The 57,671-nt window shown below is 67.3% G+C and carries 53 protein-coding genes (2 of these 53 only partly in view); 27 read left to right on the forward strand and 26 right to left on the reverse strand.

The window, feature by feature from the left end; all coding sequences use genetic code 11:
* A protein-coding gene (locus ACFULV_RS02590; RefSeq protein WP_378638264.1) for an O-methyltransferase crosses the window boundary here: on the reverse strand, positions 1-362 show its 5' portion. The gene continues 271 nt to the left of window position 1, outside the view; the window shows 362 of its 633 coding nt (coding positions 1-362); its start codon is at positions 360-362; the stop codon falls past the left edge of the window.
* 376 nt (positions 363-738) lie between these two features.
* Here ACFULV_RS02590 and sigE point away from each other — a divergent pair, with 376 nt between their 5' ends.
* The 10 genes from sigE (at position 739) to ACFULV_RS02640 (ending at position 8,295) form a co-directional block, all read left to right on the forward strand.
* On the forward strand, positions 739-1,401 hold the full coding sequence (gene sigE, locus ACFULV_RS02595) for an RNA polymerase sigma factor SigE (RefSeq protein WP_378638262.1): 663 nt from the start codon (positions 739-741) through the stop codon (positions 1,399-1,401).
* Between the two features lie 59 nt (positions 1,402-1,460).
* Positions 1,461-1,829 (forward strand): hypothetical protein, encoded by a 369-nt coding sequence (locus ACFULV_RS02600; protein ID WP_378638261.1) that lies wholly within the window; start codon positions 1,461-1,463, stop codon positions 1,827-1,829.
* A gap of 10 nt (positions 1,830-1,839) precedes the next feature.
* Positions 1,840-3,402: a trypsin-like peptidase domain-containing protein gene (locus ACFULV_RS02605; RefSeq protein ID WP_378652265.1), complete on the forward strand. Its 1,563-nt coding sequence runs from the start codon at positions 1,840-1,842 to the stop codon at positions 3,400-3,402.
* 104 nt (positions 3,403-3,506) lie between these two features.
* Positions 3,507-3,704, forward strand: a complete 198-nt coding sequence (locus ACFULV_RS02610) for a hypothetical protein (RefSeq protein WP_378652268.1) — start codon at positions 3,507-3,509, stop codon at positions 3,702-3,704.
* Between the two features lie 114 nt (positions 3,705-3,818).
* Positions 3,819-4,238 (forward strand): Sec-independent protein translocase protein TatB, encoded by a 420-nt coding sequence (tatB, locus tag ACFULV_RS02615; RefSeq protein ID WP_378638257.1) that lies wholly within the window; start codon positions 3,819-3,821, stop codon positions 4,236-4,238.
* Positions 4,239-4,429: 191 nt separating this feature from the next.
* Complete coding sequence (locus ACFULV_RS02620) at positions 4,430-5,287, forward strand: hypothetical protein (RefSeq protein WP_378652270.1); 858 nt, start codon at positions 4,430-4,432, stop codon at positions 5,285-5,287.
* Between the two features lie 116 nt (positions 5,288-5,403).
* On the forward strand, positions 5,404-5,970 hold the full coding sequence (locus ACFULV_RS02625) for a hypothetical protein (protein ID WP_378652272.1): 567 nt from the start codon (positions 5,404-5,406) through the stop codon (positions 5,968-5,970).
* A 100-nt stretch (positions 5,971-6,070) separates the two neighbouring features.
* The gene (locus ACFULV_RS02630; RefSeq protein WP_378652274.1) at positions 6,071-7,150 is read left to right on the forward strand and encodes an XdhC family protein; all 1,080 of its coding nucleotides are present in this window, start codon (positions 6,071-6,073) and stop codon (positions 7,148-7,150) included.
* A 103-nt stretch (positions 7,151-7,253) separates the two neighbouring features.
* On the forward strand, positions 7,254-7,847 hold the full coding sequence (locus ACFULV_RS02635) for a TetR/AcrR family transcriptional regulator (RefSeq protein ID WP_378652277.1): 594 nt from the start codon (positions 7,254-7,256) through the stop codon (positions 7,845-7,847).
* 1 nt (position 7,848) lies between these two features.
* Entirely contained in the window at positions 7,849-8,295 is a 447-nt protein-coding gene (locus ACFULV_RS02640; RefSeq protein WP_378652279.1) for a DUF6640 family protein, read from the forward strand.
* Positions 8,296-8,351: 56 nt separating this feature from the next.
* Here ACFULV_RS02640 and ACFULV_RS02645 read toward each other — a convergent pair whose 3' ends face one another.
* From ACFULV_RS02645 to ACFULV_RS02665, 5 genes are read right to left on the reverse strand one after another with little or no spacing between them, the layout of a single operon-like run.
* A complete protein-coding gene (locus ACFULV_RS02645) occupies positions 8,352-9,290 on the reverse strand; it encodes a glucosyl-3-phosphoglycerate synthase (RefSeq protein ID WP_378638247.1) in 939 nt (312 codons plus the stop codon).
* Complete coding sequence (gene folP, locus ACFULV_RS02650) at positions 9,287-10,264, reverse strand: dihydropteroate synthase (protein ID WP_378638245.1); 978 nt, start codon at positions 10,262-10,264, stop codon at positions 9,287-9,289. The genes ACFULV_RS02645 and folP overlap by 4 nt, the downstream gene beginning before the upstream one ends.
* 21 nt (positions 10,265-10,285) lie before the next feature.
* Positions 10,286-12,052: a long-chain-acyl-CoA synthetase gene (locus ACFULV_RS02655; protein WP_378652282.1), complete on the reverse strand. Its 1,767-nt coding sequence runs from the start codon at positions 12,050-12,052 to the stop codon at positions 10,286-10,288.
* Between the two features lie 11 nt (positions 12,053-12,063).
* The gene (locus ACFULV_RS02660) at positions 12,064-12,612 is read right to left on the reverse strand and encodes a TIGR00730 family Rossman fold protein (RefSeq protein ID WP_378652285.1); all 549 of its coding nucleotides are present in this window, start codon (positions 12,610-12,612) and stop codon (positions 12,064-12,066) included.
* On the reverse strand, positions 12,606-13,406 hold the full coding sequence (locus tag ACFULV_RS02665) for a TIGR00730 family Rossman fold protein (protein WP_378652287.1): 801 nt from the start codon (positions 13,404-13,406) through the stop codon (positions 12,606-12,608). Before ACFULV_RS02665 ends, ACFULV_RS02660 begins: the two co-directional genes overlap by 7 nt.
* Positions 13,407-13,507: 101 nt before the next feature.
* Here ACFULV_RS02665 and ACFULV_RS02670 point away from each other — a divergent pair, with 101 nt between their 5' ends.
* Positions 13,508-14,320 carry a hypothetical protein gene (locus ACFULV_RS02670; RefSeq protein WP_378652290.1) on the forward strand — a complete coding sequence of 271 codons (813 nt, stop codon included), beginning with the start codon at positions 13,508-13,510 and terminating at the stop codon, positions 14,318-14,320.
* Positions 14,321-14,324: 4 nt separating this feature from the next.
* Here the strand turns inward: ACFULV_RS02670 and dapE are convergent, their stop codons facing one another.
* Positions 14,325-15,419: a succinyl-diaminopimelate desuccinylase gene (dapE, locus tag ACFULV_RS02675; protein WP_378638233.1), complete on the reverse strand. Its 1,095-nt coding sequence runs from the start codon at positions 15,417-15,419 to the stop codon at positions 14,325-14,327.
* A gap of 119 nt (positions 15,420-15,538) precedes the next feature.
* Here dapE and dapD point away from each other — a divergent pair, with 119 nt between their 5' ends.
* From dapD to ACFULV_RS02700, 5 genes are all read left to right on the forward strand, one after another.
* Positions 15,539-16,489 (forward strand): 2,3,4,5-tetrahydropyridine-2,6-dicarboxylate N-succinyltransferase, encoded by a 951-nt coding sequence (dapD, locus tag ACFULV_RS02680; RefSeq protein WP_378652292.1) that lies wholly within the window; start codon positions 15,539-15,541, stop codon positions 16,487-16,489.
* Between the two features lie 203 nt (positions 16,490-16,692).
* Positions 16,693-17,277 carry a hypothetical protein gene (locus ACFULV_RS02685; protein WP_378652295.1) on the forward strand — a complete coding sequence of 195 codons (585 nt, stop codon included), beginning with the start codon at positions 16,693-16,695 and terminating at the stop codon, positions 17,275-17,277.
* 139 nt (positions 17,278-17,416) lie between these two features.
* Entirely contained in the window at positions 17,417-18,496 is a 1,080-nt protein-coding gene (locus tag ACFULV_RS02690) for an NAD(P)/FAD-dependent oxidoreductase (protein ID WP_378652298.1), read from the forward strand.
* The gene (sigJ, locus tag ACFULV_RS02695) at positions 18,493-19,371 is read left to right on the forward strand and encodes an RNA polymerase sigma factor SigJ (protein ID WP_378652300.1); all 879 of its coding nucleotides are present in this window, start codon (positions 18,493-18,495) and stop codon (positions 19,369-19,371) included. The genes ACFULV_RS02690 and sigJ overlap by 4 nt, the downstream gene beginning before the upstream one ends.
* Positions 19,372-19,522: 151 nt before the next feature.
* Positions 19,523-20,194: a molybdopterin-dependent oxidoreductase gene (locus ACFULV_RS02700; protein WP_378652302.1), complete on the forward strand. Its 672-nt coding sequence runs from the start codon at positions 19,523-19,525 to the stop codon at positions 20,192-20,194.
* A 19-nt stretch (positions 20,195-20,213) separates the two neighbouring features.
* Here the strand turns inward: ACFULV_RS02700 and ACFULV_RS02705 are convergent, their stop codons facing one another.
* Positions 20,214-21,641 (reverse strand): acyl-CoA synthetase, encoded by a 1,428-nt coding sequence (locus ACFULV_RS02705; RefSeq protein ID WP_378652305.1) that lies wholly within the window; start codon positions 21,639-21,641, stop codon positions 20,214-20,216.
* A gap of 125 nt (positions 21,642-21,766) precedes the next feature.
* On the opposite strand from ACFULV_RS02705, the gene ACFULV_RS02710 reads away from it, so the two are divergent.
* Together ACFULV_RS02710 and ACFULV_RS02715 are read left to right on the forward strand one after the other, a co-directional pair.
* Entirely contained in the window at positions 21,767-22,618 is an 852-nt protein-coding gene (locus ACFULV_RS02710; protein ID WP_378652308.1) for an oxygenase MpaB family protein, read from the forward strand.
* Positions 22,619-22,761: 143 nt separating this feature from the next.
* Positions 22,762-23,475 carry a hypothetical protein gene (locus tag ACFULV_RS02715; protein WP_378652455.1) on the forward strand — a complete coding sequence of 238 codons (714 nt, stop codon included), beginning with the start codon at positions 22,762-22,764 and terminating at the stop codon, positions 23,473-23,475.
* Here ACFULV_RS02715 and ACFULV_RS02720 read toward each other — a convergent pair.
* The 4 genes from ACFULV_RS02720 to ACFULV_RS02735 all read right to left on the reverse strand — a co-directional run bounded on the left by ACFULV_RS02720 (position 23,413) and on the right by ACFULV_RS02735 (position 29,312).
* The gene (locus tag ACFULV_RS02720; protein WP_378652310.1) at positions 23,413-25,026 is read right to left on the reverse strand and encodes a protein kinase; all 1,614 of its coding nucleotides are present in this window, start codon (positions 25,024-25,026) and stop codon (positions 23,413-23,415) included. The two genes, ACFULV_RS02715 and ACFULV_RS02720, sit on opposite strands and share 63 nt — an antisense overlap.
* A 132-nt stretch (positions 25,027-25,158) precedes the next feature.
* The gene (dapC, locus tag ACFULV_RS02725; protein WP_378652457.1) at positions 25,159-26,244 is read right to left on the reverse strand and encodes a succinyldiaminopimelate transaminase; all 1,086 of its coding nucleotides are present in this window, start codon (positions 26,242-26,244) and stop codon (positions 25,159-25,161) included.
* A 35-nt stretch (positions 26,245-26,279) separates the two neighbouring features.
* Positions 26,280-26,603, reverse strand: coding sequence for a ferredoxin (gene fdxA, locus ACFULV_RS02730; protein ID WP_056813450.1), 324 nt, complete (start codon positions 26,601-26,603; stop codon positions 26,280-26,282).
* A 108-nt stretch (positions 26,604-26,711) separates the two neighbouring features.
* The gene (locus ACFULV_RS02735; RefSeq protein WP_378638212.1) at positions 26,712-29,312 is read right to left on the reverse strand and encodes a bifunctional FO biosynthesis protein CofGH; all 2,601 of its coding nucleotides are present in this window, start codon (positions 29,310-29,312) and stop codon (positions 26,712-26,714) included.
* 150 nt (positions 29,313-29,462) lie between these two features.
* Between ACFULV_RS02735 and ACFULV_RS02740 the strand changes: the two genes are divergently transcribed.
* The 3 genes from ACFULV_RS02740 to ACFULV_RS02750 all read left to right on the forward strand — a co-directional run bounded on the left by ACFULV_RS02740 (position 29,463) and on the right by ACFULV_RS02750 (position 31,965).
* Positions 29,463-29,963 (forward strand): PH domain-containing protein, encoded by a 501-nt coding sequence (locus ACFULV_RS02740; protein ID WP_378652313.1) that lies wholly within the window; start codon positions 29,463-29,465, stop codon positions 29,961-29,963.
* Between the two features lie 35 nt (positions 29,964-29,998).
* On the forward strand, positions 29,999-31,510 hold the full coding sequence (locus ACFULV_RS02745; RefSeq protein WP_378652460.1) for a PH domain-containing protein: 1,512 nt from the start codon (positions 29,999-30,001) through the stop codon (positions 31,508-31,510).
* Positions 31,511-31,611: 101 nt separating this feature from the next.
* Positions 31,612-31,965, forward strand: a complete 354-nt coding sequence (locus ACFULV_RS02750) for a DUF1622 domain-containing protein (protein WP_378638208.1) — start codon at positions 31,612-31,614, stop codon at positions 31,963-31,965.
* Here ACFULV_RS02750 and ACFULV_RS02755 read toward each other — a convergent pair.
* From ACFULV_RS02755 to typA, 5 genes are all read right to left on the reverse strand, one after another.
* A complete protein-coding gene (locus ACFULV_RS02755) occupies positions 31,955-32,374 on the reverse strand; it encodes a hypothetical protein (protein WP_378638206.1) in 420 nt (139 codons plus the stop codon). The two genes, ACFULV_RS02750 and ACFULV_RS02755, sit on opposite strands and share 11 nt — an antisense overlap.
* A gap of 10 nt (positions 32,375-32,384) precedes the next feature.
* Complete coding sequence (locus ACFULV_RS02760; RefSeq protein ID WP_378652316.1) at positions 32,385-33,800, reverse strand: amino acid permease; 1,416 nt, start codon at positions 33,798-33,800, stop codon at positions 32,385-32,387.
* 98 nt (positions 33,801-33,898) lie between these two features.
* The gene (gene mshB, locus ACFULV_RS02765; protein ID WP_378652318.1) at positions 33,899-34,780 is read right to left on the reverse strand and encodes an N-acetyl-1-D-myo-inositol-2-amino-2-deoxy-alpha-D-glucopyranoside deacetylase; all 882 of its coding nucleotides are present in this window, start codon (positions 34,778-34,780) and stop codon (positions 33,899-33,901) included.
* On the reverse strand, positions 34,777-36,510 hold the full coding sequence (locus ACFULV_RS02770; RefSeq protein ID WP_378638427.1) for an ABC transporter family substrate-binding protein: 1,734 nt from the start codon (positions 36,508-36,510) through the stop codon (positions 34,777-34,779). Before ACFULV_RS02770 ends, mshB begins: the two co-directional genes overlap by 4 nt.
* 152 nt (positions 36,511-36,662) lie before the next feature.
* Complete coding sequence (gene typA / locus ACFULV_RS02775) at positions 36,663-38,564, reverse strand: translational GTPase TypA (RefSeq protein ID WP_358064503.1); 1,902 nt, start codon at positions 38,562-38,564, stop codon at positions 36,663-36,665.
* Between the two features lie 125 nt (positions 38,565-38,689).
* Here typA and ACFULV_RS02780 point away from each other — a divergent pair, with 125 nt between their 5' ends.
* Together ACFULV_RS02780 and ACFULV_RS02785 are read left to right on the forward strand one after the other, a co-directional pair.
* Positions 38,690-38,866, forward strand: a complete 177-nt coding sequence (locus tag ACFULV_RS02780) for a hypothetical protein (protein ID WP_194826542.1) — start codon at positions 38,690-38,692, stop codon at positions 38,864-38,866.
* A 21-nt stretch (positions 38,867-38,887) separates the two neighbouring features.
* Positions 38,888-39,175 (forward strand): 4a-hydroxytetrahydrobiopterin dehydratase, encoded by a 288-nt coding sequence (locus ACFULV_RS02785; protein WP_378652321.1) that lies wholly within the window; start codon positions 38,888-38,890, stop codon positions 39,173-39,175.
* Between the two features lie 3 nt (positions 39,176-39,178).
* Here the strand turns inward: ACFULV_RS02785 and ACFULV_RS02790 are convergent, their stop codons facing one another.
* Positions 39,179-40,435, reverse strand: coding sequence for a mannosyltransferase (locus tag ACFULV_RS02790; RefSeq protein WP_378652324.1), 1,257 nt, complete (start codon positions 40,433-40,435; stop codon positions 39,179-39,181).
* Between the two features lie 264 nt (positions 40,436-40,699).
* On the opposite strand from ACFULV_RS02790, the gene ACFULV_RS02795 reads away from it, so the two are divergent.
* Positions 40,700-41,476 carry a hypothetical protein gene (locus ACFULV_RS02795; RefSeq protein ID WP_378638191.1) on the forward strand — a complete coding sequence of 259 codons (777 nt, stop codon included), beginning with the start codon at positions 40,700-40,702 and terminating at the stop codon, positions 41,474-41,476.
* Between the two features lie 544 nt (positions 41,477-42,020).
* On the opposite strand, the gene ACFULV_RS02800 is transcribed toward ACFULV_RS02795, so the two are convergent.
* Positions 42,021-43,889, reverse strand: coding sequence for a tetratricopeptide repeat protein (locus tag ACFULV_RS02800; protein ID WP_378652327.1), 1,869 nt, complete (start codon positions 43,887-43,889; stop codon positions 42,021-42,023).
* 47 nt (positions 43,890-43,936) lie between these two features.
* Positions 43,937-44,359 (reverse strand): hypothetical protein, encoded by a 423-nt coding sequence (locus tag ACFULV_RS02805; RefSeq protein WP_378652330.1) that lies wholly within the window; start codon positions 44,357-44,359, stop codon positions 43,937-43,939.
* A gap of 269 nt (positions 44,360-44,628) precedes the next feature.
* Between ACFULV_RS02805 and ACFULV_RS02810 the strand changes: the two genes are divergently transcribed.
* Entirely contained in the window at positions 44,629-46,944 is a 2,316-nt protein-coding gene (locus tag ACFULV_RS02810; RefSeq protein WP_378652332.1) for a hypothetical protein, read from the forward strand.
* Between the two features lie 1,387 nt (positions 46,945-48,331).
* Here the strand turns inward: ACFULV_RS02810 and ACFULV_RS02815 are convergent.
* From ACFULV_RS02815 to ACFULV_RS02825, 3 genes are all read right to left on the reverse strand, one after another.
* Positions 48,332-51,595, reverse strand: a complete 3,264-nt coding sequence (locus ACFULV_RS02815; RefSeq protein WP_378652335.1) for a tetratricopeptide repeat protein — start codon at positions 51,593-51,595, stop codon at positions 48,332-48,334.
* 56 nt (positions 51,596-51,651) lie between these two features.
* Positions 51,652-51,990, reverse strand: a complete 339-nt coding sequence (locus ACFULV_RS02820) for a trypco2 family protein (RefSeq protein WP_378652338.1) — start codon at positions 51,988-51,990, stop codon at positions 51,652-51,654.
* Positions 51,991-52,303: 313 nt separating this feature from the next.
* Positions 52,304-52,573 (reverse strand): hypothetical protein, encoded by a 270-nt coding sequence (locus tag ACFULV_RS02825; protein ID WP_378652342.1) that lies wholly within the window; start codon positions 52,571-52,573, stop codon positions 52,304-52,306.
* An 835-nt stretch (positions 52,574-53,408) separates the two neighbouring features.
* Here ACFULV_RS02825 and ACFULV_RS02830 point away from each other — a divergent pair.
* A complete protein-coding gene (locus tag ACFULV_RS02830) occupies positions 53,409-53,759 on the forward strand; it encodes a hypothetical protein (protein WP_378638190.1) in 351 nt (116 codons plus the stop codon).
* Position 53,760: 1 nt separating this feature from the next.
* On the opposite strand, the gene ACFULV_RS02835 is transcribed toward ACFULV_RS02830, so the two are convergent.
* The 3 genes from ACFULV_RS02835 to ACFULV_RS02845 all read right to left on the reverse strand — a co-directional run bounded on the left by ACFULV_RS02835 (position 53,761) and on the right by ACFULV_RS02845 (position 56,557).
* Positions 53,761-54,471 (reverse strand): DUF1906 domain-containing protein, encoded by a 711-nt coding sequence (locus ACFULV_RS02835; protein WP_378652344.1) that lies wholly within the window; start codon positions 54,469-54,471, stop codon positions 53,761-53,763.
* A 164-nt stretch (positions 54,472-54,635) separates the two neighbouring features.
* A complete protein-coding gene (locus ACFULV_RS02840) occupies positions 54,636-55,784 on the reverse strand; it encodes a hypothetical protein (RefSeq protein WP_378652346.1) in 1,149 nt (382 codons plus the stop codon).
* Positions 55,785-55,972: 188 nt separating this feature from the next.
* Positions 55,973-56,557, reverse strand: a complete 585-nt coding sequence (locus ACFULV_RS02845) for a CHAP domain-containing protein (protein ID WP_378638183.1) — start codon at positions 56,555-56,557, stop codon at positions 55,973-55,975.
* Between the two features lie 392 nt (positions 56,558-56,949).
* Here ACFULV_RS02845 and ACFULV_RS02850 point away from each other — a divergent pair, with 392 nt between their 5' ends.
* A protein-coding gene (locus ACFULV_RS02850; protein ID WP_378638181.1) for a helix-turn-helix domain-containing protein crosses the window boundary here: on the forward strand, positions 56,950-57,671 show its 5' portion. It continues 4 nt past the right edge of the window; only the first 722 of its 726 coding nucleotides appear in the window; its start codon is at positions 56,950-56,952; the stop codon falls past the right edge of the window.

The raw sequence follows: 57,671 nt of genomic DNA on the forward strand, positions 1-57,671 counted from the left end.
CGGGGCAGCACGTCCAGCGCGCGCCCGTTGATCAGGCGCGTGCGCGACGGGGTGATCTCGGCGGTCCGGAACGCCTCCTTGGCCGCGCGCTGATGCTCGGGCTCGGAGTCGATCGTCGTCAGGGTCCCGTCCTCCCGCATCCCGTCGAGCAGCCACAGCCCGCTGACGCCCGCCCCGGTACCGACCTCTACCACCGAGCGCGCGCCCAGCATCTGCGCGTACATGCTCAGCAGCGCGCCGACCGCCGCGGGCACCGGCGCGGCACCCAATTCGGTGGCCCGCTCACGCGCTTCGAGAAGGACCTCGTCCTCGACGACGGACTCCTCCACATAGGCCAGGTTCCGCTCCACGTTCGATGCCACAGCTATGAGGCTAAGCCACCGGAGGGGTATGTGTATTCAGCAAAGGGACGGATCCGGCACTGTGTCGCACCGGACCCGAACAATTGCCGAAGGTTTGCGGATCGGTCACAACAGTCCCCGAACTGCCGGTTCTCCGTTGCCGGCGGGACTAGGCTCGAGTCCGACCAGAATTCTCAGGTCACACTCAGGATCTCCACACCTGACCCATATCAGGGCAGGAAATAGTTGCCCTACGCAAGGCCAGCCGATCGCGGCGGGCACGAGGCTCGGGAACAACCGCACACAGTTGCTGGTTGATTGTCGGTAAGCAAGGTTCGCTGACCCGGACCAGCGAGGTTTCGTGCCAGCGGTCCCGAGTAGGAGGTGTCCCATCCCGATGGTAGACACGGCGCGTCAAGACGCCACCGACCAGACTCTGCCCGCTGATCTCATCGCGGCAGAAGCCGAAGAACTCGACGCCGAACTCACCGGCACCGCCGCTTTCGACGCGACCGGCGATCGCGCCGCCATGCCGTCCTGGGACGAACTCGTCCGCGAACACGCCGACCGGGTCTACCGCCTGGCCTACCGCCTCTCCGGCGATGCCCAGGACGCCGAGGACCTCACGCAGGACACCTTCATCCGAGTGTTCCGCTCGCTGCAGAACTACCAGCCCGGCACGTTCGAGGGCTGGCTGCACCGCATCACCACCAACCTGTTCCTCGACATGGTCCGCCGCCGCAACCGCATCCGGATGGAAGCGCTGCCCGAGGACTACGACCGGGTGCCCGCCGAAGGGCCGACCCCCGAGGACGCCTACCACGACTCCCGTCTCGACCCGGACCTGCAGAAAGCACTCGATTCGCTGGCGCCGGAGTTCCGTGCCGCCGTGGTCCTGTGTGACATCGAGGGTCTGTCCTACGAGGAGATCGGCGCCACGCTCGGGGTGAAGCTCGGAACCGTGCGCAGCCGGATCCATCGCGGGCGTCAGGCACTGCGCGAGTACCTTGCGCATAATGGAAGTGAGCAGCGGTACTCCGCTGAAGCCCCATCGGTGTGACGGGTGTTCCGACGTCACCCGGTGGCTCAGGTGATGTCGGTCGGAAGGAAGAAATCCGCATGAGTGTGGACCCCAGTGCCGCAGGTCGCCCACCGCGCTTTCAGCCCACCGAGCACTTGGCCAGTGAGGCTGTCGCGGCCTTCGTCGACGGCGAACTACGGATGAACGCGTATCTGCGCGCCGCCCAGCATCTTTCGGTCTGCACCGAATGCGCGGCCGAGGTCGATGCCCAGCAGCAGGCGCGGATCGCGCTGCGCCGCGCCGCCGAGGTGGCGATTCCGCGCAGCCTGCACGACAGCCTCTCGCGCATCCCGCTGGCCGACCTCCCCGGCAACGCACCCGAACCGCAACGCCGTAACGAGGCATTTCTCGGATTCATCACAGATTCCTTCACCGCGACCCGGTGGACAACGTGGCGGCGCAAGTAGAGTCTGCGACGTGACAGGCGAATCGACGAATTCCGGATCGGCCGACCACTCGGATTCGGGGGCTGAATCACCCAGGACGGACGCACGCAAGGACGCGCGGGGCACCCTGCGCCCTTCCGACGCGCCGAGCCTCGGCCCCCGCCCGGTCTACCGGCCGCACATCGACAGCCACACCGCGCGCGCGTTCCGCCGCCCGAACGGCCAAGCCGGTTCGTTCGCACCGCACGACCCCCAGCGCGCGGCCGGCAAGGGCGCCGACGACGGACTCGTCCAGCGCCCGCCGGACGGCGTGCTCGCCGAGGCGTTCGCCCGGCCCGAGGGCTCCTCGGAGCTGCTGCAGCGCGAGCCCGGCGCCGACGAGCCGAAGACCGTCATCGCGGGTCCGGTGGATCCGTGGCGTGACCCCGACGCGGCGGCCAGGCTCGGTTCGCCCGCCGTCGACACTCCCCCGCCCGCCCGGCTGCCTGTCGCGGACAAGCTGAGCGCGCGCGAGGTGCTGTTCGGTTCGCGGGTGGCGCCCAAGGCGTTGGCGATTCTGTCCGCACTTGCACTCGGCATCGCCGTCGTGGGCGGCTTGGTCGGTCGGATCACAGCCGAGACCGCGTCCACCCTCACCTCACGTGAGGTAACCCTGGATCAGAGCGCGGGCGTGGAGACACCGCACAGTCAGATCGCCGCCGTTGCCAATGCCGTCCTGCCCTCGGTGGTCTCGATCCGGGTTACCGTCGGCGACAACGGCGCGACCGGTTCCGGCGTGGTGATCGACGGCGGCGGTTACGTCGTCACGAACAATCACGTGATCTCGATGGCCGCGACCGACAAGTCCAACCGGGCCGCCATCCAGGTGCAGTTCTCCGATGGCACCCGGGTGCCCGCGCAGATCGTCGGGCGCGACCCGAAGACCGACCTCGCCGTGCTCAAGGTCGAGGCCAAGAACCTGACCGTGGCCAATCTAGGCAAGTCCGCCGACGTGCAGGTCGGCGACGACGTGCTGGCGGTCGGTTCGCCGCTCGGCCTGAGCAAGACCGTCACTTCCGGAATCGTCAGCGCCCTCCACCGTCCTGTGAAGCTCGCGGGCGAAGGCAGCGACACCAACGCGGTGATCGACGCCGTCCAGACCGACGCTGCGATCAACCCGGGCAACTCCGGTGGCGCACTGGTCGATATGCAAGGTCGCGTGGTCGGAATCAACACCGCCATCCGCAGCGAGACCGGCGGTTCTGTGGGCCTCGGCTTCGCCATCCCCGTCGACGTGATGACCACCGTTACCCAAACCCTGATCCACGACGGCCAGATGCACCACCCGACCATGCGCCTCGCGGTCCGCACGAAAACTGTCGCAAACGAGGTCACCAGCGGCGCCCAAGTCGCCGACGTTGCCCCCGATGGCCCCGCCGGACGGGCGGGAATCGGAGAGGGCGACGTGATCGTCCGAGTCGGAGACCGTGAGGTCACGAGCGCGGATGAGTTCACCGTGGCCGAGCAGTCGCATCAGATCAATCAGACGGTGATCGTCCAGCTCATTCGCGACGGACGCAAAGTGGATGTGCCGGTAACCCTAGAGTCCGATTAATCCTGCCGAATTTCGTTCTGGCGCAACAGCAGTCGTCCGACATAGACTCGAGGCGTTCGATTCGGAATTACCTGGGGAGGGTGACGATGCTTCGTCTCGTCAAATTGTCAATCGGATCTTCGCTACTGATGGTCGCGCTCGCCGGGGCGCTGTCGGCGCCCGCGGCGGCGAATACCAACGACCAGTACGTCGACTGGTTCGTCTGCCAGCAAACCGGAGGTAAGGCCGCGGTGGCGACAGACGGCCAGGAGTACTGCTACGGCGGACCGCACAACGGCAAGATCGTGGTGTATCCCACCTAGAATTGTTTTCGCCCGAATGCCAGGGGGCCGATAGGCCGCCTGGCATTTGTTGTTCGTCCAGGCGCAATCACCTCATTCCGGTACCGCCGTCCGGCAACCGGTAGTCTGAGATCCGTGTTCAGCAACATCGGGTGGAGCGAGATGATGATTCTGCTCGTCGCCGCCCTCGTGATCCTCGGCCCGGAGCGACTGCCCGGTGCCGTCCGCTGGACCACGGGCGCGCTGCGCCAGGCGCGCGACTACGCCAGCGGCGCCACTTCTCAGTTGAAGCAGGAACTCGGGCCGGAGTTCGACGACCTGCGCAAGCCGCTGGCGGAGCTGAACGAGTTGCGCGGGATGAGTCCGCGGGCCGTGGTCACCAAGCACCTGCTGGGCGGTGACGACTCGGTGCTGCGCGATCTGGAGAGCGCGGTGCCCGACAAGCAGCAACTGTTCGGCACCAGCAGCGGCATGCCCGGCACCCCGGCGAAGCCCGAGCCGCCGAAGTCGCTGGAGCGCAACGAGCGCCCCCCGGTCGACTACGACGCGACCTAGCACGCTCCGGACCAGCAAACACACCGCACGGTCGGCATTTGCTACGAGGTCGCGCCGGCCGAACACTGCGGCGGCGACCTCGCCCGTCTGTGATTTGCCGACAATCCGCGCCCGAGACCGTTGTCTCGCAAGACAGTTCGATGTCAACCGTTATAGACACACAACGCTGTCGAGCTGTCTAGACTTCGCACATGTCGGCCGATGACGTGGCACGAGTTTTCGCGATCGAAGACAAGGTCGAGAGACTCAAAGCAGCCACCGACGGGGTGGCGGCTGCCCAGCAGACCATCAACGAACTAACGAGGATCCGGCGAGCCGTGATCCGGGAACTCCATGCCGACGGCTGGACGTTCGCGCGGATCGGTGCCGCCGCCGGATTGTCGCGTGCGCGCATCCACCAGGTGAGCACCCAGGGCCCCGTGCCCGAGGGACTGTTCTTCGGGCACGGCACGCTGACCGTGCTCGCCCCCGAGGTCCGCTCCGGCAGGCTGCTCGGCGCACCCGACCCACAGGCCGCCCAACGCCTGGCCGAGCTCCTGCGGCAGCTCGGCTTCGCCGCGAACGTCGAGACGTTCATGCCGGGCAGGCCGCTCGACCTCAATCGCGACGGGCTGGTGATTCTCGGCGGGCCCGAGCTCTCGCCGAGCCTGCGTCAGCTGGTGGTAGCCGATCCACGCCTGCGCCGCACCGTCACCCGCGCGGGCGATACCCGGCGTGGCATCGAGGACAGGGCCGCGCGCCGCGTGTACCGGCCGGGCGGCACCGAACCCCACGACATCGCCTACCTCGCCCGGCTACCCCGGCCCGACCGCCGCGGCAGCATCATGCTGATCGACGGGCTGCATCCGCCCGGCTCGCTGGGTGCGATCCGATTGCTGGCAACCCGGTTGGCGACCCTGCACGAGCGCGCGAGCAGCCATCTGTTCTCGGTTCTCATCGCAGTCCGGTACGACCGCGCGACCGGCGAACCAGTCGATGCAGATCTCCTCACCCCGGTATACCGCCATGAAACAGACCCAAAGTTGGCTACGACCCGGGTTCGTCCGTAGGCTGATCTAAACTCGCCGTGCTTGGTGATCTGCATCACTGTACTGTTATGGATCACAAGTCGCCCGCGATGGTTAGATTGCTAGCGAGTAACCGAGTGTGAGTAGGTGAGCATCAGATGTTCTCGTCTCCTGAGGCCAGCGCATGCCGGGTTCTGCCCGTGCACGCGAGTGGTCACCCAAGGCCCGTTCCGCCCTTCGACGCGGAGCCGGCCAGCGGCGACGTCATCGTCACCACCCATCGCGTCACCTACAGCGACCGCCTGAAGGTCTTCATCGGCCCGCACGAGGACGTGGACAGCTTTTTGCGCCCACTGCGCCGGATGGACGGCCATCAGCGTTACGCGCTCGATCTGACCGTGCTGCCCGAACCGGTGCCCGCCACCGAGGTCACCACCTCGGTGAGTTCGGCGCGCGGCGATCTCGCGCTCGGTTGCGCCGGCTCGGCGGACGCGATGACGCTGCAGCTGCGCAGTACGGTCGATCACGTCACCCGGCGCTTCACCCTCGGCCTACCCGGCGGACGGCTCGGCCTGCCGACCGTTTACCTCCCGCACGGCGACGAGGACACCTACGTCTACCCGGAAGAGGTGTTCACCGCCGACAACGCGGTGGAGATCTTCCGCGACTTCTTCCACACCGGTGCCGTGCCGGCCGGGCTCCAGCAGCGCGAGATCCTCGACTGACGACTCCCGGCCGCTCGCCGCGCGAGCATGCCCCGAGATAGCTAGGCTGGTCAGCACGGTCACAACGCCCGGACGGTGATCGTGGAGAGGCCGGTGCGCGATGCGTGATCTGCTCGGGCAGGTGCTCGAATTGCTCCCCGATCAGGCCCTCGCGCTGGCCAGGATCGTCGACCGGACCGGTGCCGGACCGCGCGAAACCGGGGCCGCGATGGTGGTCACCGCAGACGGACGGGTCCTCGGCTCGCTGTCCGGCGGCTGCGTCGAATCGGCGGTACTCACCGCTGCCAACCAGGTTCTCCTCGACGGCCACGCCACCCTCGAGCGTTTCGCCGCCGCCGACGAACTCACCGTCGGCCTGCCGTGCGGTGGCGAGATCGAAGTCTTCGTCGAGCGCCTCGATCGCACCGATCTGCCCACCCTGCGCGCGCTCCACGCCGCGCTCGACGCGCACCGCCCGGTCGCGTACGCCACGACCCTCGAGTCGGCCCCCGATCGAAAACTCCTGTACCCCGGCGATTCCCCGCCATGGCGCGGCCTCGATCACGACGCCGCTGCCCTCCTCACCGCGGGTCACAACGGCCTCGTCGGCGCCCAGGACTGCACCCCGGCCCAAGCCGACCGCCCCCGCACCTTCGTGCAGGTCTTCCGCTCGCCCGCCCGGATGATCCTGGCCGGCGCCAACGACTACACCCGAGCACTGACCGTCGCCGCGACGAACCTCGGTTACCACGTCACGGTCGTCGATGCCCGCGAGACCTTCACCACCCCCACCCGTTTCCCGGCAGCCGACGAGGTGATCGTCGACTGGCCGCATCGCTACCTCGAAGCGGAACAGGAGGCGGGCCGCATCGACGACCGCACGGTCGTCTGTGTTCTCACCCACGACCCGAAATTCGATGTTCCCCTGCTGGCTTCGGCCCTGCGCCTGCCGGACGTCGGATTCATCGGCGCACTCGGCTCCCGCCGGGCACACGCCGAACGCACTGTCCGCCTGCGCGATACCGGCCTCACCGCCGCCGAAACCGCCCGCATCCGCAGCCCGCTCGGCCTCGACCTGGCCGCCGACACGCCCGAAGAAACCGCCGTCTCCATCCTCGCCCAAGTCCTCGCCGACCGGGGAAACGCCACGGCCCAACCCCTGGCGAACCTCGACGGCCCCATCCACCGCCGGCCGGACTAGAGGCGCCTCGACAATACGAACAACCCGGCACCTGTTCATCCGCGGACAATTTCGATACAGTTTGTATCGAAGTTCTGAAACAGATTGTCCGGGAAGGAGTGCGGTGCGACCACCCGATCCACGAACGGTGCGCAGTCGTGATGCCGCGCTCGCCTCGGCTCGCGAACTGTTGATCGAGCAGGGATTGGCCGGGCTCACGCACGGCGCCGTCGCGGCGCGCAGCGGGATCAGCCGGGCCACCCTGTACCGGCTCTGGCCGGAGCCGACCGATCTGGTTCGCGCCACCCTCACCCGGCACATCACCCTCGCGCAGCCGGAGCCGACCGGGGATCTGCGCGCCGATCTGCTGACCGAACTGACGGCCACTCACGCGATGCTGCACGAACCGGCCACCGAGCAGGGCATGCGCGTGATGATCGAAAGGGCCGCTGTCGACCCGAGATTCGCGGAGGTCAAGGAGGCGCTGTACCGGTCGGGAACCCGGGCGGCGCGCACGACCTTGACCGAGGCCGTCGCCCGCGGGGACCTGCCTGCCGACCTCGATGTCGACCTCGCGCTCGATCAGCTGCACGGTCCGCTGTTCTTCCGTCGCCTGGTCGCCAACCGGACTTTCGACCTCGACTATGTGCGCGATGTCCTCGACGACTTCCTGCGCACCCACTCCTCGAAACACCCACGTCAGCAAGGAAGCTCGTGACATGACGACCGTCGTCTCCAGAAACCTCTCCGCCCCGCGTGTTCTCGTCGTGCTCGTCGCGGTCATCACCGTATTCGGTGCTCTGCTGGCCGATTTCATCATTCCGGCGGGAGCCGCACAGCACCTGCGCAACGACGCGTGGCCGCCGCACGCGAAATTCCACGATGCCCAGTACATCGCCATGTCGATCCTGCTCGGCGGGCTCGCGTTGACCCTGCTGCTCCGGCGCGACGGTGCCACCCGGACGCGCTTGTGGACGGCCTGCGCGATCCTGGCCACGCCGTGGCTCGGCCTGCTGGCGGCAATACTGTTTCCCGGCACCGCCGTTCACGATCCGGAGTTCGCCGCCACCACGATCATCGGCCTGCACCCGCAGGTGTTGCTGGCGGTGATCCTGCTGGCACTGCTGGCCGTCGCCGTCACACTCAGCGCGCGTCATCGGGACTGACACACCTCGGGCGCCGCACCCGGTCTACCGACCGAGGCGACGCCCGAGGTGAACGACTACGCCGCGACTTGTTCGGGGCGAAGGGTTTTCATCGGGGGGCGGTCTTCGAGGGAGACCGTGGTGGTGTGGGCGATGAATTCACCCTCGATCAACGGGAACTGGGTGAGGGGGGCGCCGGAGTCGGGGACGCCGCTGCGGCGCAGGGCGGTGCCGAGGATCTGGCGGCTCATGACGCCCAGGTCGGCGAGGGGGCGGTTGCGATGGGTGCGGACGCCGAGGTTCACCTGGGTGATGGCGTCGAGACCCATCGCGTCGTAGGTGTCGAGGAGCAGACCGATCTCGACGCCGTAGCCGGGGGCGAAGGGCACCGAGGTGAGGAGTTCCCGGGTACCCGCGTATTCGCCGCCCAGCGGCTGGAGGACCTGCGCCAGTTCGGGGCGAAGGGCGGCCAGCAGGGGTCGGGCGACGAGTTCGGTGACGCGGCCGCCGCCGTTGGCGTCCACCGACTCGCCCTGGCGTAACGGGCGGCGGTAGTAGGCCTTGGACAGGTGGGTGCCCTGCATCATCAGCAGCGGGCCGAGGAGCTTGGGCACGAAGGCTGGGTCGGGATCGATCAGGTCGGAGTCGACGAAGGCGATCAGGTCGCCGGTGGTGGCCGCCAGCGACCGCCACAGCACCTCCCCCTTGCCGGGGACCGGGTCGAGTTCGGGAACGGCCTCCTCGCGCGAGATCACCTCGGCGCCCGCCGCGCGTGCGCGTTCGGCGGTGGCGTCGGTGGACCCGGAGTCCAGCACGATCAGTTCGTCGACCAGCGTGCCGAGCAGCGGCCGGATGCTGGCCACGACATCGGCGACGGTGTCCTGTTCGTTCAGCGCGGGCAGCACCACCGAAACGGTGCGGCCCTCCTTGGCGGCGACGAGTTCGCCGACCGTCCAATCAGGGGTGTCCCATGTGTGGGTAGTGGCCCAGGCGGGCTCGCGGTGTTGGATTTTCATGCCAGACCTCGCAGAGTTCGTGCGGGGGGCCGGATGCCCTGGATCGCGGCGATCATGTCCACGACCCGCCGGGTTTCGGCGACTTCGTGAACCCGGAAGATCCGAGCGCCCGCGGCGGCCGACCATGCGGTTGCCGCCAGTGTGCCCTCGACCCTTTCGGTAAGACCTACTCCTAGAGTCTCCCCGATAAAATCCTTGTTGCTCAGTGCCATCAGGACTGGCCATCCGGTTTTTACAAGACCGTCGATTCCGCGCAACAACTCGAGCCCGTGATAGGTGTTTTTCCCGAAATCATGGGTGGGATCGATCACGATGCCATCGGCTCGCACCCCCGCGGCCGCGGCGTTCTCGGCCGCGGCCACCACAGTCGCGGTCACCTCGGCCACCACATCGGCGTACCGGACACGGTGCGGCCGGGTGCGCGGCACGGCGCCACCGGTGTGACTACAGACGATGCCCGCGCCGGTATCGGCGGCGACGTGCACGAGATCGGGGTCGGCGCCGGCCCAGGTGTCGTTGATCAGGTCGGCACCCACGGCGACGGCCGCCCGCGCGACGTCACCACGCCAGGTATCCACACTGATCAACAGGTCCGGGTACTTCGCCCGGATCGCCGCGACGAACGGCACCACCCGCTGCGTTTCCTCGGCCGCGTCGACGGTGACGCCCGGCCCGGCCTTCACCCCGCCGATATCGACCAGATCGGCGCCCTCGTCGACCGCGCGCGAGACCCGTTCCATCGCGGCCTCGTCACTGAACGTGGCCCCGCGGTCGTAGAAGGAGTCCGGCGTGCGATTCACGATCGCCATCACCAACGCGCGATCCGTCGCCACCTCGCGCCCGCACAGAGTGCGCCCGTTCCGGCTCCCCGAGACTTCTGGCGACAACTCGGGACCGCGACTGCTGGTGCTCCGGGCAGGCGGTTCGTTCTCTGGTCGGGGTCCGGGCGTACCCGACGAGTTACCGATGTTCATGCGAAATCAGACGTTACCTTGCTACCTCGGGGCTTTGCCGACGGCAACGTCAGCCGCGTATTCGTCGTAAGCGGGGATGTAGCCATCGGTCGGGCCGGACAGCACGTACAGCTGACTGCCCGGATCGGGTGCGTAGCCCTGCTTGCGCAGTTCCACCTTCCGGCTCTTGAACGTCGAGGTCTGTTCCAGCTCCTCGACGACTCGCACGTACAGCGGGACCGCGTACAGCGGCAGGCGCCCGTAAGCGGTGGCGGCCAGTGCCTTCCCGTCGAACGAGGCATCGGCGGCGAGGGTGATCGCGGCCATGCCCGCTTTGCCGTCGGTGCCGGGGATGTCGACCCCGTAGACGACAGCCTGTTCGATGCTCTCGTTGTGCCCGAGCGCGCCCTCGACCTCCGTGGTCGCCACGTTCTCGCCCTTCCACCGGAAGGTGTCGCCGAGCCGGTCGACGAACGCGATGTGCCAGAAGTGCTGATCGCGGACGAGGTCGCCGGTGTCGAACCAGCAGTCGCCCTTCTTGAAGCCGTCGCGCACCAGCTTGGACTCCGACGCCTTCTTGTCGGTGTACCCGTCGAACGGCTGACGATTGTTCACCTTCGCCAGCAACAGCCCCACCCCGCCGGACCGCACCCGGCGCAGCTTCCCGTCCCGGCCGCGCCGGGCACGGCCGGTCTCGTCGTCGTACTCCACCACCGCGTACGGCAGCGGGCACAGCCCGGCGGTCCGGTCGACGCCGAACGCGTTGACGAACGCCAGCGGCGCCTCGCTGGACCCGTAGAACTCGACCACCCGGCTGATCCCGAACCGGCGACGGAACTCGTCCCAGAGTTCGGGCCGCAGCCCGTTGCCGACGGCCAGCCGGACCCGGTTGCCCTTCTCGGCGGGCCGCACCGGCTGGTTGATCAGGTACCGGCACAGCTCACCGATGTAGATGAACGCGGTGGCCCGTTCGCGCGCGATCTCGTCCCAGAACCCCGACGCCGAGAACTTGCGGCTGAGCACATAGGTCGATTCGCCCGCGAGCACCGCCGACAGCGCGACCGTGAGCGCGTTGTTGTGATAAAGCGGCAGGCAGCAGTACAGGGCGTCGTCGGCGCGCAACCGGACGCCGAGCCCGCCGAGCCCGGACATGCTCTTGGTCCAGCGCTGGTGGGTCATCACGCTGGCCTTGGGCAGGCCGGTGGTGCCGGAGGTGAAGATCAGGAACGCCCGCTCCCCTGCCCGCACCCGCTCGCACACGGCAGGATCGGAATCGGCCGCGGTGCGGGCGGATTCGGCCAGTTCCTCGGCGGGGAGCACGTTCGCCGCGGGCTCGGGCAGCGATTCCAGCGCCTCGGCGCACTCCTCGCCGACGATGTTGAGCACGCTGCCGAGCAGCCCGATGCTGTGGGCGAGGACCTGATCACGCTGGTTGTAATTGAGCAGACCGACCGTGGCGCCGAGTTTGAGCACGGCCAGGACCGTGAACAAGGTCTCGGGCCGGTTGGTCATCAGCACACCGACCACATCGCCACGGGAAACCCCGCGCGCGGACAGCACCGCGGCGTAACGGTTCACCTCACCGTTGGCGGCGCGGTAGGTGTAGGAGCGGCCCTCGAAACGCAGGAACACGCGATCGGGTCTGCGGTGCGCGACCCGCTGGAAGTACAGGCCGATGGAGGCTTTGTCCTTGGGCCCCACCAGCATCCCGCGCGCGTTGCGCAGCATGCCGGGGGCGTCGAGTGCCATGCCGGGCAGGGCTTTGGCCAGGTCGAACACGCTTACCGTGTCGCGGGCGTCTGTGCTCACGTCGATCTCTCCTACTGGGCGGCCGGTTCGAGCGCGGCGAACGCGGTGGGCAGGTCGGTGGCCACGACGAGGCGCTCACGCGCCTGCCTGGGCACAATTGTGCGTTCGGACAGTTCGTCGATCCAGCGGAACAGGCCGTCGTAGAAGCCGTTCGCGTTCAGCAGGACTACAGGTTTGGCGTGTTCGCCGAGGTAGCCGCCGGTCCAGGTCTCGAACAGCTCCTCGAGTGTCCCGATGCCGCCCGGCAGGGTGAGGAACGCGTCGGCGCGCGCTTCCATCAGCTGTTTGCGCTGGCGCATGGTGTCGGTGACGAGCAGTTCGTCGGCGTCGACATCGGCGACTTCCTTGTGCACCAGGTGTTTCGGGATCACGCCGATGGTGTGCGCACCACCGGCCCTCGCCGCGGTCGCGACCGCGCCCATCATCGACACGTGACCACCGCCGGAGACCAATTGCCACCCGCGCCGGGCGATTTCGGTGCCGACTCGCGCGGCGAGGCTGATCAGCTCGGGATCGGTGGTGCTGGCGGAGCAGTAGACACAGACGGAATAGCTCACCATTGATCCTCGGTGCCGAGACGTTCGATGTTCGCGTGGTCGCCGGTCTCGCCCTGGATGATCCGCACGACCTCGTCGACGCTGTCGGTGAGCTGGATCAGATCGAGATCCTCGGGCGAGATCTTGCCCGAGCCCGCCAGCGAGCTGCGCAACCAGTCGACCAGGCCCGACCAGTAGTCGACCCCGAACAGGATGATCGGGAACCGGGTGATCTTACGGGTCTGCACCAGGGTGAGCGCCTCGAACAATTCGTCGAGGGTGCCGAACCCACCGGGCAGGCAGACGAAGGCCTGGGAGTACTTCACGAACATCGTCTTGCGGACGAAGAAGTACCGGAAGTTGATCCCCAGATCCACCCAGTTGTTGAGGCCCTGCTCGAACGGCAGCTCGATGCCGAGCCCGATCGAGTAGCCGCCCGCCTCCGAGCAGCCACGGTTGGCCGCTTCCATCGCGCCGGGCCCGCCACCGGTGATCACCGCGAAACCGGCTTCGCTGAGCGCGGTGCCGATCGCCTTGCCCGCCACGTACTCGGGATGATCGGGACCCGTGCGCGCCGAGCCGAACACCGTCACCGCGCGCGGAATCTCCGCGAGCGCACCGAAACCCTCGACGAACTCGGCCTGGATCCGCAGCACCCGCCACGGATCGGTGTGCACCCACTCGCTGTCCTGCCGCGTATCGAGCAGGTTCCGGTCTGCGGTCCGCACGCCGGGCTTGCGCTCCCGGCGGAACATCACCGGCCCACGGAACTTCGGCTTGGCCTTCCCAACCTGTTCATCAGCGGAATCGGTAGACATGAATCCAACCTACTGTGTTGGATTCCGGGCACGGGCGCGTACTTGGCGGATCGGCCGGGCCACGGCCACCCCGCGCACTCGATCGAGCCGAAGGATTGTCTGTGTCGCTTGCAGTTCCGGCGCGTTCCAATCGCGTTCTCGCGGTGCTGGTCGCCCTGGCCGGTGCGTTGATCGCCGCGTTCGTCGTCGCGCCGCGCCTGCTGGCGAACGGTTCGGGCGCCGGCTTCCGTGACGAGAGCGATCTGCGGCGAGCGTTCCGCACGGCCTTCGCCGAGTACTGGCTGACCGGGACCCGGGACTTGCCCGCCGAGCTGGCGACGGTGGTCGACTACTGGTTCCGCTATCACCTCGCCAAAGCGGTGCTCGCGGCGATGCTGCTGGCCGTGCTCGTCGCGCTGGCGGTGCTGCTCTGGCGGGCGTTCCTGGCGGCGGGTGCGGCCGGACTCGGTCGGCGGGTGACGCTGGCGGTGTCGGGTGGCGCCGCCGCGGTGCTGGCGCTGTGCTCGCTGGTGCTGGTGCTCGCGAACGTGCAGGGCGCGGTGACGCCCTTCGCCTCACTGTTGCCCCTGCTGACGGGCGACGATCCCACCACGGTCGCGGTCCAGGTCGGCCGGCGCCTGGCCGACGGCACCCGGACACCCCCGCTGGATGTGATGATCGACGAGTTCGCTCGCTATCACGTCGCGATGGCCGTGCTCGCCGCTGTCACCGCCGTTTCCCTCGTCGGGGTGTGCGCCTTCCTGTGGCGTGCCGCCGTCTGGTCCGCCGACCGGCGATCCCGCCGCGTCCTCGCCGTGTTCGGCACCGTCTCGGCAGTCCTCGCGCTGATCATGGTCGTCGTCGCCGTCGCGAACACCACCAACGCGTCCGACCCGGTCCCCGGCCTGGCGGCCCTGTTCGCCGGCGGTTGGTGAGCGGCTAGGGCTTCGACAGGTAGGTCCGCAGCATCGCGGTGACGGCGGTGATCTGGCTGAGCGGGACGTGCTCGTCGCGTTTGTGGGCCAGGTTGGGATCACCGGGGCCGAAGTTGACGGCGGGAATGCCGCGGGCGGCGAAGCGGGAGACGTCGGTCCAGCCGTACTTGGCGCGCACGCCCCCACCGCCGTGGGCGTTGACGGAGTCGATGAGCGTGCGAGCGGCCGGGGAGGTCAGGCCGGGGAGGGCGCCGGGCGAGGAATCGGTGACCTCGAAGGCGACATCGAGTCCGTCGAAGACCTCGCGGACGTGCGCGACGGCCTGCTCGACGCTGCGATCGGGGGCGAAACGGAAGTTCACATCCACCTCGGCGACATCGGGCACCACATTGCCCGCGACCCCACCCGAGACCCGCACGGCCGACAGCCCCTCGCGGTACACGCAACCATCGATATCGACTTCGCGCGCCTCGTAGGCCGACAACCGCGCCAGCACGGGAGCCAGACCATGAATCGCATTCTCCCCCAGCCACGCTCGCGCCGAATGCGCGCGCACACCCGCGGTGGTCAAGCGCACCCGCAACGTGCCCTGGCAGCCTGCCTCGATCCAACCCGCCGAAGGCTCACCGAGAATCGCCACATCGCCTTCGAGCCATTCCGGCAATTCCCGCTCGATGTGCCCGAGGCCGTTGAACTCCGCGGCGATCTCCTCGCCGTCGTAGAAGATCAGCGTCAGATCATGGGCCGGATCGGCGATCGTGGCGGCCAGGTGCAGGAATACCGCATCGCCGGACTTCATATCGACTGTGCCACAACCGAACAGCACCGCTTCGCCGTCGACCTCGTCCGGTCGGCTCGGCACATTGTCCGCGATCGGCACGGTATCCAGATGGCCCGCCAGGATCACCCGCGTCGGCAGCCCGCGCCGCGTGCGCGCCAGCACCACGTTTCCGTGCCGCAGAATCTCGAACCCGGTGGTCTGCTCCCGTAACGCCTGCTCGACCAGATCCGCGATCTTGGCCTCGTCACGCGACACACTCGGCACGTCGACGAGGGCGGCGGTCAACTTGATGGGGTCGGCACGCAAATCGAGAGTCACATCTTCGACAGTAGTACGGGTGCGCTCCGATCCCGGAGATCCGGGCGAAGCAGACCGCGTGGTCGAACGCACAGGGCCCGCGGCACACCGCAACGGCCGCAACGGGCAAAATGGCATCCGTGAGTATTCAGGGAGCAACTGCAGTCGGTATCGCCAATGTGACCTCGGACGGGACCGTCCTCGATACCTGGTACCCCAGCCCCGCGCTGGGCGAATTCACCGAGACCGGCTCCCAGCGCCTCGACGCCGCCGACGTGCCCGAGTTCGCCGAACTCCTCGGCGTGGACGCGGCGCGTGGGGTCGAGGTGATCGCGGTGCGCACCACGATCGCGGACCTGTCGGCCGCCCCGGCCGACGCGCACGACGTCTACCTGCGCCTGCACCTGCTCTCGCACCGCCTCGTGCGACCGCACGGCCTGAACCTCGACGGCCAGTTCGGCCTGCTCAGCAATGTGGTGTGGACCAACCACGGCCCGTGCGCGGTCGACGGCTTCGAGCAGACCCGCCTGAAGCTGCGCGCCCGCGGCCCGGTGACGGTGCTCAGCGTCGACAAGTTCCCCCGCCTGGTCGACTACGTGGTCCCCTCCGGTGTACGCATCGGCGACGCCGACCGGGTTCGGCTCGGCGCGCACCTCGCCGCGGGTACCACCGTCATGCACGAGGGCTTCGTCAACTTCAACGCGGGCACCCTCGGCAACTCGATGGTCGAGGGCCGCATCTCGGCGGGCGTCGTGGTCGGCGACGGCTCCGATGTGGGTGGCGGCGCCTCCATCATGGGCACCCTGTCCGGCGGCGGCACCCAGGTCATCTCGGTCGGCGAGCGTTCGCTGCTCGGCGCCAACGCGGGCGTCGGCATCTCCCTCGGCAACGATTGCGTGATCGAGGCGGGCCTCTACGTCACCGCCGGCACCAAGGTCACCGGACCCGACGGCACCGTCGTCAAGGCCGCGAGCCTGTCGGGTCAGGACAATCTGCTGTTCCGTCGCAATTCCACCACCGGCGCCGTCGAGGTCGTGCCGCGTAAGGGCACCGGCGTCGAACTGAACGCCGCATTGCACGCCAACGATTGATCTCCTCGAATTGCCGGGCCGCGCGGCCCGGCAATTCCCGGCACCAGAAACAATTCAGCAAATATTGCGGTTTCATGACGATGAACCCGAATGTGCGACAAGCAATTTCGCACGCTAACCTTCGTTTCGCTGGTCCGATCAGGACAGCGAAAAAGCGGAGGGATTGAAGAATGAAGTTCGGAAAGATCACTACTGCTGTTTTCATGGCAGTCGCTGCGGTGGGGATTACCGCGGCCACTGCTCACGGTGCGCCCGCGGTGGCCACCGAGCAGCCCGCTGTAGTGGCTTCGGGGGGCGTGACTTCTGGCGTGACGCACGGAATCAACTACCAGACCACGGTCTCGCCCGCTGACAAGACCGTCACCTGGGCGGTCGACAGCGGCAAGTTCGAGCTCGCCGCCGACGGCGCCTCGGTGCTGCTGAAGGCCACCGACGGCGCGATCGTCGACCAGGCGCCGCTGCGCTCCGAGGTCGCGGGCCTGCCGATCGCCGTGAACCAGCAGATCAGCGAGGACGGGCGCACCGTCAAGCTGACCTCGACCATGGCGCCCGAGGATTCCGCGAAGCTGAGCAACATCGCGGAATTGAAGGACATCAGCTCCTACGACCGGCTCATGGAGCAGGTCAACAAGAACCTGCCCGGCGTCGTCATCGGCGGCGTCATCGGCGCGTTCTTCCCGTTCCTGTGGCTGTTCACCATCCCGGCGGGCATGGTCATCGGCGGCTACGTGATGGGTGGACAGGAATTCCTGGATGCCGTGATCGCGTTCGCGACCGGTCAGCCCTGATCTGACCTCGCGATAAGGAAAGGCCTCGTACTTCTGCGGAGTACGGGGCCTTTCCGCTGTGAGGGGGATCACTGTCACAAACAGGCGCCCGCGCGCATCCCATGGTCGAACACATCAGTTCCCATGGCAGGAGGCACAGATGAACATCGTGGTTATCGGAGCGGGCTACGCAGGGACTGTCGCGGCGAATCGGCTGAACAAGAAAGTTCCCGACGCCCGGATCACTGTGGTCAATCCACGGGGCGACTTCATCGAACGGGTGCGCTTGCACGAGCAGATCGCGGGCAGCGGTGCCGCGGCTCGACCGCTCACCGAGATGCTCAGGGACTCGATCACGATCGAGACCGCGAGTGTCGACAAGATCGGCGACGGCACGGTCTCCCTCGACGACGGTCGGAGCCTGAACTTCGACCACGCGATCCTCGCGGCGGGCAGCATCGCGAATCCGCTGCCCGGTGCGATCGCGGTCGGTACGTGGGAGGGCGCCGAACAGGCGCGCATCGCGCTCGCGGCGCTGCCCGCCGACGGGATCGTCACGGTGATCGGTGGCGGGCTGACCGGGATCGAGACCACGACCGAGGTCGCCGAAGCCCGTCCCGACCTGCGCGTACGACTGGTGAGCGAGACGGTCGCCGGCGCGCTCTCGACCGGTGCGCAACGCCATATTCGTAAGACGCTGGCCCGATTGAACGTGGAGATCGTGGCCGACCGGGTCGCCGGGATCGACGGGACGACACTGCGAACGGGCTCGGGCACCGAACTCGATTCCGATCTCACCCTCTGGGCCATCATCTCCGCGGTACCCGACCTGGCCGCGCGCAGCGGACTCGCGGTGGACATCGACGGTCGCGCCCTGGTCGACGCCAACCTGCGCAGCGTCACCGATTCTCGTGTCTTCGTCGTCGGCGACTGTGCGGCCGTCCCCGGCATGCGCATGGCCTGCGCCACTGCCGCTCCTCAGGGCGCGCACGCGGCCGATACGCTGGCCAGGATGAGCAAAGGACGGGAGCCGCGGCCGTTTTCGCTGGGCTACAGCGGCCAGGGGATGAGCCTGGGCAGGCACGGCGGTCTGGTGCAGGCGACCGACCGCAACGACGTCGCCCGGCGGCTGTTCCTCGGCGGACCCGTCGCGGCGTTCACCAAGGAACGCATCAGCCGCTACGCCGCCTACGCCTCCCGCACCGGCAACAGCGTGTGGATCAGCGGCCCGAAACGGTGATCCAGGCACACGTCGACACCTTCACCGAGAACCGGCGGCTGCTGTTCTCGATCGCCTACGAGATTCTCGGCTCGGTCGTCGACACCGAGGACGTCCTGCACGACAGCTACCTGCGCTGGCGCGAGGTCGACCTCGCGCTGATCGAGAACCCGCGCGCCTATCTCGCGCAGATTGTCACGCGGCAGGCGCTCGGGGTGCTGCGGTCCACCGCGCGCAGGCGCGAGGACTACATCGGGCCGTGGCTGCCGGAACCACTGGCGACCGAGGCCGACGGCGGGGTCGAGCATGTGCTCACCGGCGAGGCGGTGACCACCGCGATGCTGCTCGTGCTGGAAACGCTCACGCCGGTGCAGCGGGCGGTGTTCGTGCTGCGCGAGGTGTTCGCGTTCGATTATCCGGAGATCGCGGCGGCGGTGGAAAAATCCGAAGCCGCTGTGCGGCAGCTGAATCAGCGCGCCCGCAACCGAGTGCACGCCGCGCGCCACACCGCCGTCGCCACTCCCGCGCAGGCCCAGTCGGTGGTCGAGAAGTTCTCGATCGCGGCCGCCACCGGCAATGTGCAAGCACTGATGGACGTGCTCGCCCCCGAGGTGGTGTTCCTCGGCGACGGCGGTGGTGTGGTGAACACGGTGCGCAGGCCGGTACACGGCCAGGACAAGGTGGCCAGGCTGGTGATCGGCTTGCTCGCCAAGGGGCAGCGACTCGGCGTCCTGGGCGCGCACCTCGGCATCTACAACGCGATGCCCACGATCCTGGCGACCATCGACGGCGTGCTCGACCAGGTGACGTCCATCGAGGTCACCAACGGTCGCGTCACCGCGATCTACTCCATGCGCAACCCCGAAAAGCTCAGTGCTGTGCGGGTTCCGGAATGAGACCGAAGGCGATGACCCGGTCGGGGTGGATCCGGATGAGCGCGTCGGGCTGATCAACGATGTAGGACTCGACCCCGGCCAGCCCCTCGACCTCGCACGGTCCGCGCGCTAAGCTGGCGAATATACGGAACCGTATAACTGGAGGTTCGGCATGACACTTCCCCCTGGTCAACGCGCGATCGACGGCTTCCCCCGTTTCGGCACACACCTCCATCACCCACCGCCGCCGATTCCCGCGAATCCGGTGATCGAGATCGGCGGGGCGGTGACGGAACCACTCACGCTCACCATGGCGGACCTCGCCGAGCTACCGCGCGTGGAGGTGAAGGCCGACTTCCACTGCGTGGCCGGCTGGTCCGCCACCGACCTGCGGTGGGAGGGCGTCCCGTTCGCCACGCTCTATCGCACGCGCGTCGAATCGCTGCTCGCGCCGGGTAGCTCGATCAGCCATGTCGTCTTCGAAGGGCTCGACGGATATCGATCGGTCGCGCTACTCGCCGACGCCATGGCCGAGGATGTGCTCATCGCCGACCGACTCGACGGACAGCCACTCACCAGCGACCACGGCGCGCCGATCCGGCTGGTGAGTCCCGGTCAGTACGGGTTCGTCAACACGAAACACCTGTGTCGCATCGAATTCCATACCGCGCAGCCCGTCGACCCGGACAAGTGGTCACCGCTCGCGGGGCACCGCAGGGCGCGTGTGTGGGAGGAAGAGCGCCATCGCTACCTGCCCGGCCGGGTGGTCCGGCCGATCTACCACGCGCTGATCGGGCCGATCCGCCGGATGAGCGCGCGCGGCAGTACCGAACGAACTGCGTGAATCCCGGTGCCGGACAACCTCAGTCGAGCAGCTTCTTCTGCACCTTGCCCATCGCGTTGCGCGGGAGCGCCTCGACGAAGCGAACCTCCCGCGGGCGCTTGTGGGCCGAAAGCTGTTCGCCCACATAGGCGGTGAGCTCGACACCGAGCGCGTCGGAACTCCCGTCGCGCGCGACGACGAAGGCCACGATCCGCTGTCCGAGATCGTCGTCGGGCAGCCCGACGACGGCGACCTCGCCGACCGCCGGATGCCCCAGCAGCGCGGCCTCGATCTCCCCCGCGCCGATGCGGTAACCGCCGGACTTGATGAGGTCGATCGACTCGCGCCCGACGATGCGATGGAACCCGCCGGCATCGATGACGGCCACATCGCCGGTGCGGAACCACCCGTCCTCGGTCCAGTCCCGCGCGGTGGCCTCCGGCCGGTTCAGATACCCGCCGAACAGCATCGGTCCGCGCACCTGCAGGCCGCCGATGCTCGCGCCGTCGTGCGGAACGGGCTCGCCCGCTTCGTCGCGCAGCCTGGTCTCCACCCCGCGCACCGGCGTGCCGACCCAGCCGGGCCTACGCTCGCCGTCGGCCCGGGTGGACAGCGTGATCATGGTTTCGCTCATCCCGTACCGCTCGACCGGCGCCTGCCCGGTGAGCTCGGCCAGCTTCTCGAACACCGGCACCGGCAGCGGCGCACTACCCGAGACGAGCAGCCGCGCCTTACTCAGCTCCTTGGCCAGTTCGGGCTTCTCGACCACGCGTGACCACACCGTCGGCACCCCGAAATACAGACTGCCGCCCGCCGCCGCGTAGGCCTCCGGCGTCGGCTTGCCGGTGTGGATCACCGGGCTGCCGACCCGCAGCGGCCCGAGCAGACCGAGGATCAGCCCGTGCACGTGGAACAGCGGAAGCCCGTGCACCAGTGTGTCTTTCCACGTCCACGCCCACGCCTCGGCCAGCGCGTCGAGCCCGGCGGCGATGGCGCCGCGGCTGAGCATCACGCCCTTGGGCGCCCCGGTGGTTCCCGAGGTGTAGAGGATGAAGGCGATCGCGGCCGGATCGGGTTCGGGATAGGTGTGCCACGACCGCGCGTGCAGCCGCACCGGTACCACCGGCAGGTCCGTGCCCTCCGGCGCCGGGCCGAGCCAGGCCTGCGCGCCCGAATCGCGCAGGATGTGCTCGCGTTCGCCGGCGCCCGAGTCCGGCGGCACCGGAACCACGGTCACCCCCGCGATCAGGCAGCCGACCACGGCGATCACGGTGCGCAAGGTGGGTTCGGCCAGCACCGCGACCCGGTCGGCGCGCGCGATGCGTTCCGCCACCGAGGTTGCCGAACCCAGCAGATCGCTGCGCGAGACGGTGGCATCATCGATGGTGACGGCGTCGGGAATGTCATCCCCGGCGGCGACGGCGGCCGGATTCAGCGAGGCGAGCAGCAGCGGCGGACCATAGGGCATTCGTCAACGCTAACGCGACGCGATTCGGCGGGTTCCGCCGCCGCCGTCGTTGACACTCCGACACCGCGGTGAGACATTAAACGTGTAAGTCTCTCACGCTCTCTTCGACGAAAACGGGGTCAACGATGACCATCCTGTCGCGCTCGCGTTCGCAGCGGTCCGAACCGGCACCCTTCGACATCCGCGACTACGTCGACGGTTCCGCGGCCTTCTACGGCGCGACCGCCAATGTGATCATGCAGCTCAGCCTGGCCCCCGTCGGCTACGGCGTCGCCGAATCGACGGTGCACAGCGGCAGCATCATGAAGCACCCGGTGAAGCGCACCCGAACCACACTCACCTACCTGTCGGTGGCGCTGATGGGCACCGACGCGGACCGCCAGGCCTTCCGCACCGCAGTCAACGGCGCGCACCGCCACGTCCACTCCACCGCCAACAGCCCCGTGCAGTACAACGCCTTCGACAGGAACCTGCAGCTGTGGGTGGCCGCGTGCCTGTACTGGGGCTCGGTCGACGTGATGCATCGCCTCTACGGCCCCGTCGACGACGCCGTCGCCGACACCTTCTACGACTACGCCCACTACCTCGGCACCACCCTCCAGGTGCCCCGCGAGATGTGGCCCGCCGATCGCGCCGCGTTCGATGCCTACTGGTCCGAGCATCTGCGGCTCACCAGCGTCGACGCCACGATCAAGGCCTACTTCGACGACCTGCTCGACCTGAAGATGGTCAGCCCGCCCTTGCGCCTGCCCTTCGCCCGCTTCCACCGCTGGTTCACCACCGGCTTACTCCCCCAACACCTCCGAGACGAACTCGGCCTGTCGTGGAGCCCCGCCGACGAGCGCAAACTCAACCGCCTGATGCGCACCACCGGCGCGGTGACGGGCCGCCTGCCACGACCCCTGCGCAACTTCCCCTTCAATGTCACCCTCGTCGACATGCGCCGCCGCAGCCGGCTCGGCAAGCCGCTGATCTGATCGGCATTGCCGCGCGCCTCCCACGCCGACCTGCGCCGTTCGGGTTTCATTCCCACGATCGCAACGCTGTCGCGCGAAATCGGAGGACGCTCGTGAGCATTCGAACAGTGACATGGTGCGCGGCGGCGGTCGCCGTCGGCCTCATGGCGGCTGCGCCCGCCGCTCACGCCGACGAGGACCCGGCGACGGTGCCGCCGCGAACCGCCATGTCGCTGCGGATGCCAGGCGGATTCACCTGGGGCACCGCCAACGAGCACGAATCGCGGGCGGCGCTGTCGATGTCCAAGCTCTACATCGCCGATTACGCGCTGCGCCATGGCGACGGTTCGCCGGAGGACCGCGCGCTGTCGGAACGGATGATCCGCGACTCCGACGACGGGGCCGCCACCCAACTCGCCGGCAAATATCCGCAGGCGATCGAAGCGACCGCAGGCGAGTACGGATTGCGCGCGACGCACGGCAGCTCCGACTGGGGCCGGTCGAGCACCAGCACCGCCGATATCACCGACTTCCTGGCCGCCAAGCAGCGCACCGACCCGGGTTCGCCGATCTTCGAGTGGATGGCGGGTGCGAGCAACACCGCCGCCGACGGCACTCCCCAGAACTGGGGCACCGCCCAGCTGCCCGGTGTACAGGGCAGCAAGTGGGGCTGGTCGGATGTGGGCGCCCCCGAAGTGGCTTCCGCATCCTTCGGGCCCAGCTTCTCGGTCGCCGCGCACACCTACGGCACCCCGGCCGACCAGTCCACCGATGTGCTCGACGCCCTGCCCGCACTGATCCTTCGTCTGGCCGGGTCAGAAGGGCGCTTGCTGCCACCAGTTGTCGCGGGTCTCCTCGAAGGTGTGGCCAGGCCATGACACCTCGACTACCGAGTTCGCACTGAACACATTGCCGCGTTCCCTGGCCGCGAGAGTGAACGGCGCGGCGGGGTCGCGTGGCCGGTAGGCGGCGAGGCTGGTGTGGTGCAGTTCGCGCGTGAGGTCCTCGGTGGTGTGCCGCAGAAGGTAGGCATCGGCGTCGGCGGCGGAGGGGTACTCGGTGTACCACGCGAGGAGACCGTCGGCGTCCGTGCAGGTGATCTGCTGGAGCGGCGCCGGGTCGCCCGGCAGCACGACCAGCGACGGAGTCGCCGAACAGTGCGCCTCCCGCCAGCCGCGCCCGGCGGGTCCCGACGGGATCAAGTCGGTGAATCCCGAGGCCACCGACGCGTGCGCACCCCAGGTGGGCGGCGGCGGAACTCGATTGGGGCGCACGAACTTCCAGTAGACCGCACCGACGCCGATCACACCGGCCCCGGCGACCATCGCCAGCACGAGCAGACTCACCGCGAGTACCCGCCACCGCGAGGAAACCGCCCGCGGCCGCGCACGGCCGACCGGCACCGCACCGCGATGCACGGCCTGCCGCGGCACGGAGGGTGAGCTCACCAGCGTCGGGTTCAGCGAATTCGCCGCAGGATCCGCCGACCACGCTTCCCGACCGGAAGGGCGCGGCGCTGTACCGGAATCGCTTGCCGCGCTGCCGACTTCCCGAGCACGCGGTGGCCCGAAACCGCCGACACCCGGCGACACGAGATCGGCGCGAACCAGCGCCGCCGTCGCCGCCTGCGCGAATTCCACACAGCTGTCGAATCTTTCGGCAGGTTCCTTCGCCATGACCCGCGCGATGACCGCGTCGATTCCGGGCGGCAGGTCCTCGATCATCGCGGACGCGCGAGGTACCGGCTTGGTGAGGTGGGCGGCGACCACCGCCCCGGGATTGTCCGCGGGAAAGGGGCTTCGGCCGGTGAGCAGGGTGAACAGCGTGCAGCCGAGCGAGTACTGGTCGCAGCGGTGGTCGACAGCGGCGCCCGAGAGTTGTTCGGGTGACGCGTAGGCGAGGGTGGCGAGAAAGGCTCCGGTGCGGGTGAGCTGGCGGGCGTCGCCGCGCAGCCGGGCGATACCGAAATCGGTGAGCAGGACACGGTCGCCGGAGCGGCTGGGGGCCAGCAAGATGTTGGCGGGCTTCACATCTCGGTGCAGCACGCCACGATCATGGGCGTAATCCAGTGCCTCGGCGGTCTGCGCGATGATCCCGACCGCCCGCGCCGGATCCAGCGGCTCGCCACGGAACACCGAGGCGTCGCGGCCGTCGACGTACTGCATGGAGATCCACATCAGGCCGTCTTCGACGCCGCGGTCGAGCACCGAGACGATGCCGGGATGATCGAGATGGGCGGACACGTCCGCCTCACGCTCGAACCGCCCGCGGACCTCGTCGTCGGAATACAGTTCGCGATTGAGCAGTTTCAGCGCCACCTGCCGAGGCAGGCGCGGATGCGCCGCGAGGTACACGGTGCCCATGCCGCCCCGGCCGAGCAGCCGGTCGATCCGGTACCCCGCGAAGACCGTGCCCGCACTGAACTCCACCCCGTGCATTCCGCTGTGCCTCTCGATCTTGTGCAGGACAGCTACCGCCCCTGTGTCCACACGATATCGGCCGCCGCGGACAGCGCGAACCGCTGGGCGCGATCTACCCAGCGGTTCGTGCGGAGACGGCGTTCAGGACAGGCGTGCGGCCGCTTCGGCGATGCGTTCGTCGGTGGCGGTGAGGGCGATACGCACGTGCTCGGGCGAACGGGGACCGTAGAAATCGCCGGGGGCGGCGAGGATTCCGCGTTCGGCGAGCCAGTCCAGAGTGAGGCGGCAGGGCTCGCCGCGGGTAACCCACAGGTACAGACCGGCTTCGGAGAAGTCGATGCGGAAACCCGCCTGCGTCAAAGCTTTTCGCAGGATCTCGCGACGGGCACGGTAACGCTCGCGCTGCTCGGCCTCGTGCACGTCGTCGCTGAGCGCGGCGGTCATCGCGGCCTGGATCGGGAACGGCATGATCATGCCGGAGTGCTTGCGCACCTCGAGCAGCTCGGCCACGAGTTCCGGGTCACCGGCGAGGAAACCGGCACGGTAGCTGGCCAGGTTCGAGGTCTTCGACAGGGAGTGGATGGCCAGCAGGCCGGTGTGGTCACCGTCGCAGACGCGGGGGTCGAGGATCGACACGGCCTCGCCCTCCCAGGTCAGGCCCAGGTAGCACTCGTCGGACGCGACGATCGCGCCGCGCTCACGCGCGAACGCCACCACCTTGCGCAGGTGCTCGACGGGCAGCACCTTGCCGGTGGGGTTCGAGGGCGAGTTCACGAAGATCAGCGCCGGATTCTGCGGGCCGACCTGAGTGAGACCGTCTGCGCGCCAAGGCTTCGCGCCCGCCAGCAGCGCGCCGACCTCATAGGTCGGATAGGCGATCTCGGGGATCACCACCAGATCGTCGGCGCCGACACCGAGCAGTCGCGGCAGCCCGGCGATGAGCTCTTTCGTGCCGAGCACCGGCAGCACCGCCACCGGGTCGACGCCGGTGACGCCGAACCGGCGCGCCAACGCGGCGACGGCGGCGGAGCGCAGCTCAGGGGTGCCGTGCGTGGTCGGATAGCCGGGAACAGCCGCCACCGAACCCAAGGCCGCCCGGATCAGCGGATCGACCGGGTCCACCGGTGTACCCACGGACAGGTCGACGAGGCCACCGGGGTGGGTGGCCGCCTTCTGTTTGACCGCCGCGATGGTGTCCCAGGGAAAATCGGGCAGCAGGCCGCTCACCCGGCCCTTCCGGCTCTGGGTGGGCACCCCTGCGCTCACTCTTCGGCCATCGGGGGCAGCGCCTTGATGAAGGCGGGGTCGAAATCGACCACACCGACCTTGGTCGCGCCGCCGGGGGATCCCAGCTCGTTGAAGAAGTCGACGTTGGCGTTGATGTAACCGCTCCACTGATCCGGAGTGTCGTCCTCGTAGAAGATCGCCTCCACGGGGCAGACCGGCTCACACGCACCACAGTCCACGCACTCGTCGGGTTGGATGTAGAGCATGCGACCGCCCTCGTAGATGCAATCCACGGGGCATTCCTCGATGCACGCCTTGTCCTTCACGTCAACGCACGGTTCAGCGATGATGTACGGCACTGCCGTTCTCCTAGTCTGTCCTCACCTGCGGGGTTACTCCGCCCACGAAACACTATCCCGACCGCCCACATTACTCCCAGGTCAGCCTGCCCTAACTCACACTGACAATCATCCGATAGCCAATGGCAACGGTGCCGGTTTGGCTTCCACCACTCCGTAGGTGGTGGTGCGTTCGCGGACCGGACGGTCGATGCCCGCCGCGATCTCGGTGAGCTCGGCGACGGTTTTCGCCGAACCGTGCTGGGAACCGGCCATCCGGGAGATGGTCTCCTCCATCAGCGTGCCACCCAGATCGTTGGCGCCGCCGGTGAGCATGGCCTGGGTACCGAGGGTACCCAGTTTCACCCAGCTGGTCTGGATGTTGTGGATGCGGCCGTGCAGCATGATCCGGGCCAGCGCGTGGACCGCGCGGTTGTCGCGGTTGGTGGGGCCCGGCCGGGCCGCGCCGGCGAGGTAGAGCGGTGCGCTCTGGTGGACGAACGGGAGCGGGACGAACTCGGTGAAGCCGCCCGTCTCGTCCTGGATGCCGCGCAGCACCCGCAGGTGGCCCACCCAGTGCTTCGGGTTGTCCACATGTCCGTACATCATCGTCGAGCTCGACGGGATGCCCAGCTTGTGCGCGGTGGTGATGACCTCGATCCAGGCCGAGGTGGGGAGTTTGCCCTTGGTGAGCACCCAGCGGACCTCGTCGTCGAGGATCTCGGCGGCCGTTCCGGGGATCGAGCCCAATCCGGCCTCCTTCAGCGCCGACAGCCAGTCGTGGATGCTCTGGCCCCCGCGCGAGGCGCCGTTGACGATCTCCATCGGGCTGAACGCGTGGACGTGCATCGACGGCACCCGCGCCTTGATGGCGCGGACCAGGTCGGCGTAGCCGGTGACGGGGAGCTCGGGATCGATGCCGCCCTGCATGCAGATCTCGGTGGCGCCGTCGACGTGGGCCTCCCACGCGCGGTCGGCGACCTCGTCGGTGCTGAGGGTGAAGGCGTCCGCGTCGCCCTTGCGCTGGGCGAAGGCGCAGAAGCGGCAGCCGGTGTAGCAGATATTGGTGAAGTTGATATTGCGGTTCACCACATAGGTGACCTCGTCGCCGGAGACCTCGCGTCGCAACGAGTCGGCCAGTGCGGCAACGGCTTCCATGTTCGCGCCGTCGGCGGTGGCCAGGGCCAGGTACTGATCGTCGGTCAGACCCGCCGGGTCCTTCTCCGCGGCGCGCAGGGCGTCGAGCACCTCGGAATCGAGACGCTCGGGCGCGACGACGGCCAGGTCGCGGGCGTGTTCGCGAATCGTCTCCCAGTCGCCGAACGCGCCGACGACTTCCTGACCGAGCCCGGAATCGCTGCGGCTGTCGGTGTTTCGTCCCTCGGTGTCGATGGCGGTGTTCAGGTCGACACGGCCGACCGAATCCCACGACTCGTCGGGTTCCTGCCACGGCAGGCCGACCGGCACGGCCTCGGGCCTGGCCAGGCCCGTCGCGGGGTCGGTGAGCGCGTCGACGTGCGCGCCGATCCGGGGATCGATCCAGGGATGGCCCGCGCGAACGTATTTCGGATGCGCGGAGGTGCGCTCGACGAGGGTGAACCCGGCCGCCTCGGTGATCTCGCGCAGGGTGTCCAGATTCGGCCACGGGCGTTCGGGGTTGACGTGGTCGACCGTCACCGGCGACACCCCACCCCAATCGTCGATGCCGGCGTCGATCAGCGCCCGGCAATCACTGTGCGACACCAGGTTCGGCGGGGCTTGCACCGGAACATCGGGGCCGAGCAGCAACCGCGTCACCGCGACGGTCGCCAGGAACTCCGCGACGCCCGCATCGGGAACATCGCGCATGGCGGTGTCGTCCTTGGCGCGGAAGTTCTGCACGATCACTTCCTGGATGTGCCCGAACTCCCTGTGCTGCTTGCGGATCGCCATGATCGACTCGGCGCGCTCGGTGAGATTCTCGCCGATGCCCACCAGGATGCCGGTGGTGTAGGGCACCGAGAGCCTGCCCGCGTCGGTGATCGAGCGCAGCCGGACCGCGGGATCCTTGTCGGGGCTGCCGTAGTGGCATTCGCCCTTGTCGGTGAACAGCCTGGTGGCGGTGGTTTCGAGCATCATGCCCATGGACTGGGCGACGGGCTTGAGGCGCGAGATCTCGTTCCAGCTCATCACGCCGGGGTTCAGATGCGGCAGCAGGCCGGTCTCCTCCAGCACGAGAATGGAGACGGCGCGCAGATAGTCGAGGGTGGAGTCGTAGCCGCGCTCGTCGAGCCACTGCGCGGCCTCTGGCCAGCGGTCCTCCGGCCGGTCACCGAGGGTGAACAGCGCTTCCTTGCACCCCAGGGCGGCGCCCTGGCGGGCGATCTCGAGCACCTCGTCGGGTTCGAGGAACATGCCCTTGCCCTCGGCGCGCAGCTTGCCGGGCACGGTGACGAACGTGCAGTAATGGCACTTGTCGCGGCACAGCTTGGTGAGCGGGATGAACACATTGCGCGAATAGCTGATCGTGCGTGGGCGGCCCGCCGATTCCAGGCCCGCGTCGCGGACTCTGGCGGCGCTGGCGCACAGGTCGGCGAGGTCGTCGCCGGTGGCATGCAGCAGGACGGTGGCCTCGTCGACGTTCAACGTGACGCCGTCGCGGGCTCGGCGCAGGGCCCGTCGCATCGCGGCGGGACTCGGCGGCGACATCGGAACGCTCGGCTTCGGAAGGTCAGTCACCCCGTCGATCATGCGCTACTTCTTCCCCGGACGTGTGGTCGGCTGGTCACGGGCCCGTGGCGGGCGCGGCGTGGTCGTCCTTGTCCGACGACAACCTCCACCGTGACCACGCGTATTCCCGACGGGGTGAAACCGTCGCACGCGCATGGAACCATGGGCAGCATGTCACTGCCGCGTTCCACCATCCTGGCCGAACCGGCCTGGCGTCCGAGTTCGAAGGCCAAGCTGCTGTGGGCGTTGGAGAACGCGATCGGCGTGGTGGTGTCGGTCGTCGCGCTCGGGGTGTGGGCGGTGCTCGACGTGGACCGCCGCGGCTGGCAGGTGCTCGCCGGGCTGGCGCTCGTGGTGCTCGCGGTGGTCGCCGTCGTGGTGATCCCGCTGTGGCGGTACGCGGTGCATCGGTGGGAGGTGACCGATGAGGCCGTGTACACGCGGGTGGGGTGGCTGGATCAGGAGTCACGGGTCGCGCCGATCTCGCGGGTGCAGACCGTGGACACCGAGCGTGGGCCGCTGGAACGGATCCTGGGGCTGGCGACGGTCACCGTGACCACCGCGTCGTCGGCCGGGGCGGTGAAGATCAGTGCGCTCGACCTGCCGGTGGCCGAGGAGACGGTGCTGCGGCTGACCGCGATCGCCGCGCAGCACCGCGGGGACGCGACGTGATCCAGCCCGTCGAATGGCAGCGCCTCGACCCGCGCATGCTGCTGGTGTATCCGGTCAACGAGATCATGAAATACATTCCGGTGCTGCTCGGTTCGATCATCGTCGGCACGACCAGCGGCAACCCGCTGTGGAGTCTCATCCCGGTGGTGCTGGTCGCGGCGTTCGGTGTCGCGCGCTGGTTCACGACGTCGTATCGGATCGACGCCGATCACGTGCAGCTGCGCAGTGGAATCGTGGCGCGCCGGACCCTGTCGGTGCCGAGGCCGCGCATCCGGTCGGTGGATGTGGAAGCCGACCTGCTGCACCGGGTGCTGGGGCTGGCGGTGCTGGCGATCGGTACCGGCAAGCAGACCGACAAGGGCGAGGAGTTCAAGCTCGACGCGCTCGATACGAGTCAGATCCCGGCGCTGCGGGCCGAATTGCTCTCCCACACCGGCCAACACGCGCCCGACCACGTCGACGCGGCCGCAGCGCCCCATGTTTCGCGCCCTGACGCGCTCGCCGAGTCCGGGGTGGAGATCGGGCACTGGCGGGCGGCCTGGGTGCGCTACGCGCCGCTGTCGCTGACCGGACTGGCTGTCGTGGCACCCATCGCCGGGCTCGGCGCGCAGTACGGGGTGATCGACGTGCTGTCGGAAAGCGCTGTCGTGCAGCACCTCGACGACGACACCGCGGCGATCGTCACGATCACCATCGCGGGGTTGACCGTGCTGACGTTGGCGCTGGTGAGCCTCGCCGCGTGCGGCCAGTACCTCGCCACCTGGTTCGGCCTGCGCGTGCTCGACAACGGCACCACCTTGCACCTGCGCCACGGACTGTTCACCACCCGTCAGATCACCCTCGACCTGGCCCGCTTCCGTGGCGCCACCCTCAACGAACCGCTCCTGCTGCGCGCCGCCCGGGCGGCCCAGCTGGAAATGATCATGACCGGCGAGAACCCGCGCCAGAAGATCCTTCCCCAGGCGCCCCGCGTCGCCGTCGAACGCACCCTCGACGAACTACTGCGCAGCCGCCGGGGCCCGCGGGCCGGGGCATCGGCCGATTCGGCCGCGCCACAACCGATCACCGGTTCCGCCCTTGGCACCGTCGAGCTGCGCAGGCACGGACCCGCCGCCCGCCGTCGCCGCTACACCCGCGCCGCGTGGCCCGTCGGAATCGTTGTCGTCGCCATGCTCGCCGTCGTGCTCACGGGGGGTCAGCCGGCACCGTGGGCCTGGACCTTCCCGGTGGTCTTCGCCGTCGTCATGGCCCTGCTCGCCGAGGACCGCTACCGCGGCCTCGGCCACCGCGTGCTCCCCGGCACCACCGGCCCGACCTGGCTGATCACCCGTCGCGGCAGCCTCGACCGCAATCGGGACTGTCTCGAAGCGCCGGGCATCATCGGATGGACTGTGCGACAGACCTACTGGCAGCGCCGGGGCGGACTCGCCACCGTCGTCGCGGCCACCGCCGCGGGCAAGAAGGCCTACCGGGTGGTCGACATCCCGATCGATCAGGCCGCGGCCCTGATCGAAGAAGTGACCCCGGGCGGACTCGGCAAACGCTGACAAGGTCCGCAAGACCCGCCGAGCCCGATAGCGGCGCGGACGCCAGCGACGCGGCGTAGCGTTCGATTCGATCGCCGTGCCGCTGACGCTAGGGGTGATTCGTGCATTTCACCGAGGTTATCGAGAACGCGGGCAAGGTGCTGGACGCCGCGGGCGTCGCGGCCATCGTCATCGGCGCGTTCGTGGGCACGGTCCGCTTCCTGCGACAGTTGGCCGGGCACGAGGAGTTCGAGCTCGCCTACAGCACCTATCGGCGCGGGCTCGGCCGGGCGATCCTGCTCGGACTGGAATTCCTGGTCGCGGCCGACATCATCCGCACGGTCGCCATCGCACCGACGTTCACCAGTGTGGGTGTGCTGGCCTTGATCGTGCTGGTGCGGACGTTCCTGAGCTACTCGCTCGAACTCGAACTGACCGGGCGCTGGCCCTGGCAGAAGACGAAAGCTACCGGCTGACGTTCGACCGGTAGTACATGTACCCCGCGGGCGCGAGCACACCGCAGGCGAACAACAACAGGGTGCGGCCGTCACTGCCGAGCATGATGTCACCGCCGGGGCCGCGCGAGGCGCAGACCAGGAACCCGAAGACCCACACCACGATCGGGGCGAAGGTGAAGCCGATCCGGTCGGTCACCGATTCCATGCCGTAGACCAGCGCGATGTTGATGGGTGCGGCGAACAGCGCCACCACCGGAAACGCCAGCGAGCCGATGTACAGGGGCAGGAACAGCACTTCGACGGCCAGGGTGATCAGCGCGTCGACCAGCAGCAGCACGACGATGAGACCCGAGATCAGCGGATCCGCCACGCCGGAGATGCGTGCGGACCGCAGCACGGCGGTGGGCTGATCGCGATCGGTCACCATGCGCGTGAGTCTATTCGGCCGAAGCGGTCTGCTGTGCCGCGCGCGCCCGGGAGAACCGCCAGCCGATCAGCAGCGCGGGCACGATCAGCAGCAGGCTCGCCACCGTCCATGTGCCGACCGGGCGGTCGATCGCCATCAGGACCAGCACCGTGCACAGGAAGGCCAGCGTGGCCCAGCCGGTGTACGGCGCGCCCATCATCCGGAACGCGGGCCGCTCGAGCTGCCCCCGCTTCCACAGGTGCCACATCCGCAACTGACAGAGCACGATGGTGGCCCACGACGCCAGGATGCCCAGCGAGGCGACATTCAAGACGATCTCGAAGGCCTGATCCGGAACGAACCCGTTGAGCACCACTCCGAGCAGCGCGATGCCGAAGGTGAGCAGGATCCCGCCGTAGGGCACGCCATGGCTGCTCATCACCGAGGTGAACCGAGGGGCGCTACCGCGCATCGACATCGAACGCAGGATGCGCCCGGTCGAATACAGACCCGCGTTGAGACTGGAGAACGCCGCGGTGAGCACGACGATGTTCATCAGCGATCCGATGCCGGGCACGCCGAGCGCGGCGAAGAACGTGACGAACGGGCTCTCCCCCGCGTGATAGGACGTGTACGGCAGCAGGAGTCCGAGCAACAGCAGCGATCCGACGTAGAACACCGCGATCCGCAGGATCACCGAGTTGATCGCCCGCGGCATCAGCTTCTCGGGATCCTTGGTCTCCCCCGCCGCCGTACCGACCAATTCGACAGCGGCATAGGCGAAGATCACCCCCGAGGTGACGAGCACCAGCGGCAGGATGCCGGTCGGGAACATGCCACCGTGCTCGGAGATCATCGGCGGCCCGGTCTGTTCGCCACGAATGGTGAAGCGCCCCAGCAGGAACACCGTGCCGATCACCAGGAAGGCACACAGCGCGGTCACCTTCACCAGCGCGGCCCAGAACTCCAGCTCACCGAATGCCTTGACGCTCACCAGGTTCACGATCAGCACGATCACCAAGGCGATCAGCGCCAGCACCCATTGCGGCACCGAGGTCATCGGCTGCCAGTAGTGGAAGTACAGCGCGATGGCGGTGGAGTCGGCGATGCCGGTCATCGACCAGTTCAGGAAATACATCCAGCCCGCGACGAAAGCGGCTTTCTCCCCGAGGAATTCGCGCGCGTAGGAGACGAACGAACCGGATGTGGGCCGGTGCAGCACCAGCTCGCCCAGTGCGCGCAGGATGAAGAACACGAACACGCCGCAGACCGCGTAGACGACCCACAGCATGGGCCCCGCACTGGCCAGCCTGCCACCCGAACTCAGGAACAGGCCGGTGCCGATCGCCCCGCCGATCGCGATCATCATCAGCTGACGTCTGCCGAGGGACTTGTGATACCCGGCGTCCTCGGCGTCGAGATCCGGTCGATCACCCACAGCGGTCATGACACGCCACCCATCGTGTGAGAACACCCGAGAACGCGGACACCGGAACGGTACCGGCACGCGCGCCGATCCGCGATGGCAACCCTGTGGCTAGCGACTCAATCGAGACCGGCGAACAGGTCGTGCTCGAATCCGTCGGCGCCCACCTGGCCGCGAGTGCCGCGCACCAGCCTGAAATGTTCCTCCGGCAGCACCGGCAGCGCGATGTTGTTCGACAGAGCGAATTCCCGGCCACTCGGCGCGACGGTGACCTGGGTGGCGTGCGCGCGCATGGCGGCACGCTTGGCCGAGACCGCGTCGGAGACGTCGACCACGGTGGTCACTCCGCTCGTCGACATGGCGGCCAGTTCCGCCTCGACCGGCAGACGCCAGCCCGCGGGCAGCGCGCCGGGCAGTTCATCGACGGTGCGGCGAGCCAGCGCGGCGGTGTGCTGGCGCAGCAGGTCGCCGTCGGTGACGGTCCAGTAGAACTTGGGGACGTCCCAGCCCTGATCGGCAGCGGCCGCGACCGCCGCGGTGGTGATCTCGTGCGCGCGGATGTGGTCGGGATGGCCGTAGCCGCCGCGCGGGTCGTAGGTGACGACGACCCGGGGCCGCAGTTCGAGGATCACCGCCACGAGCGCGTCGACGGCGGCGTCACCGGAATTCACGAAGGCCCGTGGGTTCGCCGCCGACGGCGTGCCCGCCATGCCGGAATCGCGCCACCGGCCGGGACCGCCGAGGAACCACGGCTCGCCCGCGTCGAGGGCCGACAGCGCGGCGGTGAGTTCGCCGATGCGGTATCCGCCGAGCTGGTCGGCGTCGGCGGCGATCAGGCGCGACCACCGTTCATCGATGACCTCACCCTCCTCACCGAGCGTGCAGGTCACCACGGTCACCGGGACACCACGGCGGCGGTAGTGCGCGATAGTGCCGCCCGTGGTGAGGGTTTCGTCATCGGGGTGGGCGTGGACCAGGAGCAGGCCGCCGGTCTCGGTCATGGGATCCTCCGCCACTGTGCTGTATCACCGAAGATGCCGACCTGGATGGCGCCCGACAGCGACACACCGTCGACGCGCGGACCGGCCGCCGCGACGACGTTGTCCTGCACGATCGGCAACACGGTCGCCAGTTCCCACAACCGTGGCTCGGATTCGGCCAGGATCCGCGGCACCTCGAACCCCCGCAGCGCTTCGTCGATCGAGGGTTGCAGGGTCGGATCGCACACACCGCCGATATTGCTGGGCGCCTTGCGATACGCCTCGGCCGCGGCCAACGCGGGACCTTCGGCGCCGGCCGGCTCGACGGGCGGACAGCCGTAGCGTGAGGCGAGCGCGGTGGCGGGGTCGCCGCCCGCGAGCTCCCAGCCGACGATGGCGTCGATCGAGGATTCGGTGAGGTCCTTGCCGTACAGCTCATCGGCGGCCAGGCCGCGAACGGTGGCATCGATACCGGCACTGCGCAATTGGTCGGCGGCGGTGTTGGCGACGGCCAGCGCCGACGCGTCTTCGGTGACGGCGCCGATCCGCACCGACAGCCCCTTGCCGTTGCGCGCCACCGAGCGCGGGCGCGGCGCGGGCGAGGTGGGCGAACCGGTCTGCTGCGCCTCCGGTGCGCGGCCGAAGCCCGCCTCGGCCAGCAGTGCGAACGCTTCATCGGCGGTCATCCGCGGCGGCGCGGTGGGCACATAGCCGGGACTCGACGGCGAAAGTACCTGTGCGCGTGCGGGTTCTACCCACCCACCGGTCTGCGCGCCGACGGTCGCCAGCAGGGCGGGGTCGAGCAGCGCGAGCACCGCCTTGCGGACCCGCACATCGGCGAGATCGCCGGAACGGCCGTTGAGCGCGAGTTGCAGTTCGCGGGCCTGCGGCATGATCGTGGTCCGCACCGACGGGATCGCGGCCAGTTGCGCCTGGGTCGCCACGCCGCCGTGCACGAGCGCCATCTGCGCGTCGCCGGTGCGCAACGATTCGGCCAACTGCGAGGGTGTGCCGCCGCGACGGAACTGGATCTGATCCGGGGAGGCCGGGGTGCCCCAGAAGCGGTCGTTGCGTTCGAGCAGGATCTCGTCGCGTCCGCGATCGACCGATTTGATGGTGAAATTGCCGCCCGAGACCGGGATCTTGTCGACCAGCCCGCTGGTGAACCCACCCGGCGAGTCCTTCACCAGGTGCGAGGGCAGCAGATTCGAGAACAGTTCACGCCAGGCCGGATAGGGCTGGGTCATGGTGACCGTCACCGTCTTGCCGCCCCCCGAGGACGCCACATCGGAGATGAGCCGGTAGCCGGCCGGGTCCACCACGCCGGGCTGGCTGATCATCTGCTGCCAGAGGAACCGGAAGTCCTCGGCGGCGATCGGAGCGCCATCGGACCAATTGGCCTGATTACGCAGGGTGTAGGTGATGGTGAACGGCTCCTGGGCCGTCACATCGGCCGACACGATCAGCGAGGTGTCGGGCACCCAGTCGACCAGACCGGGATGCACGGGGCTCGGCGCGGCACGGAACGGGCTCGGCAGCACCATCGAACTCACCGCGCTGGTCACCGGCGACTGATCCGAGCGCAGATGCGGGTTGAACCCGATCCCGATGTCGTCGATCGCGACGACGACGGTGTTCTTGCCCGGCTTGGCCTGGGTGGTCTTGGGAGAGTCGGAGGACTCGATCGGCGGTGGCGGATTCGCCGTGCAACCGGCCACGACCGCCGTCGAGGCAATCATCGCCAGCACCATCGCACGCCACCCTGCGCGCCGCCCCAGACTCACCTTGCGCACTCTACCCAACCCCTCCATCCACTGCCGTCCGGCCGATATCAGGCCAACGAAAAGGCGTCGGCCGGGTCCGTTTCCGGTACCCGGCCGACGCCGTTCGACACTGCTGCCGACTAGTTCGCGGCGGCCTTGTCGCGAGCCTTGCGACGCGACAGGTCGCGGGCCCGCTCGTTGGCGCCCAGCACCAGCTTGCGCACGCGGACCACCTCGGGGGTGACCTCCACGCACTCGTCCTCGGTGCAGAACTCCATCGCCAGCTCGAGGTCGAGCTGCAACGGCTTGGCCATGGTCTCGAAGGTGTCCGCGTTGGCGCTGCGCATGTTGGTCAGCTTCTTCTCGCGGGTCACGTTGATATCGAGATCCTCGGCACGCGGGTTGATGCCCACGACCATGCCCTCGTAGGTGTCGGCGCCCGGCTCGACGAAGAACTGACCACGGTCGGCCAGCTGGATCATCGCGAACGGGGTGACGGTGCCCGCGCGGTCCGACACCAGCGAACCGGTGTGGCGAGCGCGGATCTCACCGGCCCACGGGGCGTAACCGTGGGCGACGGCGTTGGCGATGCCGGTGCCGCGGGTCTCGGTGAGGAATACGGTGCGGAAGCCGATCAGGCCACGCGAGGGGACGATGAACTCCATGCGCACCCAGCCGGCGGCGTGGTTGCTCATCTGCACCATCTTGCCCTTGCGGGCGGCCAGCAGCTGGGTGATCGCGCCCAGGTACTCGTCGGGGCAGTCGATGGTCAGCTCTTCGAACGGCTCGTGGGTCTTGCCGTCGACCTGCTTGGTGACCACCTGCGGCTTACCGACGGTGAGCTCGAAGCCCTCACGGCGCATCTGCTCGACCAGGATGGCCAGCGCCAGCTCACCACGGCCCTGCACCTCCCAGGCGTCGGGACGGCCGATGTCGAGCACGCGCAGCGAGACGTTACCGATGAGCTCGGAATCCAGGCGCGACTTGAGCATGCGGGCGGTGAGCTTGTGGCCCTGCACCCGGCCGACCAGCGGCGAGGTGTTGGTGCCGATGACCACCGAGATGGCGGGCTCGTCGACGGTGATGCGCGGCAGCGCGACCGGGTTCTCCGGATCGGCGAGGGTGTCGCCGATCATGATGTCGGGGATACCGGCGATGGCGACGATGTCACCGGCCTCGGCGACCTCGCCGGGCTGACGCTCGACACCGATCGTCTGGAGCAGCTCGGTGATCTTGACCGTCTTGGCGCCGTCGGCGTTGATCCAGGTGACGTTCTGACCCTTGCGCAGCTCGCCCGCGTAGATGCGGACCAGGGCCAGACGGCCGAGGAACGCCGACGCGTCGAGGTTGGTGACGTGGGCCTGCAGCGGCGCGTCCTTGTTGCTCTTCGGCGCCGGGATGTAGTCCATCAGCACCTCGAACAGGGCGTCGAGGTTCTCGGCGTCGGGTGCGGAACCGTTTTCCGGCTCGACCTTCGACGCCTTGCCCTCACGGCCGGAGGCGTAGAGCACCGGCAGATCCAGCGCGAGCTCGGCGGCCTCGGCGGCCTCGTCGTCGAGGTCGGAGGCCAGGTCGAGCAGCAAGTCGTGCGACTCGGAGACGACCTCGGCGATGCGGGCGTCCGGGCGGTCGGTCTTGTTGACGACCAGGATCACCGGCAGCTTCGCCGCCAGCGCCTTGCGCAGCACGAAACGGGTCTGGGGCAGCGGGCCCTCGGACGCGTCGACGAGCAGCACGACGCCGTCGACCATGGACAGGCCGCGCTCGACCTCGCCACCGAAGTCGGCGTGGCCGGGGGTGTCGATCACGTTGATGACGGTGAGAGAACCGTCGGGGTTATGGCGATGGACGGCGGTGTTCTTCGCGAGAATGGTGATGCCCTTCTCGCGCTCGAGATCACCGGAGTCCATGACTCGGTCGACCAGTTCGGCTCGCTCAGCGAACGCGCCCGACTGACGAAGCATGGCGTCCACCAGCGTCGTCTTGCCGTGGTCGACGTGGGCCACGATGGCGACGTTGCGAAAATCGCGTGAAGACGACACGCCTCAATCCTCCTGCTGTTGATGTATTTGGCGCGCATTCATCTGGCATCGCGGCCTGTTACACCCTACCGGTACCTTCGCCGCGACCTCGTGTCAGGCTTTGTACTTAGGTTACGCTAACTCCCATGGGCAAGGTGAAGGCGAAGAAGGTCTCGAGCCTGAAGCCGAAGAAAAAGTGCTGCAGGAAGAAGACGCGCTGCTTCAAATGCCCCGTCGTCATCATGCGGATGAAGAAGGCCGAGGCCGCCGGAACGTGCGGTAAAGATCTCAAAAAGGCGTTGAAGCTGGCGCGCGCCAAGTAGGCGGAGGGGTACAACCGAAGTATGGGTACTCCGTTGCTCTCCGCCCCCGAACTCACCATCGCGCTGGCCACTCTTCCGGAGTGGTCACGCGACGGTGACGCGATCACCCGCACCGTGCAGGCACCGAGTTTCCTCGCCGGCATCGAGACCGTCCGCAAGGTCGCCACCGCGGCCGAGGCTGCCGATCATCATCCCGATATCGAGATCCGTTGGCGCACACTGCGTTTCACGCTGAGTACGCATTCGGCGGGTGGGCTCACCGCGCTCGATACGGCGATGGCGCACACCATCGACGACCTCGTCGGCTGAGCGTCAGCTCGCGGGCACCTCGGCCGTGCGACGGCCGGGGAGTTGAGCGCGCAAGGTCGCGCGACCGCGCCAGATCAGCCAGCCGAGCAGTACGAACACGCCGATCACGTCGACCGCGCCGAGCCAGGCCAGCGGCCACGGGCGCGGGATGGTCCAGATCGTCGGCTGCGCGAACGAGAGCACCCAGGGCACGCCCACCAACATCGTCAGCACCCAGAACCCGGCGATGATCCGCGCCACCCGCTCGTCTCGCAGCGGACCGTAGAACAGCCACAGCGCGGTCGGGATCAGCCAGACCCAGTGGTGCGACCAGGAGATCGGCGAGATCATCAGCCCGAACAGCTGCACCAGTACCAGGGTGCCGAGCCGGTCGTCGGGACCGAGGGTGCGCCACGCGCAGAACGCCAGCACCGCCGTGACCGCGACCGCGGCCAGCCACCACGGACCGGACTGCACGTCGTAGCCCAAGATGCGGCTCAGCGCGCCGCGCAGCGACTGGTTCCACACCGAACCCACGGGGCCGATCCGGTCCGCGTCGCCGAGCAGGGTGCCGAAATAACGCTTCGCCTCGTGGGCATTGATGAGAAAGCTCACAGCGACGGTCAGCCCGAAGGCCCCCGCCGACCACAGCACCGTCGCCCAGCGCCGCCGCGCCACGAAGTACAGACCGGTGATGGCCGGGGTCAGCTTGATGCCGGCGATCACGCCGACGAGGGTGCCCGAGATCCACCACCGCGCACTGCGCACGGCCAGCATCGCGCCGAGCACCAGGAACACATTGACCTGGCCGTAGTCGATCGTGGTCCGCACCGGCTCCAGCCAGACGCCGAGCGCGGTCCAGCCGACGGCCGCGGTGATCCACGGCGTCTGCTTCGCCTTCGCCGCGCCGAGGAGCAGTTCGAAGCTGATCCGGATCACGCCGTAGAGCGCGGCCACCGTGGCCAGCATCCAGCCGACCGCCACCAGCGTGAACGGCAGATAGTGCAGCGGGAAGAACACCAGCGCCGCGAACGGTGGATAGGTGAACGGCAGCGGGAAGTCCGGCGTCACCTCGGAGTAGGTGAAGTCGTAGAGCCGATCGGTGAGCAGCGAGGCCGAGCCGTCGACGTACACGTGCAGATCGACGACATTGAGCCCGTTCGGGGCGAAGAGCATCCAGGCCAGCCTGGCGAGCACGGACAGTCCGAGCAGCGCGAGAGCCCATCGGAGGTGTCGGTTCAAGGCCAGGCTTTCGGTCGGATGGGTGGCGTCGCGCGCCATTTCGCGGTGCTCCGCTACTTTAACCAGGCGGCCGCGAGTCACCGGCGGCCACCGGCCACCCCGACACCATGGATAACATTTGCATCAACATCCCCAGGTGTAACACCGGTCAGGGCTAGCGTCGATGAACATGGTTTCGGCCGGTGATCCGCTCAGGGCCCGGCGGCTGTACAACACGGCAGCGTTGTCCTTAGAGTGACCCCCGACATGTTGGGGTCGACAACCCTCGCCCATCGCAAAACCGAGGTAAGGACGGCTAGACAAGTGCTTCGTAGCCGAGGATCGCGGATCGCAACGACCGCTCTCGCCATCGCGGCAGGCGCCATGCTCGCCGCGCCTGCATCTATCGCCGCGCCCGCGCCAGCCCCACAGGCGGCGCCGATCAGCGTCCCGATGGTGCCGGAAGGCGTCCCTGTCGACGCGCTAGCCGCCTTCGCCCCCGCCGTGGCGGGCCTGGTCGCAGGCCCCGCCGACGTCGCCAGCCCGCAGACCGCCCTGCTCGATCAGGCGCGCGTACTGCTAGCCACGCTGAACCTGCCGCCCGCCATCAAGGCCACCCTCGAGCGGATCATCACCTTCCTCGACGGCAGCGGCGGCGGCGGTCCCGAGCTCCCGCAGGACGGCCCGGCCATCGCGCAGTTCCTGTACCCGACGATCGGCAAGGGCTGCATCGGTGACGGCGCCGATTCGGTCGGCACCGCGCTCGCGGTCGCCGGTCCGGCGCAGCTGCCCCCGCCCGGCCCCGCCGCCGGACAGGCCGGTTTCGTGTTCACCGCGCTCGGCACCAAGGCCCCGACCGGCGAGCAGAACCCGCCGATGACGGTGCAGTGGCTCAACCTCGACACCCGTCAGTCCGCGATCCAGACGCTGACCGACGAGGCCAAGATCAACCCCGGCGGTCCGGCCACCCTGTCGGCGATCGCGAACACCGGCCACGGCCGCGTGGTCGCGGTGATCTCGGGTTCGCTCACCACCGCCGCCGAGGGCGCCGCACCGCGCACCTGCACGTTCATGCCCACCCTTGGCTTCTTCACCGTCTAGGCTCCCCCCGCCTCCCCGCGACTTCAGGCCAGACCTGAGGTGCGGGGAGGTTTGCGTTGGCGGCCAGACCATGGTTGTGGCTCGGTGAGCCCGTACCCGGTGAGTTACCAATGTGCTCACCAAAACTGTCGCCGCTGGTCACGGTGCCGAGACTACTGCGTGGGCGGTGGCCACTTGCCCTCTAATTGTCATAAATCCGCCCGACGTGCATCGATGGTGCCTGATGGGGTGGCATCGTCCCATGGGTCCCGCTCCGGTGAGCAGCGGATGTCGCAGCGTCGTCAGCGGTCCGGTGAGATCTGCGGGTTCGTCCCGTGGACCGACGACGATAGGACGATAGCGGGTGACGCCCGGACGAGCTGTTCCTCACGAGGTGGACTAAGGAACTAGTTCCAAACTCCGGAGAGGGGTCCCCTCTATCCGTGGTCTCCCATGAACTGCCCGGCCAGGAACCGCGCGACGCTCAACACCTCCAATGGATCGGCTCAGTGGTGAACCGTCATGGATTTGGGGCCGCTGACCAGTCCCCGGGTCATAGTCGCCGTCACGACTCCAAGTCATTCGTATCCCCAGCGCCGGTACCAGCTTCGTCGTCGGCGAGGTCATCACGCTGGGCGAGCAGGTTTCCGAGATACTCTATTGCGTCGGGGTGGCCGGTTTCTGCGGCGTAGCGCCACCAGTCTTCTGCTTCGGCGAGGTCCCCGCGCTCTGCGGCCAGAATCCCGAGGTTGACCATGGCGTCGGGGTGGCCGGTTTCTGCGGCGTAGCGCCACCAGTCTTCTGCTTCGGCGAGGTCCCCGCGCTCTGCGGCCAGGTTTCCGAGGTTGACCATGGCGTCGGGGTGGCGGGTTTCTGCGGCGTTGCGCCACCAGTCTTCTGCTTCGGCGAGGTCACCACGCTGCTTTAGCAGGAGCCCGAGGTTGTGCATAGCGCCGCTATCGCCGACGTCGATGGCTTTGCGGTACCAGGTCTCGGCTTCGGCGAGTTCATTACGTCGCTTGAGCAGCACGCCGAGGTTGACCATTGCTTGGGAGTGCCCAGCCTCCGCGGCTTTCTCGTACCAAGCCTCGGCGAGGTCACCACAGTCATCACGCTGTGCCAGCAGCACACCGAGGTTAAACATGGCGTCGCGGTTGCCGCCGCCAGCGGCCTGTTGCCAGAGGCCGTACGCGATGAGGTGGCTTCCCCGGAAAAAAGCACTGTTCGCAACACTGAACAGAATTTCAGGGGAGGCACCGTCTGTGGCGCGCATCCAGAATGTGTCGGGGATCGGCCGCGGTTCGTGCTGTTGCCCGTCGTCGGCGGCGAGGAGGTAGTCGAAAGGGCGATAGGCGCGGATCCGGGGATCGATGAGCCATGCTGGGTCGATCGCGGTGGTCAAGCCGGCATCGTTGAAAGGCCGCCGTGCCTGGTCGATCGCGTCGGCGAGTTCGGAGTCGGTGATGTCGTAGCCGCTGTAGTCGGTGTCAACCACCTCGCGGGCCAAATCGAGGACCCGGTCCTCCGGAATCCGGTCGGGACGCCCGATCCGGGCCCAGTCGATCACGACCTGGACTACCGCAGTGAATGCTGCGGCCTTTGTCGAGACCTGCCCCGGGGTGCGTCCGCGACGGTAGTACGCCAGCAGCGACGGAGCCCCGACGAGCATTTCGCCGACCCCGTACCGGGTCAGGTCCAGTTCCGGATACAACCGTTTCGCCGCTTGCTGCTCGTGTCGGCTGGAACTGGTCGACTCCAACTCAATTCGGCAGGCCTGCTCGAATACAGTACGGATGCCGCTGGCCATCTCCCCCTCGATGTTGAGCTCGTCGTACTTTTCACGGCGCAGCGTCGCCACCACAATCGTGCGGGCCTGCCGCGCAGTGAGAGCCGCGAGCACTCTCGGTGTCAGAGCGCGTTCAGCGGTGAGGAATTCGTCCAAATTCTCCAACCACACCACCACCGGCTCAGCCAGTTCCCGATACTGGCCGCATCCAGCCAGTTCGGTCAGGCTCACCTGGTCGGGAACCACAACTTGAGCCTGCGGCAGTTCATCGCGGACAGCTTCAAACAGAGTTCGGGTCTTGCCCGCTTTAGACGGCCCGATCAGCAACACCAACCGTTCGCCGGCCAATGCCGCCCGGACTTTTTCATCGACCCCGGCGTAGGTACGTGGCACATACGGGTCGTCGGTTCCGTAGGTGTTGCTGTCACCGAACACCGAAGGAGTGGCCTTCAACCGGTACGGGTCCAACTCAGTGACAAACGGCAACTCATCGCCGACACCGCGCACCTCGACCAGATCGATCAATGCCAGCGGCGCCGCCGGGACCGCGTTGACGTACTGATTTTTTACGACAGCGACGTGAGCACCACCGCCGACGACGACGGTGGTGTTGTCAACTCCGGTGACCGCCACTTTCTGTGCGGTCACCTCAGGGCGGCCTATTTCCGGCTGCCCTGAGGTGGTTGGGTTTTCAGTCATACGGGCGGCGCGACGGTGGCGTTGCCGCCAGCCTGCACCGTGAGGTTGCCCTTGCCTTTGACATTGGCGGTCTGGGTGATCGCGGCGACGGTGCTCTGATCCCCTGCACTCAACAGCGGGGTGAGGTCGTCACGCAGCAACCGTTCGAGGTCTCCATGCAGGCCGGGATCTTCGGTGAGCAGCCGCTGTAGCCGCAACCGCCATACCCCAGCCAGAGCTTCTGTGGTTGCGGTATCGCCGCTGTTGAGGGCAGCGACAGCATCGCTGCGTAGCTGGTCGAGTTCGGTGCTGACCTGTTCAGCATCACTCGGGCGGATCTTCTGCCACCAACCCACTACAACGTCTCGGGCCTTTGCCCAGCCGTCAGTGGCCATCGCAGACACTACTGCGGTTCCCACGGCCATCGTGATCGGATCCATCTACCCCTCCTCGGATTCCTTGGCGACTCACCGCCGCCTATCAGAGGCCATCGTAGGCTCACACCTGACGGTGGACACCGCGACTCCGATCAGTCGGTCAAGTAGTCGAGATGTCGTTCGTCGTCTGGCTGAGTATGGCTAGGATTGATCGCCTGTTGGCCTGGGCTGAAGGTGAGGTTTGCGAACATGATCGTGATTGCCGGTGATACGCCGTTGACGTCGGTGATAGGCATCGCTGACGGGGACCTTCACAGCTCTCTCACTACGGCGTGACCACACCGCCGGGGTCCGGACAGCCCGATCCCGAACCCGAACCTGCCGTGCCCGAGCAACGGGTTCTGGTACAGGGGGAGAGCAACACGACGATCGTGGCGGGCGGGGCTGTTTATTACACTGCGGCGGATTCTGGTCGGCCTACAGTCTCGCTGGAGCGAGGGGAATTTCTGCAGCGGCGGCGGATGGCTGCGCGCTCGCGGCGTGAGATCCGCCGTACCGGCGCCGGCTTGACCACCGAACAGGTGAACCGATCTCAGAACGTGCTGGTCGAATTGCCGAATGAGTTGGTTACGGGACCTCCTTCAGGGCATATGCGGGCGCTGATCGGGCCGCTGGGATCCGGTAAGTCCGACATCGCTGAGCAGTGGCATATCGTCTCGATCGATCGTGCAGAGGTAGATGAGCGGGCTCCGGTACCTGTCTGGATATCTGCTCGCGTTTTCACGACCTCTGTCGAGGATCTCGTCGTTGCTCAGTTGCGCGATCGTGCCGAACTGGAATCGGTGGGCGTGGATGTAGTGATCGACGGGCTGGACGAGCGAACCGAGACTGCCTCCGAGATCATCGGGCAAGCGGCGCAATTCGTGTCCGACTGGCCGAGATCTCGGGTGCTGCTGACCTCACGGTCCCAGGATGGGATTCCGGAGCGGAACCGGATCGAAGTGTTGCCGCTGTCGGGCTACGCGGCCGAGCGGCTGATGCGAGCAGTGGCCGGTAGGCCTGTAGGTCCGCTCAACGATGCATTGGCCGCGGCCGTGAAACGGCCCTTGTTCGCACTGCTGGTCGCGCGCCATGTTTCAGCGGCTTCGGGAGTAACCGGCATTCCAGAATTGATCGATCTCGTCATCGACGACGTCATCACGAAGGTCGGCTACGACTCCTACGAGCAGTTGCAGCGACTGGCTGTGGAGACCATCAAGGGTGGCCGCCCGGTCAACCCGGAGCGGTTCACTACTGCGGATGTCGCAGCCCGGGTACGCACCTCACCGATGCTGACTGTCAGTGGGCGCGACTGCGCGTTTTCGCTGGCTACCTTCGAACAGTGGTTCGCGGCCAAAGCTCTGCTACAGGGCACCGCGTCCATTGAAGAACTGCTGGTCTCCTTGCAAGCATTCGACCGCTGGAAATATGTGCTCGCCATCGTGCTGGCGGCAGGTGAACCCGAACGTGCTGATCCCATCATCGCGGCTGTAGCCCGCTGGAACCCTGGTGCTTTGGCTTGGTTGATCCGCGAAAGCCGCGCGGGAGGACTCGCCCGTCACCGGCCCGACTTCGGGCCCGACGACTGGGAAAGGATCGGCCGACGGCTTCGTGACACTGCGATTGCCATGATCGAGGGACTCGGCCCCCTGGCACAGGCGACCTACCCTGTTCGGATCGGAGGTGACCCCGATCTGAGTGGCATCACCCTCGCTGTAGACCCCAGTGGGAACCGGCTGACTCTGGCTTGGCTGATCAGCAACGAAGTTCCTGACGACCCACTGGAGTCCGTGACTTCATTCCCGTTGGATTTCACGGACCGCACCATTCAGATGCGCACCGAAAGACCTACCACCGGGGTGAATTGGGTGTGGGCGGTGATGCAACGTCACCTCGCCGGCGACATCGACGACTACCTCGACTCGACCGCGAGGCAACTGGCCTTACAGGTCGAGAGCATCGTACGGAAGGAGTATAACGAAGCACAGCGGCAACGGCGCGCTGCCTGGAATCTGCCAGATGCCTCACCTGCAGAGTCAGTCGTGCCGCTGTACCCGCCGCCGGACATAGCCGCCGACTACTCAAATCCTTGGGATAGCTACAGCCCAGCGATGATGCAACAACGTGTTCAACAGGTCATTGAAGCAGGGCTGCGTTGCTATCGAGAACTGTGTGAACTCCTAGCCCCGCGATTCGGGGACACCCTCGGCCACCTGGCATTGATGCCTGTCCAGTTCTACGGAAACATCGGCTACCACCCTGATCAGAAGAAGGGCCCTTTCGAATACCCAGGGCCTGTTGAACCGGGGTTTTCCTGGTTCCTCAAACCCGTCGGCACACCAACTCGTGACGGTCGCCGACGCGGCGACAACAGCGTATCGATCACCCTCAACGACAACGACCGATCCGAGGAAATCCGCGATGACCGCGATATCCTCGACCACGTCTACGTCAAATACTTCGACGCCCTACCAGCACTAAGCCCTTTCCAACCCTCTTTCTCCACCCATCATGGTCGCTTCGACACCCGCAGCGAGTCGCCCGCCACCGACCTTGCACTGCTCTGGCTACGCGAAGATCTGATGAATCTCGAATGGCTCCAGACGTGAAGAGACTTGCCCAGAACTGGTGTAGCTGTCCTTTGGCAATCATCGGGCGCTCGGGTCGACCCCGATCGCAGGTGCGGTCGGTCCGAGCGTCGAACTTCTGATCACCGGCACGAGGCTGCTCTGTCCCCATCGAAGCTGCTGCTCGAGAGCAGCAACACCGCCATCGCAGGGGGCTGCTGCAGGGGTAGGTGACCCTGTCATCCGATCCTGCAGCAGCCCCTCCCAGAACCAGTCACAGCTTGACACTTGGAAGCATCGGAGGTCTTCGATGTGCCGCGCCGAAGGCGCGAACCTGCTGCGACGTGATCATTGATCGCGTCGTCGTGTTTCTATCGCGCCGAGCGTGCCGCTCCGCCGGGCATTCCAGGACGCCAGCAACCGCACACCACCCAATCACTCGTGTGCGGCTTGGTCGCTGGCCAACCGCGGTGGCTTGTCATCAAACCCGCCATTTAATGCTGACGTCAACCAACGCCACTCACATGCCCCAACGCAAGTAGCCGATGTCACAGCGGCAACTGTCCATATTTCCGGTGTATCCACTGTTCAGCGGACTACTAAACCAACGACGCCCGACGCTGCCAACGTTGATAACGACAGCCGCCGCACGCTAGCCCCACGTGAGTACATGGTGAGAACATGTACTCGCGAAAGCCCATCTACTTCTCCAGAAGACCACCCTGAACTGGTCTTTTAGGGCATTGTCGGGAAACTTCCAGATTCGGCGAGTGAGTCTCGTGAGTTACCAATGTGCTCGCTGAAGCGATCACCGCTGATCATAGCGCCGACGGTACCGGTCGATCCGTGTCCGATTACCATCTAGTTGTCATAAATTCGGCTGACGTGCACGTTTTCCGATGCGACAGTGATCGCCTGCTCGCTCGCAGTCGATCAGGCAGCACAGGAGCGGTCGGCAGTGGATGACCACCAGTAGCCATCTGAGGCTGGCGAGTCATGTCGCAGTCAGCCGTCGGTGAGGTGGTTGGTTCCCCACACCGCGAATGGGTGGCACCGCGTACATGCGCGGTACCACCCCTTGCTCCTGTCTGCGCCACCAGCGCTAGCCGAGCAGCGGCGTACTACTTCAAGCAAACCAACTCCGGAAAACCGGGAGAACATCGTTCTTGCTTACCCCACTGACAAGGATCGATTCCCCGAACCGTTCACTACCCACCATGCGCACGATCACCTCCACAACCGGACATCATCCACCAGCGGTGATGCATTGACCGGTTGAGACCAAGTTCGTTTTCCGAACACTCGCGTTTCTCATCGCGGGCGAGGATACGTAGAGACTTCGAGATAAATCCCCGGCTGTCGGCGGTTGTGGCAGTCTGCCCTGTGGTGCACACGACACCCCGTTCTGCGGTGCCCAGTGGAAGGCCGGTCAGTCGGGTTCGTTTCCTGACGGGGTGGACCGCAACCACTCGAGCACTTCTTGCACTCGTTCGACGTCGACGCCATACACCGCCGGATGACGCTCAGCTGTCATCCGGTAGATCCCCACGGCTTCCTCGGCCGCGGCGAGGGCTTCTTCGCGGCTGCCCAGCTCCCCCAAATCGACCGAGATGTTGGTCAAACTCATCGCGAGGTCGGGGAGGTAGGCGTCGGGGTGACGCTCGGCCAGCACCCGGTAGATCCCCACGGCTTCCTCGGCCGCGGCGAGGCCGTCTCCGCGGCTGCCCAGCTCCCCCAAATCGACCGAGATGTTGTTCAGGCTGGTCGCGAGGTTGGGGAGGTAGGCGTCGGGGTGACGCTCGGCCAGCACCCGGTAGATCCCCACGGCTTCCTCGCTCGCGGCGAGGCCGTCTTCGCGGCGGCCCAGCTCCCCCAACCGGACCGAGACATTGTTCAAACTCATCGCAAGTTCAGGGAGGTAGGCGTCGGGGTGACGCTCGGCCAGCACCCGGTAGATCCCCACGGCTTCCTCGCTCGCGGCGAGGCCGTCTTCGTAGCGGCCCAGCGCCCCCAACCGGGTCGAGATGTTGTTCAGGCTGCCCGCGAGGTCGGGGAGGTAGCCGTCGGGGTGACGTTCGGCTAGCACCCGGTAGATCCCCACGGCTTCCTCGCTCGCGGCGAGGCCGTCTTCGCGGCGGCCCAGCTCCCCCAAATCGACCGAGATGTTGTTCAAGCTGCCCGCGAGGTCGGGGAGGTAGGCGTCGGGGTGACGTTCGGCCAGCACCCGTCGGATCTTCACTGCTTCCGCGATCGCGGCGAGGCCGTCTTCGCGGCGGCCCAGCGCCCCCAACCGGACCGAGATGTTGTTCAAACTCATCGCAAGTTCAGGGAGGTAGGCGTCAGGGTGACGTTCGGCCAGCACCCGTCGGATCTTCACTGCTTCCGCGCTCGCGGCGAGGCCGTCCTCGCGGCGGCCCAGCTTCCCCAAATCGACCGAGACGTTGTTCAAGCTGGTCGCGAGGGCGGGGAGGTAGGCGTCGGGGTGGTGTTCGGCCAGCACCCGGTAGATCCTCACGGCTTCCTCGCTCGCGGCGAGGCCGTCCTCGCGGCGCCCCAGCGCCCCCAACCGGACCGAGACGTTGTTCAAGCTGGTCGCGAGGAGAGGTTGGTTGTCGGTGTGGCGGTAGTGCTCGGCGAGGGCGTGAGTGAGGGTTGCGGCGGTAGCGGCGAGTACGCGGGTCTGGTGTGGGATGGCGTCGTGGAGGGTGGTGAGGGTGTCGGATGGGGTGCCGGGGGTGGCGGCGATCTGGTCGAGTGCGGTGATCAGGGGTTCGGGGTTTTCGACGCGGGTGGCGACTCGGACCGCGGCCACGTGCAGGGTGGGGTGCCGCACGCACCAGGTGGTGAGGATATCGGTGGTGGCGGTGAGGGTGGGGTGTGTGGCGGCGCGGGTGCAGACGGTCAGCAGCTGCTCGGCTTCGCCTTGGTCGCCGGTGGTTTCGGCGAGGGTTTCGATGATGCAGTCGCGGGTCGGGTGCAGCATCAGCCTGCCCACGAGTTGTTCGGCGAGCCGGTCGGGTCCCAGTCCGGCGTAGCCGCCGGCGCCCTGGCCTGGGTAGAGGCTCATCAGCCAGTCCCGGATCCTGGTGTGGATCAAGCGCGGCTGGTCGCTGAGATCCGGTATCCGCGTGAGTATCTGCCCGAGTTCTTTGCTGGTGGTGGCGCCGAGCACGATTGTGGCGGCCAGGACGTCCTTGAGTGTGGCGATTCCCAGTTCGTCGAGGTTGTGATGGGTGGCGGTGGCGGTCCAGTAGCGGTTTTCGTGGTCGAGGATCCGGTCTTCGAGGCTGTGCTGACCCGCCGGGGGCGTTGTGGTGGGGTGGTGGGTGTCGAGCAGGTCGGCCAGGGCCCCCATCTGCACCCCGAGCACTGTCGTGTCGTTGCCGGGATCCCGATACGGGCGGGCCAGCACGCTGGTGGCGGCCCGTGACCATTCGGCTTCGCCGAGTTCGGCGAGCCGGGGAAGCTCGCGCGCGAAGGCATCCACCGTGTCGCGGTAGGTGGCCTGCCGGGATTCGGCGTCGTTGTCGAGGGGGCCCAGGGTGGTATGGCGGGCGCGGGTGGTGATGTCACCGACCGCGTCGCTTGTCGCGCCCAGCTGGGTCCACCATTCCCCGACCGTGCGGGCCAGCAGCACTACCTTGACCGGCCGGTCCCCGACATGAGCGGCCAGCTCGGTCAGCAACACCCCCACTTGCGGTACTCGTGTTTCGGCGTAATCGATCACCACCAGCAACCCTGTCACGACCTGTCCGAGCACCCGCAGTCTTTCGGCGGTGTCGACGGCCGGGTCGAGCCACAGCACCGACCAGCGGCGCGCGGCGAGTTCGGTACCGAGCTGGTGCGCGAGCCGGGTCTTGCCCTGCCCACCCGCACCGTGCACCAACCACATCCCCACCCCGGGCTCGGACGCCCAGACGCGCAGGTCGGCGAGCGCATCGTCGCGACCACGGAACTCGACCACCGCGCGTCGCGCAGTCAGCAACGTCGCCGGAGTACCCTCCGCCGCGGCGCGAGTCGGGGACTGATGATCGGCCAGATCCTGCAACTCCACCGCCGCCAACGCCAACCCGGTAGGCCCGCAGTGACGTTCGACCACCTCTCGGAATTCCGGTACCTGCAACAGGATGTGGGCAGGGACCACGCCGAGGCCGGCGTGTCCGCGACCGTCGAGATCGGTGGCCACCACACCGGTCAGCAGGCCGCCGCAGTAGACCGCTGCGCCGGAGATCCCCTTCCACGGTGAGTCCCCCGACGCGTTGGGTGGATGTTCGGCCAGGTGCAGGATGTGCCGGTTGTCGACGTAGCCGTCGCCGGGGTTGATGGTGCCGGTCGGCTGCTCGGTCTCCGAAGGCTTCCCGGTGCGCTGGGCGAAATCCGGCATTCCCCAGGTCCGGCACGCGATCCCCGGCTGATGAGTCACGCATCGGCCCCACACCACCTGCCGGACCGGCTGCGGCATCCACGCCGGGTCACCGATCTCGACCAGCGCGGCGTCACTGATCCCACCCGCGCGCCCGCACCAGGCCACGGCCGCCGTATAGGTGCCGGGGTGGCCAGGCCGGATCACCGTCACCTCGGTCGTCCGCTGTCCGACGACGTGAGCCGAGGTCAAGGCCAGGCCGGGTGCGATCAGATACCCCGACCCCGACCCGCCCGCGCCGGTCACACCGACCAACTGGTTCCACCGCACCCGACCGCAACCTCGACTTCCACTATTCCTCGGCGAACGTTCAGCCCAGCTGGCGGTTACCGCTCGAAGCGCTCCTCGCCAGTGTCGGTGTCGGTGTCGGGAACGCTGTGCTGCTGGTCGCTACCCACCAAAACGTCTCCACCAGAGGGGTTCTTCGGGGTCAAGGTCAGGGTGACTCGCTGCTTGCGCGCGTGCCCGGCACCGACCTCGGCGTCACCGGTCACGACCCACGCCTTGAACCCGGCCTTGGCCTTGGCATCACGACGCAACTCGACCTCGAACGACAACTCGATCGGCCCGACCTCGAAATTCAACGCCGCCCCGGTACCCCGCGCCGCGGCGGTCAACAACTCATCACGCAACGCCGCGACGGCGTCCGCCAACTCGATCTCCATGACCACCCTTATCGCTGTCGGTAGCGCCACCGCTACATCCCTTCACATCCTGCACCCACCACGACCGAACACGAAAAACCATGCAAGAACGCTTGTTTGGATATGAGTCCACCTGCATCGGGGCCGCCAACCGATGTTCGGGAAACGTTTATCGAACACCCACTCGCCGGGCGGGCACCGAGGACGGGTTCGCTGTGACTCGCAGCGGTAGATGGCGGTGTTCTCGCACCATCAAGTGGCGCTGATGAGACCGAACGCACCGTGCGCGTGCACCCGGCCACCTGATCGCGCGGGCGAGCGATATCGGCTGCGATCAAGAGTGCTGCACCGCGATCGCGATCCAGCCGACGCGGATTTGCCCCGGGGAGACTTTCCGAAGCCTCAGTCCCACGTTGTCGCCCGGCCATCCGGTGGGCTCACCGACTCCCCGCCAGCAGAGAAATTCCACGCGCGCAACGGTTGCGGTGACCGTGCCGTCGTCGCCCGAGATCTCGATGACATCGCCGCCGCAGACCGTACCCTGTTCGACGCGACCGCCGATGACGATGCACCGGTTGACCTCGAAGACGTCCTCGACCGGCATCCGGAAGGGCACCTTCGGCTCCTCCCTCATGACGAACAAGTTCGAGAATGTGTGCGCACAAGAATCCTCTTCTCTGGAAACTCCAGGTTCCCGCAGTATCGACGGAAGGCGTATTTCTGGTACGTGATACCCCTCTGATGTACCACTGCCGAGTGAAGCGCGGCCACGGTCGACGCTGGTTAGGTTCGCGCGGAACCTTCAAATCCGCCCCAAAATTCGGCGAGTTCTACCGGTACCCCGAACTACACCCCGAGGTGGATCGAAACGATCGTTCGCGAGACACTCTGTTCCCGCAGGCCGATTGCGTAAAGGTTGCCGTGTACACGGCAATGTCAACCTCTCGGGGGTTCGTAAGACACTCCGTGCCTGCCGAAGCCACCCATGCCCTGCACTCGTTCAGGAGCTCTACTGCTGACAGATTGGTCTGTGACATCACCAGGTGTCACCTCGCGCAAACCGAGACCATGCGGACTTTTTCAGGTCTGGGCGCGCAGGTGCCATCAACCAAACCATTTAATCGCCGACGTCGCAGGCACCAACGGAAGAGAAACGGTCGCGCAGCGACCTGGGGTTTCAATATGTGCAGGTCAGAGTATCAACATTCCCCGACAATGCTGGTTGAGGTCGAACAAATCGCAAGCTATCGGCATGTGAGACCCATGTACTCGCGAAAGCCATCTACTTCTACAGAAGCCGCCCTGACCTGGGCTTTCAGAGCATTGTCAAGAGGATCTTCCAGATTCGGCGAGTGAGTCTCGTGAGTTACCCATGTGCTTACGTTGCTCTGTGCTCGCGCAGGGTTCCCGCTGGATGAGCGGTGTGGTAGACCGAGACGATGGCGACCACGCATGGTTCTTCCCGGAATGTTCGGTCGAGCCGGAGCAGCCGCTCGATTCTCTCGTATCGATCCGAGGGGTCGATCCTGTCGATCGGATCGGCCTATTCGGTGTTGTCGATCGGTAGTGTCGGATCGGTGCTGTCGATCGGCTCGATCGGGTCGTTCGGGTCCGCGATCTCCTCGCTGTCGTTCGCCAGCGTCGGGTCGGCGCTGTCGGGTCTGTCGCGGTGGTCGCTGATGTCGTGGCTCGGGAACCATTCCGCACCCGACACCAGGGCGCCGCTGTGCGTGATGCCCGACGATGAGCCCGACCTGCGTCACGGGTCGACGTGCCACTGCCAGACTTAACTCACCACTGGCCGTAGTCCTCGGCCAGCACCCGGTTCAGGTCGACACCGATGCCGTCGATCGCGCGCTTGTCGATCTCGAATTGGTGCAGGTGCGCGGAGTCGTGCACGAATCCGCGCTCGGTGCCCCAATTGTGCTGCCAGAACCAGGAACCCAGGCCCGCGTCGAGTGCGCGGTCGATGGTCGGCGCGTTGGCGTAGATGCCGACGAGTTCTGGTCCGAGGACCGACTGCCAGCCCTCGATATAGGGCGCGATCATCTCCTCGAACTCCTCGTCGGAGGGGTTGTCATCGATGGAGGCGTAGATCGGCGCGGTGTCGGGTCCGCCCGCGGCGGTGTGGATGGCCCAGCCGCGTTCGGCGTGTTCCTTGCCCGCTTCGAGGCCACCGCGCCAGTCGGCCGTCGGGCCCTTGCCGAACTGGTAATTCGACACGATCGACAGGCCGTGCGTCCACAGATCCTCGACCTCGGCGGCGAGCAGCGGTTTCCCTTCCATCCACTCCGCGCCGGGCCTGCGCTCGGAGACGTAGCGGATGACGCCGATATGTCCTTCGGCCGCGATCGACGCGGCAGAAGGAACCCCCGCGGCGTAGTCGACCATGGTGCCGAAGGATTGGGCGCGGGCAGGTGCGGCGGCGAGGCCGGCACCGATCGTGGCCGCGGCGGCGGCCAACCCGAAGAACTTCCGCCGGGTCACCGGAACAGAACGCATCGCAGGACTCCTTCGCGCAACCCGACCTTCAACCGGTAAGCGAACCCGGCGCGCCTTCCCCGAATCTCGCGCGCCGGGAGGTCTAGAACGTGCGACTCATTGCACCACAACCCCAGGGGAACCGCCAGAACCAAGGGCAACATTCGCCCCACGAGTCACACGAGTCAGGTCGCGCCGTCGATCGCCGCGCCCACATCGATGGTGCGTCCGGTCGGATCGGCCAGCTCGGTGCTGACCACCGCGACGACCTGCGCCATGACCTGCTTCTTGATCCCGGCCAGTCGGCCGAGGGTGGCCGCCCGCAGGCCCTTCGCGGTGAATTCCATCGAGATGTCCTCGAGCGCGGGCGGCGGCACCTCGATCACGATCTGGAGCGGCTCGGCGGCCCTTGCCGTGAGGACGAGCGGAATCTCCAGGTCGGCACGGTAGTGGTTGGCCTTGAGCACGTCGACGGTGATGTCGAGCCCCACCGGCAGCGTCATATCGAAGACTCGCAGGTCACCCGGCTCACCGAGGCCACGGTCGATCACCCGTGGCTGCTCGATCGCCCCGCGCACGGTCACCGTGGCCGCGCCGCGCGGACCCTCGGACAGCGGTCCCACCTCGATCTCGCTGCCCGCCATCTGGCCGACCACGCCGTGCACGCGATCCCTGGTGACGATGGTGGTGAAGAAGCGCAGACCGAACTCGCGGTAGTCGATCCAGTCGAAGACGGTGTCGTTGCGATGCGGTGAGCGGTAGCCGTCCAGGATCGCCTCGATGTCGAACACGCGCTCCGAACGGACCTTCGGATCGCCCACGATGGCGTTGACCCGGTTGGCGACCTCGCGCTGCACCAGGCCCGCGATCGGGTCGAGCAGCATCTCCCACGCACCGTCGATGGCCTCGGCGCGCAACGTGAAGCTGACATCCTTGGCCGTCACCGGGGCGACATCGATCAAGACCAGCAGCGGAGCGGCGGTGCGGGCGTGCAGCGTGAGCCCGATCTCCACCACGGCGGCCAAGCGCAGTTTGCGTCCGCCGAGAACCAGGTTCACGGCCAGAGTCAGCGGGATCCGCACGCCGAAGCTCAGCGCGTCACCGGGCGTGCGGGTGACCACGGGAGTGCCCAGCGTGCCCTCGGCGACGAAACCGGCCAATCCCGCGGGCCCGAGCGAGAACGGTCCGATCTTCACGCCACGCCCGGTCATTCCCGACACGGCGGCGGCGATGCGCTCCTCGGTCACCGCGTAGGTGACGAACCGTTCGCCGAAATCGGCGTACTCGATCCACATCGGGTCACGACGTGGCTCTCCGTCCACCTTCACACGCACATCGAACACGGTACGTGACGTCGGCGAACCCGCTGCTGGTGGCACAACTCCCCCGTCCTGCCGATGAGGGGGAAGCAGGACGGAGGAGCCGGCAACGGCGCTGCCGGGCGCCGCGAGTTCCATGGTACGGGTATCAGCGTGGTACCGCCGTCCAGGATCATCGCAGTTGTCTTGAGCGCCAATCGATTTCAGAATCGCCCGTAACCGACCAGATCGGCGGTTTCGGCCGGGGTGATGGTGCGTACCCGAACCCCGCCCAGCTCGTTGCCACCGATGGTGGTGATCGTGTCCCCCTCCGCCTTCAGCACGATGTTGGTGTGCTGACCGAGCGGGCTGTCGGGACCGTAGAGCACCACGTCGCCGGTGCGCGGGCGATAGCCGACGTCGGGGCGGGTGAATCGGCCGACCTGCTGGTAGTACTCCTGCAGCGTGTACACGCCGGGGATGCGCCAGGAACCGGAGTTCGGGTTCGCCAGCGGCCTGCCCGCCTCGCGCATCGTCCAGCTCACGAAGTCGGCGCACCAGGCCTCCTGGACGCCCTCGGCGTACTTCGGGCCGTCGCCGGGCTGCTCGTATTCGCGGCGCAACACATCCACGAGCACGATCTGCTGCTCGTCGAGACGTTCGCTGTCGAGCGCGGGGAACTGATCACCCCAATCGTGCTGCCACCACACCAGTCCGACAGCGACGACCGTCGCCGCCGCCAGCATCCCGGAGATGCCGACGATCCAGGATGTGCGCCGTCCAGGTCGTTCGGTTCGAATCTGCGTCATCGCCCCCCGCTCTCGTTCGTCCTTCTGACCTATTGGACGAATCACGAGCGCTTTCGGTTCCCGCTCACGTGTGTTTTCCGAAGCGGACGGGCGACCACCGGATGGACCCCTGCGCCACCCGGGTATCAGCCCGGCAATCGCTCTCGGCGCGCACCAGGAGCGCGCGCGCCGTCCCCTCCGGCGACAATCGTCCGCGCAGGGGTGGTGTCGAACACTTCCGCTCCGGAACACACTGGCCCGACCAGCACAAAGGCCGAAAATCGTCCTGGGCGCGGCGACCGGGCAGCCAGGCGGTCTCCCACTCGGCTGACATGAGTTTTTCGAAACCTTTACCCTCGGTCAAGCTAGACGACTGTCCCAATTTGTACCGGCGACCGAAACAGGAGTGCATTGTGGAAGACCCGAACGCGTCGATATCGCGGTACCTGCGCGAACGCCGCGAATCGTCGGGCCTGACCAGGGCGGCGCTCGGCGAGGCGGCGGGCATCTCGCCCGCTCTCATCCAGAAGATCGAACAGGGTACCCGCACACCGACATTGGAGGCGCTCACCGCGCTGTTCGACGCACTCGACGTGCCCGAGGTGTTTCGCGACCACCTGGTCTCGCTGTCGGTGGCACATCGCTACGACTCGCCACCGTCGCTGGTCCGCCCGGCCGACCAGGTGCTGATCGACGGGATCACCCACCCGGCCAGCCTGCAACTGCATCCGGTCTACGAGGTCCTGGCCACCAATGCCGCGTGGCGGCTCGTCTTTCCCGGCCTGGAAACGGGCGCGTCGATGCTCGAGTGGATGCTCCTCGATCCGCGCGCCAGGACGGCCATGGTCGACTGGGAGCAGCAAGTACACATGTGCGTCTACGGGTTTCGCGTGATGGGGCCGGGACTGGCGGCGCGGGCACGGATCGCCGAGATCGTCGACACGTGCGCGCAGGCTCCCGAATGGGAGAAGTTCTGGACCACCGAGCCCCCGGTCGCGCTCGGACCCGACGGCCCGGTGGTGCAGCTGCGCGATCCGCGCACCGGCGCGCCGATGTCGATGGCGGTGCACTCCCTCGGCGCGGCCCTGGTGCCGCGCCGGGACTGGTCGCTGGTGGTGTACTCGCCGATCGCGGT

The sequence above is a fragment of the Nocardia sp. NPDC057272 genome (assembly GCF_042668615.1).
Lineage (GTDB): Bacteria > Actinomycetota > Actinomycetes > Mycobacteriales > Mycobacteriaceae > Nocardia.

Excerpts from the sequence above, each read along its gene's own strand:
- sigE (WP_378638262.1), top strand. The coding sequence starts at position 739 with ATGGTAGACACGGCGCGTCAAGACGCCACCGACCAGACTCTGCCCGCT.
- ACFULV_RS02600 (WP_378638261.1), top strand. The coding sequence starts at position 1,461 with ATGAGTGTGGACCCCAGTGCCGCAGGTCGCCCACCGCGCTTTCAGCCC.
- ACFULV_RS02620 (WP_378652270.1), top strand. The coding sequence starts at position 4,430 with ATGTCGGCCGATGACGTGGCACGAGTTTTCGCGATCGAAGACAAGGTC.
- ACFULV_RS02625 (WP_378652272.1), top strand. The coding sequence starts at position 5,404 with ATGTTCTCGTCTCCTGAGGCCAGCGCATGCCGGGTTCTGCCCGTGCAC.
- ACFULV_RS02630 (WP_378652274.1), top strand. The coding sequence starts at position 6,071 with ATGCGTGATCTGCTCGGGCAGGTGCTCGAATTGCTCCCCGATCAGGCC.
- ACFULV_RS02640 (WP_378652279.1), top strand. The coding sequence starts at position 7,849 with ATGACGACCGTCGTCTCCAGAAACCTCTCCGCCCCGCGTGTTCTCGTC.
- ACFULV_RS02645 (WP_378638247.1), bottom strand. The coding sequence starts at position 9,290 with ATGAAAATCCAACACCGCGAGCCCGCCTGGGCCACTACCCACACATGG.
- folP (WP_378638245.1), bottom strand. The coding sequence starts at position 10,264 with ATGAACATCGGTAACTCGTCGGGTACGCCCGGACCCCGACCAGAGAAC.
- ACFULV_RS02660 (WP_378652285.1), bottom strand. The coding sequence starts at position 12,612 with ATGGTGAGCTATTCCGTCTGTGTCTACTGCTCCGCCAGCACCACCGAT.
- ACFULV_RS02665 (WP_378652287.1), bottom strand. The coding sequence starts at position 13,406 with ATGTCTACCGATTCCGCTGATGAACAGGTTGGGAAGGCCAAGCCGAAG.
- ACFULV_RS02685 (WP_378652295.1), top strand. The coding sequence starts at position 16,693 with ATGGCAGTCGCTGCGGTGGGGATTACCGCGGCCACTGCTCACGGTGCG.
- ACFULV_RS02690 (WP_378652298.1), top strand. The coding sequence starts at position 17,417 with ATGAACATCGTGGTTATCGGAGCGGGCTACGCAGGGACTGTCGCGGCG.
- ACFULV_RS02700 (WP_378652302.1), top strand. The coding sequence starts at position 19,523 with ATGACACTTCCCCCTGGTCAACGCGCGATCGACGGCTTCCCCCGTTTC.
- ACFULV_RS02705 (WP_378652305.1), bottom strand. The coding sequence starts at position 21,641 with ATGCCCTATGGTCCGCCGCTGCTGCTCGCCTCGCTGAATCCGGCCGCC.
- ACFULV_RS02710 (WP_378652308.1), top strand. The coding sequence starts at position 21,767 with ATGACCATCCTGTCGCGCTCGCGTTCGCAGCGGTCCGAACCGGCACCC.
- ACFULV_RS02715 (WP_378652455.1), top strand. The coding sequence starts at position 22,762 with ATGGCGGCTGCGCCCGCCGCTCACGCCGACGAGGACCCGGCGACGGTG.
- ACFULV_RS02735 (WP_378638212.1), bottom strand. The coding sequence starts at position 29,312 with ATGATCGACGGGGTGACTGACCTTCCGAAGCCGAGCGTTCCGATGTCG.
- ACFULV_RS02740 (WP_378652313.1), top strand. The coding sequence starts at position 29,463 with ATGTCACTGCCGCGTTCCACCATCCTGGCCGAACCGGCCTGGCGTCCG.
- ACFULV_RS02745 (WP_378652460.1), top strand. The coding sequence starts at position 29,999 with ATGCTGCTGGTGTATCCGGTCAACGAGATCATGAAATACATTCCGGTG.
- ACFULV_RS02755 (WP_378638206.1), bottom strand. The coding sequence starts at position 32,374 with ATGGTGACCGATCGCGATCAGCCCACCGCCGTGCTGCGGTCCGCACGC.
- ACFULV_RS02760 (WP_378652316.1), bottom strand. The coding sequence starts at position 33,800 with ATGACCGCTGTGGGTGATCGACCGGATCTCGACGCCGAGGACGCCGGG.
- mshB (WP_378652318.1), bottom strand. The coding sequence starts at position 34,780 with ATGACCGAGACCGGCGGCCTGCTCCTGGTCCACGCCCACCCCGATGAC.
- ACFULV_RS02770 (WP_378638427.1), bottom strand. The coding sequence starts at position 36,510 with ATGGTGCTGGCGATGATTGCCTCGACGGCGGTCGTGGCCGGTTGCACG.
- ACFULV_RS02780 (WP_194826542.1), top strand. The coding sequence starts at position 38,690 with ATGGGCAAGGTGAAGGCGAAGAAGGTCTCGAGCCTGAAGCCGAAGAAA.
- ACFULV_RS02785 (WP_378652321.1), top strand. The coding sequence starts at position 38,888 with ATGGGTACTCCGTTGCTCTCCGCCCCCGAACTCACCATCGCGCTGGCC.
- ACFULV_RS02790 (WP_378652324.1), bottom strand. The coding sequence starts at position 40,435 with ATGGCGCGCGACGCCACCCATCCGACCGAAAGCCTGGCCTTGAACCGA.
- ACFULV_RS02805 (WP_378652330.1), bottom strand. The coding sequence starts at position 44,359 with ATGGATCCGATCACGATGGCCGTGGGAACCGCAGTAGTGTCTGCGATG.
- ACFULV_RS02820 (WP_378652338.1), bottom strand. The coding sequence starts at position 51,990 with ATGGAGATCGAGTTGGCGGACGCCGTCGCGGCGTTGCGTGATGAGTTG.
- ACFULV_RS02825 (WP_378652342.1), bottom strand. The coding sequence starts at position 52,573 with ATGCCGGTCGAGGACGTCTTCGAGGTCAACCGGTGCATCGTCATCGGC.
- ACFULV_RS02830 (WP_378638190.1), top strand. The coding sequence starts at position 53,409 with ATGGCGACCACGCATGGTTCTTCCCGGAATGTTCGGTCGAGCCGGAGC.
- ACFULV_RS02835 (WP_378652344.1), bottom strand. The coding sequence starts at position 54,471 with ATGCGTTCTGTTCCGGTGACCCGGCGGAAGTTCTTCGGGTTGGCCGCC.
- ACFULV_RS02845 (WP_378638183.1), bottom strand. The coding sequence starts at position 56,557 with ATGACGCAGATTCGAACCGAACGACCTGGACGGCGCACATCCTGGATC.